Origin of the sequence: Pseudomonas sp. Ost2, from assembly GCF_018326065.1 — a bacterium.
In the GTDB taxonomy this organism is placed as follows: Bacteria; Pseudomonadota; Gammaproteobacteria; order Pseudomonadales; family Pseudomonadaceae; genus Aquipseudomonas; species Aquipseudomonas gingeri.
On sequence record NZ_AP021904.1, the window covers coordinates 4,949,977 to 5,007,647 of the forward strand.

Annotated in this window: 48 protein-coding genes and 4 tRNA genes (2 of these 52 only partly in view); 26 read left to right on the forward strand and 26 right to left on the reverse strand. The window is 63.7% G+C overall.

Translation table 11 applies throughout. The features are described from left to right. Both leuD and leuC read right to left on the reverse strand, forming a co-directional pair. Nucleotides 1–48 carry the 5' end (the start) of a 3-isopropylmalate dehydratase small subunit gene (gene leuD, locus KI243_RS21585; protein ID WP_212809895.1) on the reverse strand. 597 nt of this gene lie to the left of the window's left edge, so only the first 48 of its 645 coding nucleotides appear in the window; its start codon is at nucleotides 46–48; its stop codon lies off the left edge, out of view. Between the two features lie 10 nt (nucleotides 49–58). Further along, entirely contained in the window at nucleotides 59–1,477 is a 1,419-nt protein-coding gene (leuC, locus tag KI243_RS21590) for a 3-isopropylmalate dehydratase large subunit (RefSeq protein ID WP_177086736.1), read from the reverse strand. A gap of 153 nt (nucleotides 1,478–1,630) precedes the next feature. On the opposite strand from leuC, the gene KI243_RS21595 reads away from it, so the two are divergent. Continuing rightward, a complete protein-coding gene (locus KI243_RS21595; protein ID WP_103033074.1) occupies nucleotides 1,631–2,521 on the forward strand; it encodes a LysR family transcriptional regulator in 891 nt (296 codons plus the stop codon). Between the two features lie 70 nt (nucleotides 2,522–2,591). Then, nucleotides 2,592–5,876: a PAS domain S-box protein gene (locus KI243_RS21600; RefSeq protein ID WP_177086734.1), complete on the forward strand. Its 3,285-nt coding sequence runs from the start codon at nucleotides 2,592–2,594 to the stop codon at nucleotides 5,874–5,876. 46 nt (nucleotides 5,877–5,922) lie between these two features. Here the strand turns inward: KI243_RS21600 and KI243_RS21605 are convergent, their stop codons facing one another. The 10 genes from KI243_RS21605 to gltX all read right to left on the reverse strand — a co-directional run bounded on the left by KI243_RS21605 (nucleotide 5,923) and on the right by gltX (nucleotide 11,916). Then, complete coding sequence (locus tag KI243_RS21605) at nucleotides 5,923–6,372, reverse strand: Hsp20 family protein (RefSeq protein ID WP_017129396.1); 450 nt, start codon at nucleotides 6,370–6,372, stop codon at nucleotides 5,923–5,925. Between the two features lie 111 nt (nucleotides 6,373–6,483). Then, nucleotides 6,484–7,443 (reverse strand): tRNA-dihydrouridine synthase, encoded by a 960-nt coding sequence (locus KI243_RS21610; protein ID WP_177119195.1) that lies wholly within the window; start codon nucleotides 7,441–7,443, stop codon nucleotides 6,484–6,486. Nucleotides 7,444–7,549: 106 nt separating this feature from the next. Next, nucleotides 7,550–7,984 (reverse strand): thioesterase family protein, encoded by a 435-nt coding sequence (locus KI243_RS21615; protein ID WP_017129398.1) that lies wholly within the window; start codon nucleotides 7,982–7,984, stop codon nucleotides 7,550–7,552. 43 nt (nucleotides 7,985–8,027) lie between these two features. After that, nucleotides 8,028–8,861, reverse strand: a complete 834-nt coding sequence (locus KI243_RS21620; RefSeq protein ID WP_042937080.1) for an alpha/beta fold hydrolase — start codon at nucleotides 8,859–8,861, stop codon at nucleotides 8,028–8,030. A gap of 32 nt (nucleotides 8,862–8,893) precedes the next feature. Continuing rightward, nucleotides 8,894–9,433 (reverse strand): TetR/AcrR family transcriptional regulator, encoded by a 540-nt coding sequence (locus KI243_RS21625; RefSeq protein WP_017129400.1) that lies wholly within the window; start codon nucleotides 9,431–9,433, stop codon nucleotides 8,894–8,896. Nucleotides 9,434–9,622: 189 nt separating this feature from the next. Further along, a tRNA-Glu gene (locus tag KI243_RS21630) sits at nucleotides 9,623–9,698 on the reverse strand. Nucleotides 9,699–9,841: 143 nt separating this feature from the next. Further along, nucleotides 9,842–9,917, reverse strand: a tRNA-Ala gene (locus KI243_RS21635). A 56-nt stretch (nucleotides 9,918–9,973) separates the two neighbouring features. Beyond that, nucleotides 9,974–10,049: transfer RNA gene (locus KI243_RS21640), tRNA-Glu, on the reverse strand. Between the two features lie 86 nt (nucleotides 10,050–10,135). Beyond that, nucleotides 10,136–10,211 (reverse strand) — tRNA-Ala (locus tag KI243_RS21645). A gap of 223 nt (nucleotides 10,212–10,434) precedes the next feature. Beyond that, a complete protein-coding gene (gene gltX / locus KI243_RS21650; RefSeq protein WP_103033075.1) occupies nucleotides 10,435–11,916 on the reverse strand; it encodes a glutamate--tRNA ligase in 1,482 nt (493 codons plus the stop codon). Nucleotides 11,917–12,145: 229 nt separating this feature from the next. On the opposite strand from gltX, the gene KI243_RS21655 reads away from it, so the two are divergent. Beyond that, complete coding sequence (locus KI243_RS21655) at nucleotides 12,146–13,192, forward strand: HlyD family secretion protein (RefSeq protein ID WP_212809896.1); 1,047 nt, start codon at nucleotides 12,146–12,148, stop codon at nucleotides 13,190–13,192. Further along, a complete protein-coding gene (locus KI243_RS21660; protein ID WP_177129334.1) occupies nucleotides 13,182–14,732 on the forward strand; it encodes an MDR family MFS transporter in 1,551 nt (516 codons plus the stop codon). Before KI243_RS21655 ends, KI243_RS21660 begins: the two co-directional genes overlap by 11 nt. 108 nt (nucleotides 14,733–14,840) lie before the next feature. Here KI243_RS21660 and KI243_RS21665 read toward each other — a convergent pair whose 3' ends face one another. Further along, nucleotides 14,841–15,740: a LysR family transcriptional regulator gene (locus KI243_RS21665; protein WP_177086727.1), complete on the reverse strand. Its 900-nt coding sequence runs from the start codon at nucleotides 15,738–15,740 to the stop codon at nucleotides 14,841–14,843. Between the two features lie 103 nt (nucleotides 15,741–15,843). Between KI243_RS21665 and KI243_RS21670 the strand changes: the two genes are divergently transcribed. The 6 genes from KI243_RS21670 (at nucleotide 15,844) to KI243_RS21695 (ending at nucleotide 23,228) form a co-directional block, all read left to right on the forward strand. Further along, nucleotides 15,844–17,280, forward strand: coding sequence for an aldehyde dehydrogenase family protein (locus KI243_RS21670; RefSeq protein ID WP_017129404.1), 1,437 nt, complete (start codon nucleotides 15,844–15,846; stop codon nucleotides 17,278–17,280). A 247-nt stretch (nucleotides 17,281–17,527) separates the two neighbouring features. Next, entirely contained in the window at nucleotides 17,528–18,472 is a 945-nt protein-coding gene (locus KI243_RS21675; RefSeq protein ID WP_212809897.1) for a 2-hydroxyacid dehydrogenase, read from the forward strand. A 61-nt stretch (nucleotides 18,473–18,533) separates the two neighbouring features. Further along, nucleotides 18,534–18,929: an SH3 domain-containing protein gene (locus tag KI243_RS21680; RefSeq protein ID WP_042937194.1), complete on the forward strand. Its 396-nt coding sequence runs from the start codon at nucleotides 18,534–18,536 to the stop codon at nucleotides 18,927–18,929. 105 nt (nucleotides 18,930–19,034) lie between these two features. Beyond that, on the forward strand, nucleotides 19,035–20,876 hold the full coding sequence (locus KI243_RS21685) for a glycoside hydrolase family 15 protein (RefSeq protein ID WP_177118810.1): 1,842 nt from the start codon (nucleotides 19,035–19,037) through the stop codon (nucleotides 20,874–20,876). Nucleotides 20,877–21,072: 196 nt separating this feature from the next. Continuing rightward, nucleotides 21,073–21,576, forward strand: a complete 504-nt coding sequence (locus KI243_RS21690) for a hypothetical protein (RefSeq protein ID WP_017129415.1) — start codon at nucleotides 21,073–21,075, stop codon at nucleotides 21,574–21,576. A gap of 329 nt (nucleotides 21,577–21,905) precedes the next feature. Continuing rightward, a complete protein-coding gene (locus KI243_RS21695; RefSeq protein WP_017129416.1) occupies nucleotides 21,906–23,228 on the forward strand; it encodes an Nramp family divalent metal transporter in 1,323 nt (440 codons plus the stop codon). A gap of 46 nt (nucleotides 23,229–23,274) precedes the next feature. On the opposite strand, the gene KI243_RS21700 is transcribed toward KI243_RS21695, so the two are convergent. From KI243_RS21700 to KI243_RS21725, 6 genes are all read right to left on the reverse strand, one after another. Then, complete coding sequence (locus KI243_RS21700; protein WP_244861764.1) at nucleotides 23,275–25,410, reverse strand: M12 family metallo-peptidase; 2,136 nt, start codon at nucleotides 25,408–25,410, stop codon at nucleotides 23,275–23,277. A 407-nt stretch (nucleotides 25,411–25,817) separates the two neighbouring features. Next, on the reverse strand, nucleotides 25,818–26,921 hold the full coding sequence (tssA, locus tag KI243_RS21705; RefSeq protein WP_177118808.1) for a type VI secretion system protein TssA: 1,104 nt from the start codon (nucleotides 26,919–26,921) through the stop codon (nucleotides 25,818–25,820). After that, nucleotides 26,918–30,727, reverse strand: a complete 3,810-nt coding sequence (locus KI243_RS21710; protein WP_212809899.1) for a type VI secretion protein IcmF/TssM N-terminal domain-containing protein — start codon at nucleotides 30,725–30,727, stop codon at nucleotides 26,918–26,920. Before KI243_RS21710 ends, tssA begins: the two co-directional genes overlap by 4 nt. After that, nucleotides 30,724–31,485 (reverse strand): DotU/TssL family secretion system protein, encoded by a 762-nt coding sequence (locus KI243_RS21715; protein ID WP_177108992.1) that lies wholly within the window; start codon nucleotides 31,483–31,485, stop codon nucleotides 30,724–30,726. Before KI243_RS21715 ends, KI243_RS21710 begins: the two co-directional genes overlap by 4 nt. A gap of 18 nt (nucleotides 31,486–31,503) precedes the next feature. Further along, nucleotides 31,504–32,835 (reverse strand): type VI secretion system baseplate subunit TssK, encoded by a 1,332-nt coding sequence (tssK, locus tag KI243_RS21720; protein WP_042937092.1) that lies wholly within the window; start codon nucleotides 32,833–32,835, stop codon nucleotides 31,504–31,506. Nucleotides 32,836–32,878: 43 nt separating this feature from the next. After that, on the reverse strand, nucleotides 32,879–33,328 hold the full coding sequence (locus tag KI243_RS21725; RefSeq protein ID WP_177086714.1) for a type VI secretion protein: 450 nt from the start codon (nucleotides 33,326–33,328) through the stop codon (nucleotides 32,879–32,881). Nucleotides 33,329–33,556: 228 nt separating this feature from the next. Here KI243_RS21725 and tssB point away from each other — a divergent pair, with 228 nt between their 5' ends. The 11 genes from tssB (at nucleotide 33,557) to KI243_RS21780 (ending at nucleotide 46,369) form a co-directional block, all read left to right on the forward strand. Next, a complete protein-coding gene (gene tssB / locus KI243_RS21730) occupies nucleotides 33,557–34,108 on the forward strand; it encodes a type VI secretion system contractile sheath small subunit (RefSeq protein ID WP_017129423.1) in 552 nt (183 codons plus the stop codon). A 28-nt stretch (nucleotides 34,109–34,136) separates the two neighbouring features. Further along, nucleotides 34,137–35,624 carry a type VI secretion system contractile sheath large subunit gene (gene tssC, locus KI243_RS21735; RefSeq protein WP_017129424.1) on the forward strand — a complete coding sequence of 496 codons (1,488 nt, stop codon included), beginning with the start codon at nucleotides 34,137–34,139 and terminating at the stop codon, nucleotides 35,622–35,624. Between the two features lie 76 nt (nucleotides 35,625–35,700). Beyond that, nucleotides 35,701–36,198, forward strand: coding sequence for an Hcp family type VI secretion system effector (locus KI243_RS21740; RefSeq protein WP_103033076.1), 498 nt, complete (start codon nucleotides 35,701–35,703; stop codon nucleotides 36,196–36,198). Nucleotides 36,199–36,213: 15 nt separating this feature from the next. After that, on the forward strand, nucleotides 36,214–36,663 hold the full coding sequence (gene tssE, locus KI243_RS21745; protein ID WP_212809900.1) for a type VI secretion system baseplate subunit TssE: 450 nt from the start codon (nucleotides 36,214–36,216) through the stop codon (nucleotides 36,661–36,663). Further along, nucleotides 36,647–38,440 (forward strand): type VI secretion system baseplate subunit TssF, encoded by a 1,794-nt coding sequence (tssF, locus tag KI243_RS21750; protein WP_212809901.1) that lies wholly within the window; start codon nucleotides 36,647–36,649, stop codon nucleotides 38,438–38,440. Before tssE ends, tssF begins: the two co-directional genes overlap by 17 nt. Next, nucleotides 38,404–39,423: a type VI secretion system baseplate subunit TssG gene (gene tssG / locus KI243_RS21755; protein ID WP_177118805.1), complete on the forward strand. Its 1,020-nt coding sequence runs from the start codon at nucleotides 38,404–38,406 to the stop codon at nucleotides 39,421–39,423. Before tssF ends, tssG begins: the two co-directional genes overlap by 37 nt. Before the next feature lie 2 nt (nucleotides 39,424–39,425). Continuing rightward, nucleotides 39,426–41,984 (forward strand): type VI secretion system ATPase TssH, encoded by a 2,559-nt coding sequence (gene tssH, locus KI243_RS21760; RefSeq protein WP_212811239.1) that lies wholly within the window; start codon nucleotides 39,426–39,428, stop codon nucleotides 41,982–41,984. Nucleotides 41,985–42,023: 39 nt separating this feature from the next. Beyond that, complete coding sequence (locus KI243_RS21765) at nucleotides 42,024–42,884, forward strand: hypothetical protein (RefSeq protein ID WP_212809902.1); 861 nt, start codon at nucleotides 42,024–42,026, stop codon at nucleotides 42,882–42,884. 122 nt (nucleotides 42,885–43,006) lie between these two features. Then, nucleotides 43,007–43,798: a hypothetical protein gene (locus tag KI243_RS32955; protein WP_244861765.1), complete on the forward strand. Its 792-nt coding sequence runs from the start codon at nucleotides 43,007–43,009 to the stop codon at nucleotides 43,796–43,798. 6 nt (nucleotides 43,799–43,804) lie between these two features. Further along, entirely contained in the window at nucleotides 43,805–45,814 is a 2,010-nt protein-coding gene (gene tssI / locus KI243_RS21775) for a type VI secretion system tip protein VgrG (protein WP_212809903.1), read from the forward strand. A 9-nt stretch (nucleotides 45,815–45,823) separates the two neighbouring features. Next, nucleotides 45,824–46,369 carry a toxin-antitoxin system YwqK family antitoxin gene (locus tag KI243_RS21780; RefSeq protein WP_017129430.1) on the forward strand — a complete coding sequence of 182 codons (546 nt, stop codon included), beginning with the start codon at nucleotides 45,824–45,826 and terminating at the stop codon, nucleotides 46,367–46,369. Nucleotides 46,370–46,372: 3 nt separating this feature from the next. Here the strand turns inward: KI243_RS21780 and KI243_RS21785 are convergent, their stop codons facing one another. Beyond that, on the reverse strand, nucleotides 46,373–46,768 hold the full coding sequence (locus KI243_RS21785; RefSeq protein WP_017129431.1) for a DUF4280 domain-containing protein: 396 nt from the start codon (nucleotides 46,766–46,768) through the stop codon (nucleotides 46,373–46,375). A gap of 99 nt (nucleotides 46,769–46,867) precedes the next feature. Here KI243_RS21785 and KI243_RS21790 point away from each other — a divergent pair, with 99 nt between their 5' ends. Continuing rightward, nucleotides 46,868–47,731, forward strand: coding sequence for a LysR family transcriptional regulator (locus KI243_RS21790; RefSeq protein ID WP_017129432.1), 864 nt, complete (start codon nucleotides 46,868–46,870; stop codon nucleotides 47,729–47,731). Between the two features lie 3 nt (nucleotides 47,732–47,734). On the opposite strand, the gene KI243_RS33100 is transcribed toward KI243_RS21790, so the two are convergent. Continuing rightward, nucleotides 47,735–48,838, reverse strand: coding sequence for a methyl-accepting chemotaxis protein (locus KI243_RS33100; RefSeq protein WP_177086699.1), 1,104 nt, complete (start codon nucleotides 48,836–48,838; stop codon nucleotides 47,735–47,737). Nucleotides 48,839–49,231: 393 nt separating this feature from the next. Between KI243_RS33100 and KI243_RS21800 the strand changes: the two genes are divergently transcribed. Then, on the forward strand, nucleotides 49,232–49,966 hold the full coding sequence (locus tag KI243_RS21800) for a class II aldolase and adducin N-terminal domain-containing protein (protein WP_017129434.1): 735 nt from the start codon (nucleotides 49,232–49,234) through the stop codon (nucleotides 49,964–49,966). A 43-nt stretch (nucleotides 49,967–50,009) separates the two neighbouring features. Here the strand turns inward: KI243_RS21800 and KI243_RS21805 are convergent, their stop codons facing one another. The 3 genes from KI243_RS21805 to KI243_RS21815 form a co-directional block, all read right to left on the reverse strand. Continuing rightward, nucleotides 50,010–51,041: a GlxA family transcriptional regulator gene (locus KI243_RS21805; RefSeq protein ID WP_017129435.1), complete on the reverse strand. Its 1,032-nt coding sequence runs from the start codon at nucleotides 51,039–51,041 to the stop codon at nucleotides 50,010–50,012. 30 nt (nucleotides 51,042–51,071) lie between these two features. Next, nucleotides 51,072–52,733, reverse strand: coding sequence for a choline dehydrogenase (locus KI243_RS21810; RefSeq protein WP_178990817.1), 1,662 nt, complete (start codon nucleotides 52,731–52,733; stop codon nucleotides 51,072–51,074). A gap of 62 nt (nucleotides 52,734–52,795) precedes the next feature. After that, on the reverse strand, nucleotides 52,796–53,965 hold the full coding sequence (locus KI243_RS21815) for an aromatic ring-hydroxylating dioxygenase subunit alpha (RefSeq protein ID WP_178990815.1): 1,170 nt from the start codon (nucleotides 53,963–53,965) through the stop codon (nucleotides 52,796–52,798). A 272-nt stretch (nucleotides 53,966–54,237) separates the two neighbouring features. On the opposite strand from KI243_RS21815, the gene KI243_RS21820 reads away from it, so the two are divergent. The 3 genes from KI243_RS21820 (at nucleotide 54,238) to KI243_RS21830 (ending at nucleotide 55,982) form a co-directional block, all read left to right on the forward strand. Next, the gene (locus KI243_RS21820) at nucleotides 54,238–54,588 is read left to right on the forward strand and encodes a hypothetical protein (RefSeq protein ID WP_042937104.1); all 351 of its coding nucleotides are present in this window, start codon (nucleotides 54,238–54,240) and stop codon (nucleotides 54,586–54,588) included. Next, nucleotides 54,578–54,892, forward strand: a complete 315-nt coding sequence (locus tag KI243_RS21825; protein WP_177118801.1) for a transcriptional regulator — start codon at nucleotides 54,578–54,580, stop codon at nucleotides 54,890–54,892. The genes KI243_RS21820 and KI243_RS21825 overlap by 11 nt, the downstream gene beginning before the upstream one ends. Nucleotides 54,893–55,040: 148 nt before the next feature. Further along, entirely contained in the window at nucleotides 55,041–55,982 is a 942-nt protein-coding gene (locus KI243_RS21830; protein WP_177118800.1) for a cupin, read from the forward strand. A gap of 6 nt (nucleotides 55,983–55,988) precedes the next feature. Here the strand turns inward: KI243_RS21830 and KI243_RS21835 are convergent, their stop codons facing one another. Together KI243_RS21835 and hcnC are read right to left on the reverse strand one after the other, a co-directional pair. After that, nucleotides 55,989–56,909, reverse strand: coding sequence for a LysR family transcriptional regulator (locus tag KI243_RS21835; RefSeq protein WP_177086687.1), 921 nt, complete (start codon nucleotides 56,907–56,909; stop codon nucleotides 55,989–55,991). A 44-nt stretch (nucleotides 56,910–56,953) separates the two neighbouring features. Next, a protein-coding gene (gene hcnC / locus KI243_RS21840; protein ID WP_177086685.1) for a cyanide-forming glycine dehydrogenase subunit HcnC crosses the window boundary here: on the reverse strand, nucleotides 56,954–57,671 show its 3' portion. 551 nt of this gene lie beyond the right edge of the window; only the last 718 of its 1,269 coding nucleotides appear in the window; its start codon lies beyond the right edge, outside the window; the stop codon is at nucleotides 56,954–56,956.

The window sequence follows — 57,671 nt, forward strand, 5'->3', positions numbered from 1 at the left end:
ACGATCCAACGGCGCGACAAGACCGGTGTGCTGGGTAAAGGCTTTCATGTAGTGGTCCTCAGATCAATTCGCGAACGTCGATGAAACGACCGTTGACGGCAGCCGCGGCGGCCATGGCCGGGCTGACGAGGTGGGTACGCCCGCCGGCGCCCTGGCGCCCTTCGAAGTTGCGGTTGGACGTCGACGCGCAGTGTTCGCCGCTTTCCAGGCGATCCGGGTTCATCGCCAGGCACATGGAGCAGCCCGGCTCACGCCATTCGAAACCGGCCTCGAGGAAAATCTTGTCCAGGCCTTCCGCTTCCGCCTGGGCCTTCACCAGGCCCGAACCCGGCACCACGATGGCCTGCTTGATGGTCGAAGCCACCTTGCGACCCTTGGCAATCACCGCCGCCGCACGCAGGTCTTCGATCCGCGAGTTGGTGCAGGAGCCGATGAACACGCGATCGAGCTGGATATCGGTGATCGCCTGGTTGGCCCGCAGGCCCATGTACTTGAGCGCGCGCTCGATGGAGCCGCGCTTGACCAGGTCGGTCTCCTTGGCCGGATCCGGCACGTTCTGGTCAACCGCCAGGACCATTTCCGGCGAGGTGCCCCAGCTGACCTGCGGCTTGATCTGCGTCGCGTCCAGCTCGACCACGGTGTCGAACACCGCGTCGGCGTCGGACACCAGGTCTTTCCAGGCTTCGACAGCCAGGTCCCACTCGGCGCCTTTCGGGGCGAACGGACGGTCCTTGACGTAGGCCACGGTCTTTTCATCGGCGGCCACCAGGCCCACGCGGGCACCGGCTTCGATGGACATGTTGCAGATGGTCATGCGGCCTTCGATGGACAGGTCGCGGATCGCGCTGCCGGCGAACTCGATGGCATGGCCGTTGCCGCCCGCGGTACCGATCTTGCCGATCACGGCGAGGACGATGTCCTTGGCGGTCACGCCGAACGGCAACTGGCCTTCGACGCGCACCAGCATATTCTTCATTTTCTTCGCCACCAGGCACTGGGTGGCGAACACGTGCTCGACCTCGGAGGTGCCGATACCGTGGGCCAGGGCCCCGAAGGCGCCGTGGGTCGAGGTATGGGAGTCACCGCAGACCACGGTCATGCCCGGCAAGGTCGCACCCTGCTCCGGGCCGATCACGTGCACGATGCCTTGACGCACGTCATTCATCTTGAATTCGGTGATGCCATATTCATCGCAGTAGTCGTCGAGGGTCTGCACCTGCAGGCGCGACACCTGGTCGGCAATCGCCGTGATCCCGCCCTTGCGCTCCGGGGTGGTCGGCACGTTGTGGTCGGGAGTGGCGATGATCGAGTCGACCCGCCAAGGCTTGCGCCCGGCCAGCTTGAGGCCTTCGAACGCTTGCGGCGAGGTCACTTCGTGGATGATGTGACGGTCGATATAGATCAGCGACGACCCATCGTCGCGCCGTTTCACTTCATGGGAATCCCAAAGCTTGTCGTAAAGCGTTTTGCCGGCCATCAGACGTTTCCTCATCAGCTTGTTTCTATGCCCCGGCTTATTGATGACTATTCTCAATAACCCTTTGGCTTGTGAGGTCGATCCTAGGGGGTTAGAGTGAATAACTCAAATTCATAATTTTTATGCTTTGGATAACCAGATGGAATACAAATAATGGACCTGGCCAACCTCAATGCCTTTATCGCCATTGCCGAGACGGGCAGCTTCTCCGGCGCCGGCGAACGCCTGCACCTGACCCAGCCCGCCATCAGCAAACGGATCGCCGGGCTGGAGCAGCAACTCAACGTGCGCCTGTTCGACCGCCTGGGGCGCGAGGTCGGCCTGACCGAGGCCGGCCGGGCCCTGCTGCCCCGGGCCTACCAGATCCTCAATGTGCTGGATGACACGCGCCGGGCCCTGACCAACCTCACCGGCGAAGTCAGCGGGCGCCTGACCCTGGCCACCAGCCATCATATCGGCCTGCACCGCCTGCCGCCCCTGCTACGGGCCTTCACCCGGCAGTATCCGCAGGTGGCGCTGGATATCCAGTTCCTCGATTCGGAGGTCGCCTACGAGGAAATCCTCCACGGCCGCGCCGAGCTGGCGGTCATCACCCTGGCGCCGGAACCGCATCACCTGGTCCGCGCCGTGCCGGTGTGGGACGACCCGCTGGATTTTGTCGTCGCCCCCGAGCATCCCCTGGCCAGCAGCGGCACGGTCAGCCTCGGCGATATCGCCCACCGCCCGGCGGTTTTCCCCGGCGGCAACACCTTTACCCACCATATCGTCCAGCGCCTGTTCGAGGCCCAGGGCCTGACACCGAACATCGCCATGAGCACCAACTACCTGGAAACCATCAAGATGATGGTGTCCATCGGCCTGGCCTGGAGCGTGCTGCCGCGCACCATGCTCGACGATCAGGTGGCACGCATACCTTTACCGGGCATACAACTGAGTCGCCAGCTAGGCTATATCCTGCATACCGAACGGACACTGTCGAACGCCGCGCGGGCCTTTATGGCTTTACTGGATGGGCAGACGGATTTGCCGGCCTTGTCGGCATAAGCCGGGGCTGGCCCACCCCATCAGGTCTTTTGCAGCAAAAACGTTCCTTTCACCCCAAGGACTGCTGTTGATGCCCAAGCATGCTAACCGTATTCCGCCGTTGCCACGCATCCATGCCCTCGACCCTCACGAGTCGGAAAAAAGCTGGCAAAACGCGCCGCAGTTATTGGCCGCACTCAACGGTGCGCGCCTCGGGGCCTGGTATTGGGACATCGAAAGCGGCCTGGTCAGCTGGTCCCGCGGCACCCAGGCGCTGTTCGGCTTCGACCCGCACCAGCCACTGCCCAAGGACCTCGACTACCTGGAGTTGCTGCCCGCCGAAGACCGCGCCCGCACGGTGCGGGCCTTCCATGCCGTGCTGGCCGGAGAGCCGCTGGAACAGGCGATGCATCACCGCATCCGCTGGCCGGACGGCAGCCTGCACTGGCTGGAGATCAACGGCAGCCTGATCCCGGACAAGAGCGGCAAGCCCCGGATGATCGGGGTGATCCGCGAAATCACTCACCAGCGCCAGCGCGAACATGCCCTCAGCAGTTCGGAAAAGCGCTTTGCCACGCTGTTCCACCTGTCCCCGAACATGGTGTTGCTGACCCGCGAGGAAGATGGCCTGATCAGCGAAGCCAACCAGTATTTCGAAAGCCTGTTCGGCTGGCCGGCGCTCCAGGTGATCGGCCTGACCACCGTGGAACTGGGCTTGTGGGTTCATCCCGAGGAACGCGAGCGGCTGGTCAAGTCGCTGCGGGCCAAGGGCGAATCGGTCAGCCAGGAAGTGCAGTTCCGGGGCAGCAACGGGCGCATTCACGATGGCATCCTCAGCGCCCAGCGGGTCGAACTGGAAGGCCAGGCCTACCTGCTCAGCACCTTTCTCGACACCACGGAGCAGAAAAACGCCGAGCAGGCCCTCAAGGACAGCCAGGAACGCCTCGACCTGGCCCTGGATTCGGCCCAACTGGGCACCTGGGACTGGCATATCCCCAGCGGCATGCTCTACGGCTCGGCGCGGGCGGCGCAATTGCATGGCCTGGAGCCCCAGCCGTTCCATGAATCCTTCGACGCGTTCTTCGACGGCGTGCCCACCGAGGAACGCGAGAATATGCGCCAGGCCTATCGCAGCCTGCGCGAAGGCCCCGCGGGCAACTACCAGTTGACCTATCGGGTGCAGCTGGAAAACGGCACCTCGCGCTACCTGGAAAGCCGCGCCCGGCTCTACCGCGACAGCGAGGGCAATCCCCTGCGCATGGCCGGCACCCTGCTCGATATCACCGAACAGGTCGAGCGCGAACAGCGCCTGCAAGCCTCGGAAGAGAAGTTCGCCAGCCTGTTCCAGGCCAGCCCCGATCCGATCTGCGTGACCTTGCAGGACAGCGGGCAGTTTATCGAGATCAACTCGGCCTTCACCCAGACCTTTGGCTGGACCATCGATGAAATCCGCCACCGCAGCGCCGAACAGATCGGCCTCTGGGACGACTCGGCCAAGCGCCTGCAACGCATCCAGCAGGTGATTCGCGACCAGGCGCTGAACAATGTCGCGGTGATCGTCCACCACAAGAGCGGCCAGGCCCTGACCTGCGTGATCACCAGCCGGCAGATCGTGGTCGAGGAACAGCCCTGCATCGTCACCACCCTGCGCGATATCACCCAGCAGCAACGGGCCGAGGCCGCGCTCAAGGCCAGCGAGGAAAAATTCGCCAAGGCGTTCCACTCCAGCCCCGACGCCATCACCATCACCGAACGTGAAAGCGGGCGCTACCTGGAGGTCAATGACGGCTTCTGCCGGCTGACCGGCTACACCAGCAGCGAGGTGATCGGTCGCACGGTGTATGAGCTGGGCATCTGGGCCGACCACAAGCAGCGCACCGCCCTGCTCAACGAGCTCAAGGAAAAGGGCCATGTGCCCCATCGCGACATGCTCGGGCGCAACAAGCGCGGCGACGTGCTGACGGTAGAGGTATCGGTCGAACCCATCACGCTCAACGAAACCGCCTGCCTGCTGTTGACCGCCCGGGACATCAGCCTGCTGAAGAATGCCCAGGCGCAGATCCGCCACCTGGCCTACCACGATCCGTTGACCAACCTGCCCAACCGCGCCCTGCTGATGGACCGTCTGAGCCAGCAGATCGCCCTGCTCAAGCGCCACAACCTGCGCGGTGCCTTGCTGTTCCTCGACCTCGACCACTTCAAGCACATCAACGACTCCCTCGGCCACCCGGTGGGCGACACCGTGCTCAAGGTGGTCACCGCGCGCCTGGAAGCCAGTGTGCGCACCGAAGATACCGTGGCGCGTCTCGGCGGTGACGAGTTCGTGGTGCTGCTCAGCGGCCTCGACGGCTCGCGCAGCGAAGTCACGCAAAAGGTCCGCGACCTGGCCGACACGATCCGTGAGCTGCTGGCCGAGCCGATGTTCCTCGACGGCCAGCGCCTGCAGGTGACCCCGAGCATCGGCGTGGCCCTTATCCCGGACCACGGCTCGACCCCCGCCGACCTGCTCAAGCGGGCCGATATCGCGTTGTATCGGGCCAAGGACTCGGGGCGCAATATCACCCAGATGTTCCACAGCACCATGCAGAAGGCCGCCAGCGAACGCCTGCGCATGGAAAACGATCTGCGCCAGGCACTTTCCCGTGGCGAGTTCAGCGTGCATTTCCAGCCCCAGGTCGACGCCCGCGACAACAGCATCGTCGGTGCCGAAGCGCTGGTGCGCTGGCATCACCCGGAACTCGGTGCGCAATCGCCCACCGAATTCATCAAGGTGCTGGAAGACAGCGGGTTGATCCTCGAGGTGGGCACCTGGATCCTCGATCATGCCTGCGAGGCGTTCGGCATACTGCTGCGCGACGGGCTGATCCTGCACTCCTTCAGCCTGTGCGTGAACATCAGCCCGCGCCAGTTCCGCCAGGCCGACTTCGTCGAACGGGTGGAACGCACGCTGCTGCAGCACAACGTGCCTTCATCGATGCTCAAGCTGGAAATCACCGAAGGCATCGTGATCCAGAACATGGAGGACACCATCAGCAAGATGCGCCGCCTGAACAAGCTCGGCGTCAGTTTTGCCATGGACGATTTCGGCACCGGCTATTCGTCGCTGACCTACCTCAAGCGCCTGCCGGTGGACGCGCTGAAGATCGACCAGTCGTTTGTCCGCGACGCGACCCACGATCCCAACGACGCCGAGATCATCCGCGCGATTGTCGCCATGGCCCGCAGCCTCGGCCTGACGGTGATCGCCGAAGGTGTGGAACTGCCGGAACAACTGGTGTTCCTCGAGGGCCTGGGCTGCCACCTGTACCAGGGCTACCTGCACAGCCGGCCATTGCCCATGGAGGAATTCAAGAAATTGCTGACCGGCCTGCCCTGAAACAAAGAACCCCGCCGAGGCGGGGTTCTGTCTTGCAGGCTTGCGCTTAGTGCTGCAAGGCCGGTTGCTGCGCGCCGTTGATCGGGATGCGCTTGGCTTTCGCCTCTTCCGGCACGACCCGCAGCAGGTCGATGTTCAGCAGGCCGTTACTCAGGCCGGCGGCCTTGACCTCGATGTGGTCGGCCAGGCGGAAGGACAGCTTGAAGGCACGCTGGGCAATGCCCTGGTGCAGGTAGCTGACGCTTTCGGCCTTGGCTTCACGCTTGCCGCCACTGACGGTCAGCACGCCCTTCTCGACTTGCAGTTCCAGGTCTTCTTCCTGGAAACCGGCTGCCGCGACGACGATACGGTACTGGTCTTCACCGTGTTTTTCGACGTTGTAAGGGGGGTAGCTGCTACCGGGCTCATTGCGCAACGCGGTTTCGAACAGGTCGTTGAAACGGTCGAAGCCGACGGAAGAACGGAACAGTGGAGCCAGGGAAAATGCGGTAGTCATGTCAATCTCCTGAAATTCAGCGAGTGGTTTTAGCCGCGACCCGAATTCGGCATCGCGTAACCCTTAGATAGGAACGCCCTCACGCATTTCAAGAGATTGTGCTGATTTTTTTCACGCGACTTGCGGCAGCGGCGTATTCACCAGGCGCCCGACCGCGTCGCAATCGGTCTCGCGGCGCACGGTATTGAACAGCTCGACGGCCTCGGGATAATTGCGGGTCAGCATCGCCAGCCATTGCTTGAGGCGACCCGGCGCCTGGCGTGGCGTCAGTTGCGTGACCACCTGCGCCCAGAAGTCGCGGATCAGCGGTTGCAGGTCGGCCCAACTCATCTCGACCACTTCTTCGCCAGCTCGTGCCGCGGCGATCTGTCGGGCCAGGTCCGGACGCGATACCAGGCCGCGACCAAGCATGAAATCCTCGGCACCGCTGACTTCACGGCAACGCCGCCAGTCTTCCACCGACCAGATATCGCCATTGGCGAACACCGGCACCTTGACCACTTCCTGGACCCGCGCCACCCATTCCCAGTGAGCCGGCGGCTTGTAGCCGTCGACCTTGGTCCGCGCGTGCACGACAATCTGCGACGCGCCGCCTTCGGCCAGGGCCGTGCCGCAGACCAGCGCGCCATCCGGGCTGTCGAAGCCCAGGCGCATCTTCGCCGTCACCGGGATATGCGCCGGCACCGCGCGGCGCACCTGCTCGACGATGCTGTTGAGCAGTTCCGGCTCCTTGAGCAGCACCGCCCCGCCGCGGGATTTGTTCACGGTCTTGGCCGGGCAACCGAAGTTCAGGTCGATGACCTGCGAGCCCAGTTCACAGGCCAGTGCCGCGTTTTCCGCCAGGCACACCGGATCGGAACCCAGCAGTTGCACGCGCAGCGGCACGCCGGCAGCGGTGCGGGCCCCGGTCAGCAGTTCGGGGGCGAACTTGTGGAAGTAGGCCGGCGTCAACAACGAGTCATTGATCCGGATAAACTCGGTGACGCACCAGTCGATGCCGCCAACGCGGGTCAGGACATCCCGCAGGATGTTGTCGACCAACCCCTCCATGGGCGCCAGGGCAATTTGCATGGGGACTCTCATAGAAAAAAGCAGTCAGCGAAAAGTGGCCATGGAAAAAAGCGGCCCGCGAAAAAGTGCGGCAGTTTACGGGTTTCTTCCGTAAACCGGTACTTTCTCAGACCGATTGCACCGCCGGGCCATAACCGTCGAGAAACTCCGCCGGCATGCGCTTGGGCCGGCCGCTGGACAGCTCGATGCAGACAAAGGTGGTTTGCGCGCGCAGCAGCGTCAGGTTATCGCTGGGCCGGACCAGCTGGAACCGCCGGGTCATCTTCAGGCGCTGGTCCCAGTCGACGATCCAGGTCGCCAGTTGCAGTTCGTCGCCTTCATAGGCGGCCGCCAGGTAATCGATTTCGTGGCGTACCACCGCCATCGCCCGGTCCAGTCGGCGGTACTCGACAAGATCCAGGCCCAGGCGCTGGGAATGACGCCAGGCGCAACGCTCCAGCCAGGTGACATACACTGCGTTATTGGCGTGCCCGAGGCCGTCGATGTCCTCGGCGGCCACCTGCAGGTCGAGGGTGAAGGGTGTCGCCAGATCCCAGCTCATGTACCGCTCCCGGTCAATTCAAAGACCGGGGCAGTGTAACGGATCAGGCCGATTGACGCTGCGCGAGGCTGCGGCCCGCCAGCAGCGCGAGCACCCCGTCGATCAGCCGCTGATCGGCCAGCACCTGCAGGTGGCCGCCGCTTTCCAGGCGCAGCAGGCGGCTGTCGAACCAGGCTTCGTGAATACGTCGTGATTCATCCACGCGGACCATCCGGTCATCCTCGGCATGGACGATCAACCCCGGCATGTCCATCTGGTAGTGCTCGATATCCAGGTGCGCCGCACGCATCCCGACATCCCGCTCGACTTCACGGATAAACGCCGAACGCGCCCGCGGCGGCAAGCCGACATAACGCGCGAAGCCACGCAGCACCCCCAGCACCCGGGCCGGAGCGGCGATACTGACCAGGGCTTCGGTGCGCAGCCCGAGCTGGGTGGCGAGCATCGCGCTGGCGCCGCCCATGGAGTGACCGACCACCGCCTTGAGCGGCGGCAGTTCGGCGGCGGCTTCGAGCAGGGCCCGGGCAAACACCACCACATTCGCCTCGCGTCCCGGCGAGCGGCCATGGGCCGGACCGTCGAGCGCCACGGCGGTGTATCCGGCCGCTACCAGCGCATTGATCAGGTTGGCGAACTGTGTCGGCCGCCCTTCCCAGCCATGCATCAGCAGCACTGTCGGACCTTTCCCCCAGCGCAGGGCGGAAAGGCCGAAGCGCAGGGTGATGCGCTCCGCGGTTGCCAGCAGCGGCAACTCCCAGTCCCGTGGCAAACGCGCGCGAGGGGTCATGAACATCTGGCGCATGCGGCTGGCGACCACCCGTGGCGCCACTCGACCCAAGGTTCCATTGATGCCACGAATCCAACTCAAAGTGCTCATCGCGTGTTACCTCAGGCCAGGGATGAAACCTGTCAGAGCACCGCCGACTTGGCGGCGCGCAGCAATCTGTCGGACAACTCGCCAGGTCCCAGCGCCCGTGCGACGGCCAGGCCGCCGATCATCAGGGCGATGTCGGCCAGGGCCTTGTCGGTGTCCTCGGGGCTGGACGCGAGTTGCGCGACCATCAGTTCCACATGTTCGTTGAGCGCTTCGCGAAAGCATGCCGGCAGGCTGCCGATCTCGCCGACCACGGCGGGAATCGGGCAAGCATGATCGACGGCATCGCGGTGCTTGCGCGACAGATAGAAGGCGGCAAACAAGGCACGGCGCTCTTCACCTGCCAGCTCGCTGTCGACATCGTCCATTTTCGCCCGACGCTGCGACAGCAGTTGCTTGAAGGCCTCGAGCATCAGCGCATCCTTGCTGTCGAAATGCGCGTAGAAGCCACCCACGGTCAACCCGGCGGCGGCCATCACTTCGCTGACGCTCGGCTCGGCCGGGCCACGCTGGATCAGGGCGGCGCTGGCGGCCTGCAGGATTCGCTCGCGGGTCTGAGCTTTCTTGTCGTTCATTGCCACCTCCAAATATTACAATGGAAATATTATTCGCATAATATTTTTTCGCAAGGCTTAAGTATGACCGCTGGTCCGACAAAAGATTGCGAAAACGGGATTCAGGGCGAAAAGGCCAAACGCCAGACAAACAAAAGGGCCATTCAATGATTGAATGACCCTTATAAAATCCCGCAGAGCGGGCAATCGTGGCGTCCCCTAGGGGACTCGAACCCCTGTTACCGCCGTGAAAGGGCGGTGTCCTAGGCCACTAGACGAAGGGGACACAAACCCTTCTATACAACTGCAGGATCAACTGCCCGGCGATTCAAGCAACGCATGTCAACAGAACACTGCGTCGATACCATCGCCAGCAAGCCGGCTCCTGCAAACCTCCAGATCGGTGTGGCCAGACCTTGAGGTGTAAATTGGTGGAGCTAGACGGGATCGAACCGTCGACCTCTTGCATGCCATGCAAGCGCTCTCCCAGCTGAGCTATAGCCCCAGGTTTTTCGCCTCGCGGCGGAGTGACATCAACCTGCAACGTCACTTCTGTGAAACTGGCGTCCCCTAGGGGACTCGAACCCCTGTTACCGCCGTGAAAGGGCGGTGTCCTAGGCCACTAGACGAAGGGGACATAACCCTTGCGTACCTGATCGGTGCTGGTTCCGACCTTCCGGTACAAACTCCAGGGCAGTGTAGCCTACCCTGCAGCTTCTAAATTGGTGGAGCTAGACGGGATCGAACCGTCGACCTCTTGCATGCCATGCAAGCGCTCTCCCAGCTGAGCTATAGCCCCACATTCGACTTCACTTCACACCGTCGTTGCCGCCGTGTTTCCGTGTTGTCTTGTGGACGGGGCGCATATTAAGTGCGACCCACTTCCCTGTCAAATTTTTTTTAAACATTTTTCAAAAGAATTTTCCGGGATAACAATCACTTACCGCCCTCCCCCCGAAAAACCGGGGCTTGTCGGCCACGCCTCCGGCCCCTGAAACGGAGGCGGCGCGGCCGACACTGACTCAGGCAATCGTGCCCAACAGCTTTTCCCATTCCTTGTTTTCTTTCTTCGATACGCCACCCAGCAGGTCCAGCGCCTGGCGCAGGCGGAAGCGCGTCAGGTCCGGGCCGAGGATTTCCATCGCGTCGAGCACCGACACCGAACTCGCCTGCCCGGTAATCGAGGCGAACATCAGCGGCATGGCGTCGCGCAGCTTCAGTTCCAGGGCATCGACCACCGCCTGGATCGTCGCGGTGATGCTGTCCTTCTCCCACTGGCGCAGGCTTTCCAGCTTCCACAGGATCAGTTGCATGAGCTTGCGCACATCGTCCGGCGCGAGTTTCTTGTGCTCGAACAGCTTGGCGTCCAGCGGCAGGCTGCCGGCGAAGAAGAAATTCGCCAGTGGCGCGACCTGGCTGAAGGTCTCGACCCGGCCCTGGACCAGCGGCGCGATCTTCATCAGATATTCAGGATTCAATGCCCAGTTCTGCACGCGGCTGGCGAACTCTTCCACCGGCAGGTCGCGCAGCCACTGGCCGTTGAGCCAGGACAGCTTCTCGATATCGAAGATCGGCCCGCCGAGGGAAACGCGGGACAGGTCGAAGTTGTCGACCATTTCCTGCAGCGAGAACTTCTCGCGCTCGTCCGGCATCGACCAGCCCATGCGCCCCAGGTAGTTGAGCATCGCTTCGGGCATGAAGCCCATGCGCTCGTAGAACGTCACCGAGGTGGGGTTCTTGCGCTTGGACAGCTTGCTCTTGTCCGGATTGCGCAGCAGCGGCATGTAGCACAGCTGTGGCTGTTCCCAGCCGAAGTATTCGTAGAGCAGGATCAGTTTCGGCGCCGACGGCAGCCATTCCTCGCCGCGCAACACGTGGGTGATGCCCATCAGGTGGTCGTCGACCACGTTGGCCAGGAAGTAGGTCGGCAGGCCGTCGGTCTTCATCAACACTTGCATGTCCATGCGATCCCATGGGATCTCGACTTCGCCGCGCAACATGTCCGGCACCACGCAGACGCCTTCGGTCGGCACCTTCATGCGGATCACATGGGGCTCGCCGGCGGCCAGGCGACGGGCCACTTCTTCCTTCGACAGCAGCAACGCGCGGCCGTCGTAGCGCGGGGTCTCGCCACGGGCCATCTGCTCGGCACGCATCTGGTCCAGCTCTTCGGCGGTGCAGAAGCACGGGAAGGCATGGCCCATGTCGACCAGTTGCTGGGTGTACTTCTTGTAGATCTCGCTACGTTCGCTCTGCCGGTACGGACCGTGCGGACCGCCGACGTCCGGGCCTTCGGCCCAGGTGATGCCCAGCCAGTTCAGCGCATCGAAAATCTGCTGTTCGGACTCACGGGTCGAGCGCAACTGATCGGTGTCTTCGATCCGCAGGATGAACTCACCGCCATGCTGCTTGGCGAAGCAGTAGTTGAACAAGGCGATGTAGGCGGTGCCAACGTGGGGATCCCCAGTAGGCGATGGCGCGATACGAGTGCGAACGGTGGTCATGGGCGGTCTCGAAATAGAGATAAAACAAAGGGCGAATGGTAACAGGCGGACAGGCCTCGTCTCCAGCATGGGGCGCCCGACAGAGGGCATATAAGCCAAGCTTCGGTCTAAAAATGGCGCCAGACCGCTAAAACCGGGCTTTCTCCGCGGATGGCATTTACCCATCAATCGGCCTGTGCCAGATTCATCTACTGCCAAGTTCACTAATTATCCTGATTGTTGCCTGCCCATGCCTGCCCAACTCAAGCGTCGCCTGTCGGTTTTCCTGTTGATCGTCCTGTTGATCGCCCTCGGTTTCTTTGCCGAGTGGTTCTGGCGCGGGCGGTTTTATGAAAGCACCGATAACGCCTATGTCCAGGGAGAAATCACCCGGGTTTCCAGCCAGCTCGGCGCACGTATCGATCAGGTGCTGGTGGCCGACAACCAGCATGTCGAAAAAGGCCAGTTGCTGGTCAGGCTCGAAGGCGACGATTTTCATCTGGCGGTCGACCGCGCCAATGCCACCCTGGCCACCCGCGAGGCCGAACGCCTGCAGGCCCAGAGCAAGCTGACCCAGCAGGCCAGCCTGATCGCCGCCGCCGATGCCCAGGTGGCATCCAGCCAGGCCAGCCTCGGCCGCTCGCAGTTGGACCTGTCGCGGGCGCAGACCCTGCGCAAGCCCGGTTATGTCTCGGAAGAGCGGGTCACCACCCTGTCCGCCGACAACCATATCGCCCGCTCCCAGGTGGCCAAGGCCCAGGCCGACCTGCAAAGCCAGCGCCAGCAGGTCAACGCCCTCGCCGCCGAACTCAAGCGCCTCGACGGCCAGATCGCCAACGCCCGCGTCGACCTGGCCCAGGCCGAACTGAACCTGACCCGCAGCGAAATCCATGCACCGATCAGCGGCATGGTCGGCCAGCGGGCGGCACGCAACGGCCAGTACGTGCAGGCCGGCGCCTATCTGCTGTCGATCGTGCCGGACCAGGACATCTGGATCCAGGCCAACTTCAAGGAGACCCAGATCGGCCATATGCAGCCCGGCCAGAGCGCGAAGCTGACCTTCGACGCCTATGAAGACATGCCGATCCAGGGCCGCGTCGAGAGCCTGTTCGCAGCCTCCGGCGCGCAGTTCAGCCTGCTGCCGCCGGACAATGCCACGGGTAACTTCACCAAGGTGGTGCAGCGGATTCCGGTCAAGCTGACCTTTGCCGCCGACAACCCGCTGCGGGGCCGCATCCGTCCGGGCATGTCGGTCACCGTCAAGGTCGATATCCGCGACCCTGACCATGGCCGGTGATGAACTGATCCGCCCGGTCGGCGAGCCGACCCGGCGGGACTGGATCGCGGTCATGAGCGTCATGCTCGGCGCCTTCATGGCGGTGCTCGACATCCAGATCACCAACTCCTCGCTCAAGGATATCCAGGGCGCCCTGTCGGCCACCCTGGAGGAAGGTTCATGGATCTCCACGTCCTACCTGGTGGCGGAAATCATCATGATCCCGCTGACGGCCTGGCTGGTGCAGTTGCTCTCGGCGCGGCGGCTGGCGGTCTGGGTATCCCTCGGGTTTCTCGTCTCGTCGCTGCTGTGCTCGATGGCCTGGAGTCTGGAAAGCATGATCGTGTTCCGTGCCATGCAGGGCTTTACCGGTGGCGCGCTGATTCCGCTGGCCTTTACCCTGACCCTGATCAAGCTGCCGGAACACCACCGCGCCAAGGGCATGGCGATGTTCGCCATGACCGCCACCTTCGCGCCGTCCATCGGCCCGACGCTGGGCGGCTGGCTCACGGAAAACTGGGGGTGGGAGTACATCTTCTATATCAATATCCCGCCGGGCCTGATCATGATCGGCGGCCTGCTCTACGGCCTGGAGAAAAAGGACTCACACTGGGAACTGCTCAAGAGCACCGACTACGCCGGGATCGTCAGCCTCGGCATCGGCCTCGGTTGCCTGCAGGTGTTCCTCGAGGAAGGCCACCGCAAGGACTGGCTGGAATCGCAACTGATCGTGACCCTGGGCAGCATCGCCCTGCTGGGCCTGATCACCTTCGTGATCCTGCAGTTGTCCAAGCCCAACCCGCTGATCAACCTGCGCATCCTGCGCAACCGCAACTTCGGTCTGTCGAGCATTTCCAGCCTGGGCATGGGGGTCGGCCTGTACGGATCGATCTACCTGCTGCCGCTGTACCTGGCGCAGATCCAGAACTACAACGCCCTGCAGATCGGCGAGGTGATCATGTGGATGGGCGTGCCGCAGCTGTTCCTGATTCCGCTGGTGCCCAAGCTGATGAAGTTCGTCTCGCCGAAAATGCTCTGCGCCCTGGGCTTCGGCCTTTTCGGGCTGGCGAGCTTTTCCTCGGGCGTGCTCAATCCCGACTTCGCCGGCCCGCAGTTCAACCAGATCCAGATCATCCGCGCCCTCGGGCAACCGCTGATCATGGTCACCATCTCGCTGATCGCCACCGCCTACATCCTGCCGCAGGACGCCGGCTCGGCCTCGAGCCTGTTCAACATCCTGCGCAACCTCGGCGGCGCCATCGGCATTGCCCTGCTCGCGACCCTGCTGGATGCGCGGACCAAGGTCTATTTCGACTACCTGCGCGAGTCCATCGTCCCGAGCAACCCGCAAGTGGCCGAGCGCCTGGCGCTGCTGGCGGACAAGCTCGGCAGCGATAGCGCGGCCCTCGGCAAGCTCAGTGAAATCACCCACCAGCAGGCGCTGATCATGGCCTACAACGACGCCTTCCATTTTGTCGGGATTGCCCTGGGCATCAGCATGCTGGCGGTGCTGCTGACCAAGGCGCTACCGGCGGGGATCAAGGCTGGAGAGGCGCATTGACCTCACCGGCTGCTTCGCGGGCAAGCCCGCTCCCACATGATCCCGGTTCGACTCGGACACGGTGGGAGTGGGCTTGCCCACGAAGAGGCCAGACCAGGCACTCCATGACTACAGGGGCTGGCCACTGCGCTCCCTGATCAATTCGATCAGCGCCCGCAGCCCCGCCGGTACATGGCGGCGACCGGGGTAGTACAGCGACAGCCCGTCAAACGGTGGCGTCCAGTCTTCCAGGACCGACACCAGTGTCCCCGCCGCCAGGTCGGCGGCGGCATTCCACTGCGTCGCATACACCAGCCCCAGTCCCGCCCGCGCTGCCTCCAGCACCAGGGTCGACTCATCCAGGGTCAGCACGCCCTGGACATCCACCGCCTGGGTTTCGCCATGGCGCTCGAACTCCCAGTGGTAGATCCGTCCACTCGGCAGGCGCAGGCGAATGCAGCGGTGCTTGAGCAGGTCGGTCGGCGTCTGCGGCACCGGATTTCGCGAGAAGTACTCCGGGCTGCCCAGCACCAGCAGACGCAACGGCAAGCCCAGGGGAATGGCGATCATGTCCTGGGGCACGCTGTCGTGCAGGCGAATCCCGGCATCGAAGCCCTCGACCACGATATCGATCAGCTTGCCCTCGGTGACGATATCCACGTTCATCTGCGGATAGCGCCGCATGTATTCGATGAACAACGGCATCGCCTGCTTCGCCGCGCCCGCGGCGGTGTTGATCCGCAAGGTCCCGGTGGGTATGCCGGCATGACTGCCGGCCTGCTCCATCGCCTCGCGAATGGTCGACATGGCCGGCGAAATACTCTCGACAAACTGCGCGCCCGCCTCGGACAAGGCCACGCTGCGGGTCGTGCGGTTGAACAGGCGGGCACCGATCCGACTCTCCAGCGCCGATACCGCATGGCTCAAGGCCGAGGTCGAGACCTCCAGCTCGGCCGCCGCCGCGCGAAAACTCCGATGCCGGGCCACCGCCAGCACCGCTTCCAGCTCTGTCAGGCCTGAAGTGCGCATTATCCCAAATCACTCATCAAGTCATGCCGGTCTGTCCGGCTTATCAGATCAATCCTAGTCCCATACCGTGTTCGACACCACCCGTGCACGCTCTGGAGCTGCCATGCAACGCATCGATCACATCTATATCAACGGTACTTTTGTCACCCCCCACGGCCAGGAACTGTTCGATCTGTACAACCCGGCCACCGGCCAGGTCATCGGCCAGGTCCGCCTGGGCGACGAGCAGGACGCCGATGCCGCCATTGCCGCCGCCAAGGCGGCCTTCCCGGCCTTTTCGCGCACCGCCAAGGCCGAGCGCCTGGCGATGCTGCAACGCATGCACGCCGCCATTGCCGCCCGCGAGGACCAGCTCAACGATGCCTTGATCGAGGAATATGGCGCACCGGCTTCGCGCTCGCGCTGGATGGCCCAGCACGCGGCGAATGTACTGCTGGAGGCGGCCCGGGTCCTGGAAAACTATGACTTCATCCGCCAGGCCGGGACCGCCGAAGTAAGCATGCAGCCACTGGGCGTGGCCGGCCTGATCACCCCGTGGAACAGCAATGCCGGCTTTATCTGCGGCAAGCTCGCCTCGGCCCTCGCCGCCGGTTGCACCGCGGTGATCAAGCCCAGTGAAATGAGCGCGATCCAGACCCGCATCGTCACCGAGGCCCTGCACGAGGCCGACCTGCCGCCCGGCGTGTTCAATATCGTCACCGGCCGCGGCGAAACGGTGGGCGCCCGGATCAGCAGCCACCCGGACGTGGCGAAGATTTCCTTCACCGGCTCGACCCTGGTCGGCAAGACCATCCTGCGCGCCGCCGCCGAGACGCTGAAGCGCGTCACTCTCGAACTGGGCGGCAAATCCCCGGTGGTCATTCTCGACGACGCCGACCTCGACCAGGCCATTCCCATGGCACTGCAGGCCGGTTTCATGAACAACGGCCAGGCCTGTGTCGCCGGCACCCGGATCCTGGTGCCGGAACAGCGCCTGGCCGAGGTCGAGGCCGCCGTCCTCAAGGCCATCGGCGCCATCCGCTCCGGCGACCCGAGGGCACAGGACACCAGCATCGGACCGATGGTCAGCGAGAAACAATGGCAACGCGTCCAGCGTTACATCCGTGTGGGTATCGACAGCGGCGCCCGCCTGCTGACCGGTGGCGAAGGCCTGCCCGAAGGTCTGCAGGCCGGCTGGTTCGTACGCCCGACGGTATTCAGCGGCGTGACCAACGACATGACCATCGCCCGCGAGGAAATCTTCGGCCCGGTGTTGTCGATCATCACCTACCGTGACCAGGAAGAGGCCCTGCGTATCGCCAATGACACGCCCTACGGCCTGCAGGCCTATGTGATGTCCCGCGATATCGAACGGGCCCGCCGCGTCGCCGCGCACATCGAGGCCGGGCGTGTGCTGATCAATACCCTGGCCCATGAGCCGCAGGCACCGTTCGGTGGTTTCAAGCAATCGGGGATCGGTCGCGAGTACGGCACCTACGGACTCGAAGCCTTTCTCGAACCGAAATCGTTGCTGGGTCTGGGGTCGACAGCTGGCCTCTGAAAAGCGGCGTCTCGGCTACATACCGGATGACCGGAGGGTGCGTCCTTGTGGGAGCGGGCTTGCCCGCGAAGCTTCTGGCGACAGCTCTGGCCTCTTCGCGGGCAAGCCCGCTCCCACACAAGCTTGCTCCCACACAGGCCCGCTTCCACACGGGCTCGCTTCCGCACAAGCCTGTTCCCACGCTTGCCCGCCGAGGCCACTCAGGAGTAGTTTGCCGGCATCCACTGACCGATTGGCGGAGCGCCGCATGTCCCACGTAGTTCTGGTGTTGACGGAAACCGTCAACGAATACCTGCCGATCATCGAACGCCAGGGTTTCGAGCTGATCCTCGCCCCGACGACCGCGCTGCGAGCCGAAGCCATCGCCGCCCACGGCAAGCGTATCAATGCAGTCCTGACCCGTGGCCCGCTGGGCCTGTTCGCCGAGGAAATGGCCGCCCTGCCCCTGCTGGAGATCATTTGCGTGATCGGCGCCGGCTACGAAAAGGTCGACCTGCATGCCGCCGCACGACGCGGCATCGTCGTGACCAACGGCGCCGGTGCCAACGCCTCGTCGGTAGCCGATCATGCCATGGCCCTGCTGCTGTCGCTGGTGCGCGATATTCCCCGGGCCGATGCGTCGGTACGCCGTGGCGAATGGCGCAAGCTGATGCGCCCGTCACTGGGCGGCAAGCGCCTGGGCATCCTCGGCATGGGCGCGGTCGGCATGGCGATTGCCCAGCGTGCGGCCCTCGGTTTTGGCATGTCGGTGAGCTACCACAATCGCCGCCGGCGCGAGGACATCGGCTATGACTATTGCGCAACCCCGGTCGAACTGGCCCAGGCCTCGGACTTCCTGATCGTCGCCACGCCGGGCGGTGCCGGCACCAACGGCCTGATCGGCCGACAAGCCCTTGAAGCCCTCGGTCCGGACGGTTTTATCGTCAATATCGCCCGGGCCAGCGTAGTGCTGACCGACGACCTCGTGGCCGCGCTGGAACAGGGCCGGATTGCCGGAGCCGCGCTGGACGTCTTCGATGACGAGCCGAATGTGCCGCAAGTGCTCAAGGACTTGCCCAACGTGGTACTCACCCCCCATGTCGCCGGCCTTTCGCCGGAGGCCTCGGAAGCCACGGTCAGCCTGGTGGCGGAGAATCTGCTGGCGTATTTTTCCGGCAAGCCGGTACTCACGCCCGTTGCCCTTCCCGGCTGATCGGCAATCCGCCTTGCGCTATGATCCCCCCTTCACCCACCCGCCGATGGACATCGCCTGCATGGAACGCCCCACCCGCCTGCTGCCCCTTGCCTGCCTGCTGCTGAGCCTCTCGCCCCTGGCCGGGGCGGCCGAAGCCCCGGTCGATTGCGACGCCCTGAATGAAAAGGCCAATGCCGAAGCCGGCAGCTATCGCCCGCCCGTCGAAGGCAAAGTGATCGGCAAGGGCCGGGCGTACTTTCACAGTGCCCCCAGCAGTGCCTGTATCAGCAAAAAGGTGTTTGTCGTTCCCGGCGACATTCTGACGGTGTACGCCAGCACCGAAGACGGCTGGGCCCAGGTCATGTACATCGCCAACGGCGGCGAGGACTTCAGCGGCTGGGTCGAGGAAAACCGCGTCGAACTGGGCCAGCACTACGGCGGCGACCCTGAGCCTGCCGACACGCCGGAGCAGTGAACGGCAACCCGCCTGAACTCCGCCGGGGAATGTCAGTCAGCTTTGTGAGTGCCTTCGAACGCACGCACTGACAGCGGCATCCCCTCTATTCGGAGTTTCGCGTCCATGGTCGATCTTTCCAACGAACCTCTTTCCAAAGAGCTCCAGAGCGCGATCGAGGCCCACGGCGTCATCGGCGACATGAGCAGCGCCGCACTGATCAACGACCGTGGCAGCGTCGATTTCTTCTGCTGGCCGGCATTCGACAGCCCGTCGATATTCTGCGCCCTGCTCGACACCCCGGAAGCGGGGATTTTCCAGCTGGCTCCGGACCTGCCCGACGCTCGCCGCGAACAGATCTACCTGCCGGATACCAATGTCCTGCAGACCCGCTGGCTGAGCGCGGGGGCCGTGGTGGAAATCACCGACCTGCTCCCGGTCAGCGACGACGAAGACGACCTGCCCATGCTGATCCGCCGGGTACGAGTGGTCAGCGGCCGCGCCACGTTCCACCTGCGTTGCGCCGTGCGCCATGACTACGCGCGCGCCGCGACCCGCGCCCGCCTCGACGAGCAGGATGTGTGCTTCCACGCACCCGGCCAGCCAAGCCTGCGCCTGTGTGCCGACCAACCGCTGCAACTGCGGCGCGATGCCGCCGTCGCCACCTTCGCGCTGGAACAGGGCCAGTGCGCCGAGTTCCTCCTGGGCGCCGCCGACGATCCGCGGCTCAAGGTCGGCAGCAGCGACCTCGCCCTGCAACGCACCCTGACCTTCTGGCGACACTGGATCGGCCGCTCCAACTATCGTGGCCGCTGGCGCGAAGCGGTCAATCGCTCGGCCCTGACCCTCAAGCTGCTGACCTCGCGCAAGCATGGCGCGATCCTCGCCGCGGCCACCTTCGGCCTGCCGGAAAGCCCCGGCGGCCAACGCAACTGGGACTATCGCTACACCTGGATCCGGGACGCCTCGTTCACCATCTACGCCTTCATGCGCCTGGGCTATGTCGAGGAAGCCAACGGTTTCATGCGCTGGCTGCGCGGGCGCGTCGGCGATTGCAGCGACCAGCCCTTGAAGCTGAATATCCTCTATGCCATCGACGGCACCCAGGAACTCCCCGAAACCGAACTGCAACACCTGTCCGGCCACGGCAATGCCCGCCCCGTGCGCATCGGCAACCAGGCCTACGACCAGATCCAGCTGGACATCTTTGGCGAGTTGCTGGACGCGGTGTACCTGACCAACAAATACGGTGAAGCGATTTCCCATCAGGGCTGGCTGCATGTCGGCCAGATCGTCGACCAGGTCTGCGAAACCTGGGACCAGGCCGATGTCGGGATCTGGGAGATGCGCGGCGAGAAACACCATTTCCTGCACTCGCGGCTGATGTGCTGGGTTGCCCTCGACCGCGCCATCCGCCTGGCCTCCAAGCGCTCGCTGCCGGCGCCGTTCGCCCGTTGGGACCAGACCCGCCAGGCGATCCACAGCGATATCTGGAACAACTTCTGGAACTCGGAACGCGGGCATTTCGTCCAGCATATCGGCGGCACCGGCCTCGACGGCTCGATGCTGCTGATGCCGCTGGTGCGTTTTGTCGGAGCCACCGACCCGCGCTGGCTGGCCACCCTGGAGGCGATCGAGAAAAGCCTGGTGCGCGACGGCATGGTCTACCGCTATCGCAACGACGACCATCCCATCGACGGCCTGCCGGGCACCGAAGGCGCCTTTGCCGCCTGCTCGTTCTGGTACGTCGAATGCCTGGCCCGCGCCGGCCGCGTGGAACAGGCGCACCTGGAGTTCGAACAACTGCTGCGCTATGCCAATCCATTGGGGTTGTATGCCGAAGAGTTCGATCCCCAGGCCCGGCACCTGGGCAACACCCCGCAGGCCCTGACCCACCTGGCGCTGATCAGCGCCGCGTGTTTCCTCGACCGCAAGCTGAGCGGCGATGTCACGCCATGGCAGCCCTGAAAAACACCGCGCCGATACCTATCCGGCGTTTTGTATAAAGTTTGTAACACTTCTGAATATATTCTCTGCCCTGCCGATACACTTGTTCAGACTCGTTTATCACGCCTATTTTCGACAGGACATTCCCAATGGTTTTCTCGCAAAGACCCCGGCACGATGCTGAAACCCACGGCCACGTAGTCGTTGGGGGTCGGGTATGAGCCTGGGTTCGATCTCTGCCTGGGCCACCGCCGTGCGTTCGCGGGTGGTGCAACAGGATGTCGCGGCAGCCAAGAAGAACAACACCGAGAAGGCCAACGCCGACAAGGTCCTCAAGGACATCAAGCCCGATCCCAAGGCCCTCGACACGGACAAGATGGCCAAGGACCACCTGCAGTCGAAGTTCCAGGGATTCGATCCGAAATCGGTCACCCCGGAACAGTTGGCCAAGTACAGCGATATCCTCAAGGAACAGGGCCTGATCAGTTCCACCACGGCCAACCTGCTGTCCACCGCCGGCTCGCAGAAAAAACCGAATGAGAAATTCAACGCGCTGGACTATTTCGCCAACCAGATCAGCGGCCTGCAGAACAGCCCGACCAAGAACGAGCAGTTCGCCAACTACATGATTCCCGAGTACAAACGGGCGATCAACGTATTGCAGAACCTGCAACAATTCGCCAATTCCGGCGCGAGCATGTCCATCGACACCAAGGCCTGATCCCTCGGCAGCGGGCAGGTGTGGGAGCGGGCTTGCCCGCGAAGCTCCTGGCGCCCTCGAGGGCGCCTTCATCGCAATGCCGCCCCGACAAGCCCACACCCGTCACACACGACGCGAAAATAATCTTCTTGCCGACCTTCCACGCCCCTGGCAGCTGTAGCTCAAACATTTATTTGATTATGCGAATACTTATCATATAGATTCGTAAATATATGTTTCGCCGCCAACCGGGAGTCCCCGCGCAATGCCAAGGTCAACCAACAGGGCTTGGGCCGGAGCCTGCAAGCGTCTAAGCTGGGATGCCCATCTCTTCAGCCTTGGATCGCCGTGTGAAATTCAGCCTGCCGAAAGTTGCCACCGCCCCCTTCTGTCCCTCTGAGGTGAACGGCTCGATAGCAGTCGACAGCGGGGCGCCGTTCTTCAAGCGCGCCCTGCGCTTCGCCGGGCCCGGCCTGCTGGTGTCCATCGGCTACATGGACCCGGGCAACTGGGCCACGGCAATCGAGGCCGGCTCGCGCTATGGCTACAACCTGCTGTTCGTGGTGCTGCTGGCCAGCCTCGCGGGCATGGCCGTGCAATGCCTGTGCTCGCGCCTGGGGATCGCCACCGGTCGTGACCTGGCGCAGCTCTGCCGCGAGCGCTACAGCCCTCGTTCGGCGCGCACCCAGTGGCTGCTGGCGGAGGTCTCGATCATCGCCACGGACCTGGCCGAGGTGCTCGGTTGCGCCCTCGCCTTCCACCTGCTGCTGGGCTGCTCGCTGACCTTCGGGATTGTCCTGACCGCCTTCGATACCCTGCTGATCCTGGCTTTGCAGAACCGTGGGTTCCGTCGCCTGGAAGCGATCATGCTGGTGCTGGTGGCAACCATCGGCGTGTGTTTCTTCATCGAACTGGTGCTGATCAAGCCCTACTGGCCGGACGTATTCAACGGCTTCAAGCCATCGATGTCAGCGCTGAGCGAAGCCGCACCGCTGTACCTGGCGATCGGCATCCTCGGGGCGACGGTGATGCCCCACAACCTCTACCTGCATACCTCGATCGTCCAGACCCGGCTGGTCGCCAGGGACCGCGCCAGCCGCCAGGACGCGGTACGCCTGGCGCGGGTCGATACCATCGGTTCGCTGGCCCTGGCGCTGCTGGTCAACGCGGCGATCCTGATCCTCGCGGCGGCGGCCTTTCACCAGTCCGGGCACACCGACGTGGTGGAGATTCAGGACGCCTACCACCTGCTCGATCCACTGGTGGGCGGAGCCTTCGCCAGCACCCTGTTCGGCATCGCGCTACTGGCTTCGGGACAGAGTTCGACCTTCACCGGAACCATCGCCGGACAGGTCATCATGGAAGGTTATCTGAACCTGAAGATCCCCTGCTGGCAGCGCCGCCTGATCACCCGTGGACTGGCCCTGATCCCGGCCTTTATCGGCGTCTGGCTGATGGGCGAAGGGGCCGTGGGCAAGCTGCTGGTCCTGAGCCAGGTGGTGCTCAGCCTGCAGCTGCCGTTCGCCCTGTACCCGCTGATCCGCATGACCAGCGATGAACGCCTGATGGGCGAGTTCGTCAACCGCTGGTACACCAAGGGCCTCGCCTGGGGGCTGTTCGTGGTGATCAGCGGGGCGAATCTCTGGCTGATCGCGCAGGTGTTCAGCGAGTGATCCAGCAGCGCCCCGAGCCGGCTCGGGGTGCTGCTTCATCAATGGCTCACGGACAGGCATGGTCACCGAGCAATGTCCAGGCAGCCCCCGGCGGTGCGGTGTTTATCCAGTACTTGGCCGAATACAACTTGCCCTGGTGAATCACCTGGTTGCCGGCGACATAGGGCCGCCCGGCCTGCCAGGGCACCGGCAGCGGGCTGACCAGGCTGAAGGCGTCGGTCTTGTCCGGCGAGACACCACGGCTCGACCAGCCGGCGCGCCAGACCACCCCGTTGTACTGCACGGTATCGCCGCCGACATAAGTCTTGAGCGTATCCCATTGCGGGTATTGCCCGGCGTTCGGGTCGGTCGGCATGCAGCCATCCCCGCCGCCGGATCCGGCGACCACCCGGACAACCTGGGTTTTCCTGCTCTCGCGCCCCTGCGCGTCGCGCACGGTGAGTTGCACGGTACGGTTGCCCGCGGTGGCCGGAGCAGTCGCGTTCACGCGCTGGCTGCTGGAGCTGGCGGGGGTGAAGCCGGGCAGGCTCCAGGCATAAGTCAGCTGGTTGCCCGTGGAGGACGCCGCCGAAAACTCCAGGGACTTGCCGGTTTCGACCTGTCCGTCGGCCGTGATCACGGCCATGGGCTCGGGGCTGGACGGCTCGGCGCTGACCGTCACGGCCTGGCTGTCGCTCAGGTCGTCGCTATTGGTTACCGTCAGGCGGAAGATGAAATGGCTGCTGCGGTTCACCGGAGGAATATTCGCCCGCGCCTCCCGGGATGAACTGCCGGTGATGCTCACGTCCGGAGTCCCGTCCGTCTGCTCCCAGCGATAGCGCAACGCCCCGCCCGCCGGGTCGGAAGACTGCGAGCCGTCGAGCCGGACCACCGTTGGCCCGGTAACGGCGGAAGGCTCTGCCCGGGCAACCGCATAGGGCGGATTGGCCTCCACCGGGTCAGGGTAGAAATTCGCCACCACCGGCGCGCGCAATACCCAGACCCTGGCGTTATCGCTGACGTTCACAACCCCCAGGGGCGCCTCCTTGTAGGTGCGATAGGGGTTCGACCAGTAATTGATCACGCTGCAACGGGAACAGTAAGGCGCCATGATCGTGGACCAACGAATGTCGCCCGAGGTTTTCTGATGGCCGGAACCGTAGGGAAACACATTGCCCTGGGCTTCTTCCGGCGTATGGTCGGCACCGATATTGTGGCCGATTTCGTGCTGCACCGTGGTGCCGTCGGAGAAACACGTCCAGTCGATCGCCCCATAGGCCGTTGCCTTGGTCGAGTTCAGATTGGCCAGGCCACAGTAGGAACGGATATCGGCCACCAGCACCACCAGGTCGGCACGCTGCTCATCGCGCAGTGCCCAGGTCGGCGCACCGAGATCGCGGTCGGTGCGGCTCTCGATCTTGTCCAGCAACCGATCGCCATCCGCCTGGGCCTGCTGGGCATAGTTCGCGATATAGGTGCCGGCACTCTCGAACCGTGCGGGAATATCACTGTTGACGAAGGACTGGTTCGACTCCTCGATCACCAGGGCGGACTGGGCCTGAAAGCCCGCACTGCCGCCGAGCTTTTCCACCGCCAGTGGCGTAGCGACGATCGTCACCCGGATCGTGCTGATGCCGTCACGCGGGGGCGACCCGCTTGCCGATTCCAGCGTTGCCGCGGACGAATCCTTGCGAATGACATGCCGATCCTGATCGTGTTCCTCGTCGAAGTGGCGCTTCTTGCTCTGGTCGACCTTTACCAGGACCTGCCCGCCCTGATTGAGCGGCAGGATCCGGTAGACCTCGCCACCCACCCGGACGATCCCGGTGATCTGGTCGGCGTTGCGCACCAGCACAACCGAATTCAGTTGATCGATCAGCCTCTCATCCCCGGCACTACCCTGGCTGGCCGCTCCCGGCACGGCGATCTCGCCGCGCCAGACAGCCCCGGTGGCAGTGGTGCGATAGAACAGCTTGTGCGCACTGACAATCCGACCATCCCCCAGCGGTATCTGCAGCACATCGAGTTGATCGGACAGCAGATCCGCATGCGCCTGCACCCGATGCACCGAAGTAAACGCCTGCACGTCCAGGATCGACACCAACGCCGGGTCAGTGGTTTGCCGCATCTGCTGGGGCGATTGCGCGGGTTCGATCGTAAAGAGGCTGTCTGCCGCCCATGAGGCCGGGGCAACGGTCAGCATGAAGAGAATCCACGCGAACAAGCCGTCGCGTTTCCATGAGCCGGATCGCACACCCGACAAGTGACAAGTCATGACACCCTCCCATTCGAACGGACAAAGCGCTGCCTTGGCAGTTCGCACATTGGTGTTTTCGTGGGGGTGCTGGTGACGATCGACTACGCGCTACAACTGATGGGTACGTGAACACGCACCCTACGACTCAAACGCCTGCTCGCCGGCATTCGAAAGCCGTTTCAACACGACGGGGAACTGACTTGATCACTGCGCCTACTGCCTTTCCCAGGTGAAACAGACATCCGGCCCCGACCAGTACCCTGGACAGTAAGGCCTGTTGCACTGCTCTGGCTGCAATACTCACGACAGTCTAGACGTAAAATCGCCAGGCCAGCGACCTTGCCCGAGAATTGTCACAACACGCCCAGCAAGGTCCACACCCGCCGCGCCTCGGCATCGGAGGAGATCAGCTCCGACAGCAGCTCGTTCAACGGTTTGTTGCCCCACTCCACGGCCTTCTTCACCACATAGGGCACCGGGCTGTGGGGCTCGGTCTTCGCCAGGTAGTCGGCGATCAGCAGCAGTTGCCGGTAAGCCTCCTCGCGATTGCGCGGCGCGGCCGGGCGGGTTGCCTGCTCCGTGGCCTCGGCAGCGGGTGCCGGCGCAACCGCCCGGTCCTCCTCGACAGTGTTCTCGATCGGCGCCACGGGCGGCTCCGGCTGCTGCGGGTGCATGGCGATGAACTCCCGGGTCAGTGTGCTCAAGGCCTGCATGATCTCACGCAAGGGCCTGCAGGTCGGGGCCAGTTCCCCCAGGTAGCGGTCGGTCCACTGCTCCAGCGCCTCCAACTGGCGCAACGACGCCAGCAACAGGTTCTGGCTGTGCAGCCACCAGGACAGCGGCGTGGCGCGGATCAGTTCATTGACCTTCTGCTGTTCCAGCCGCGCCGTCTCGACGATGGCCTTGGCGTTCTTGTTGTCGCCGGTGAGCACTTGCCGGCCCTGCAACTGCTGCCAGCCATACAGACTCAATCCGGCCAATCCGTTGCTGCCACCGGGGGCGAACAACGGCACCCGCGTATGCAGCACCTCGGCATAGCGCCGCACCAGCCAGTCCACCGGCGTCACCCGCCAGGACTGGTCGCCATCCTCGGCCTGCGGATGCACCTGCTCGGGATAGCGCTCGCACAACCCCAGCAACAACGCCAGGGCCGCCTGCAGGCCTTCGAGCCCGTGACGATGAAGCCAGGCCTCGCCGAGCCAGGCGGCGACCATCAGGTCCTTGCTGCGCCCCACTAGGATGTCGCTGGCCAGCTGTTCGACGCCGGCCCACTCGGCCCGCTTGATCTCCTTTTCCCAGACCCCTTTGGGCAGGCTGGTGTCATCCTCGCGCCGCAGCTCGCGCAGGCGATCGTAATCGGCTTCGTAGCGCAGGTTCTGCCCGCAGGGCGCGTCCACGGAAATCGCTTCGAGCAGCGGCTCCACCAACAGCGACAATCCTCCATCCGGCTGACTCATAACGCCCCCTGATTACCGGTCACGGTGCTGGCCGTGCCAAAACTCGAAAAAGGCGACGACGGTGCCCGCACCGGCAGCGGGGCCAGCGACAACGGCAGCTTGCCGCCCTGGGTCATCAACGACAGGCGGATAAACATGGTGGTCTGGCTGTCACCATTGACCGAACCGCGCACCGGCAGGCGCAGGGTCAGCGGAAAATCGGTGTAGTCCATGCTCGGCTGGCGTATCACCGACAGGTGTGAACGCATCATCCGCAACAACGACCAGGGCCCGCCATACTCCCAGCCGGCTTCCAGGTCGGCCACCGCCAGGCTCGGCTGCAACGGATCGCTGACCGGCCGCTCGGGTCCGTTGCGGGCCCAGCGCAGGGTCAGGCGGATCGGTTGCCCGACCATCCAGCGCAAGCGCTGCTGGGCGTCTCCCGGGTAGTTGATCTGCTGGCTGCCGGCATTCAGGCCCCAGGCGATCACCTGGTCAGCACCCCGCTCCTCCTCGCGGTCGGTACGCCAGCGCACGTCCATGTCGAAGCCGATCATCCCGCTCGGGTCACGCTGGAACAAGGGCCCGAGCCAGACCCGCGCCTGTTTCAGGCGTTCGAGGAAATCCGCCGCCGCCAACCGCTCGGGTGACTGGCTCAACACCAGTCCGGCCTGGGCCTTGGGCAGGCGTGTATCGATCAGCTCCAGCAGGTGCTGGACCCGCGCCGGCTCGGCGTCAGTCGCCTGGATACCGTGGGAAAACGGAAAACGCTCGGACAGGTACTGGTTGAAGTAGCCCGCCAGCTCGTTCCAGGCACTGACCGCCTGTGCCTGCTGCAACGCCTGGCAACGGCGCATCGCGCCCTGCTGCAAGGCCACTGCCCGCAACGCCAATTCACCCTGGCCGGCCGGCAGGTTGGCCGACGAGAGGATCTGTCCACAACTGCTGGCGTCCATGTCGATAAAGTCGCGACTGACCAGTTGCTCGATCAACGCCGGCGAGCTGGCCGGGTTCTGTTCCTTGTACTTGAGCAACTCATCGTGCAGGGAGTTCAGGCGCGTGAACCGCTCATAGTCCCCCGCCCCCAGGTTCTGCTGCTGGGCCCGGAGCCACTCCAGCGCCGGTGCCCGCGCCTCGGCAATGCTCTGCATGCTGCTGAACTGCTGCTTGAGATCGAGCTTCAGGTCCGGTACGTCGTTGGCCCGGAACAACTGCAGGCCGAGGTTCTTCGACCCGTCCCAACTGTCGATATCGACCCGTTCATGGAACACCGCCTGCGCATTGATCTGCTCCAGGCCGCTGCCGACCTCGGCCAGTGCCCGGCGATTGAGGGAGTTCTGCAGGTTGCTCGCCAGGTCCGCCCGCTTGAGTTCGATGAACGCGCTTTGCACCGCCAGGGCCTGATCGGTCTTGATATTGAACGACGCCGTCCCCGGAACCTGGCCACGACTGCTTTCCAGGCTCAGCCACATGGCCTTGGCCGCGGCATTCTCGGCGGCACGCAGCATCGGCCCGCGATAGGCCGGCGGGATACGCGGCATTTCCTCGCTGGCGTAATTCTTGTAGCTGGCAAAATACGTCAGGGCATTGTTCAGGCCGTCGCTGTCGAGGCTCTGATAACTGCCCCCGGCGCTGTCGTCGGCGCGCATGGCCATGGCGACGAAGTCGCGACGGAACAGCGCCGCGATGGCGTTGTTCAACTGCAGGACATGCTCCTGCAACACCAGTTGCCCGCTGCCCTGCTGGATCAGCAGGTTGCCCCGGGAACCGGCCTTGGCGATCCACTGGTCGCGGAAACTCTGCTGCAGCCTGGACGCCTGGTCCTCCAGGCTCTGCTCCAGTGGTGCGCCGAGCAGCGCGCTCTGGCGCACCTTGTCCATCAGCGCACTGTAGCCGGGGACCAGATCCTGGCCCTTGCCCCGGCTCCATGCCGAGTTGGTCAGGCTGACGACCGCCTGCAGGTCGTCAATCATCGCCTTGAGGTCTTCCAGCTCCGTCAGGGAATTCACGGCACCGGACTCCAGCTGGTCCAGGTGCAGCTTGAGGTAGCCGGCCTGGCGGACGAAGTTCTCGGCCAGGTAATACTGGTCCAGCCAGCGCCCCATCAGTTCCTTGAAGTTACCGCCGATGGTCAGGCGTTCGGTGGGCAGGTCCAGGTGGATCAGGTTCGACAGCTCCATCTTCGCCAGATGCTGGTTGTAGAACGCCGCCCGGTGCAACGTCGCGGCGTTGAGGTTGAGGCCCAGGGCCAGGTTGCCCAGGGACGCCAGGTCATCCAGTGGCGTCTTGCGGTTGTTCCCCGCCTTGGTGAACAACAGGTATTGCTGTTCCAGCGCCGTGGCCCGCTCCACCAGGTCCCTGGACTTGACGTAGGTCTGCCATTGCGCCGGATCCTCGCTTTCCAGATTGGGACGCCGGTCGGTGTTCTGGATCGCCCTGAGTTGCGTCAGGTTCATCTGCAACAGATCACGCAGCGGCAGCACCATATGCTTCATCGCCACTTCCCGCAGTATCTGGTCACGCTCCTGGTCGAGATAGGAGAACCACGAGGTCGGCAATACCAGTGAGGTGAAGTGCCAGCGCGGCGACTGCTCCATCAGTTGCCAGAACGCCTGCACATTGCGCCGGGTCGGCCCCAGCCGGTGATTATCATCGACGACCGTGACATAGCCCTTCTGTGCCCCCTCCAGCAGGCGCGCCAGTTCCCGGGCATCCTTGAGCGAGTCCTGCCAGATCCAGACCATCGCCACCGCCCAGACCAGCCCGACAAGCGCCGCCGTCACACCGACCACCCGCTGCCAGCGCTGCCGCAACCGCAACAGCCGTGGCACCACCTGGGCCAACCCCTGCTCGGCGACGATCCGCCGTTGCCAGAGCTGCCGCGAGAAGGTGCTTTGCAGCAGCGGGATATCGCTGGCGGAAAACACCGGAGCCGAGCCCGGCGCCTCGCTGGCGGTGAAATATATCCCGCGAAAGCGCGGTGCCTCGTTCTGTGCATTGCCCTGGAAAACCGGATCGAGCAGGGTCTGCAGGTTGCGGCGCAGGGCCTCGAAACGCTCCGGCAGGCCGTACAGGTCTTCGCCCAGGTGCCCGGACAACGCGCCGACTTCGGTGATCGCCTCCACCAGCACCCGTGTCACCTGGTCCAGCGCCTGGTCGCTCCACTCCGATTGCCAGAGGGTTTCCGGGGCGAACGGCGAGGTCCAGCCGAGGGTCCGTTCGCGGGACTCCTTGGGCAATGCGGCGATCAGTTCCTGGAAGCCGGGAATCTGCTCCATCTCGGTGACTACCACATACACCGGCAGGCTCAGGCCCAGGCGCTGCAACAGATCGATGAAACGCCGGCGGGCAGCGATGCCCAGGGCCGCCGCCTGTTCGTCATCCCACAGGCGACTGGCCGAGACGGTCCAGATCACCCCGTCCAGCGGTCGCCGGGCACGCAGGCGCAGGATCAGGCCGAGCAGGCGCCACCAGCTGCCACGCTTGAGCTTGAGTCCTTCATCCGGCAGGAACAACGACTCCGGCACCACCAGCACCGCGCCGTCGGGATCGGACCACCAGCGCCCGAACCAGGCCGGCTTGTCCGTGGGCAGCAGGTGCCAGCTGGAACACAGCTGCGCGCCCTGGGCATCGTTGCCGAGCATCAACAGCCAGGGCGACTGGTAGCGGTCCTGTACTCCCTGTTCCTGCTCCATGTGCCGCACGGCACCGTAGAAACTGCGAATCGCCGCGCCGCTCTGGGTGCGCAACCACCAGATCGCCACAGCCAGCAAGGCCAGTACCAGCAGCACGCCGACCACCCACGCGACAATCGCCAGCGGGCTCATGGATTCTGCTCCGCCGAAGCATCAGGGCCGTCCTGCTGGATCGCCGATTGCACCTGCGCGTTGATGTCGTACCAGAAGTAGTGGCTGAGACCGATCAGCAGCAGCGTCCCCGCGAGAATCACCAGGCCCAGGCGCAGGCCGTCCGGCAGCGACTGGCGAATCGGCAGACGCCGCGCCGGCACGTTGCTCGGTCGTTCGAGGCAATCGCTGACATCGACATAATCCGCCTCGCGCTGCCAGGCGAAGGCAAACAGCGCATGGCGCCATTTCTCATGCAGGGCCAGCCCGCTTTCCCCGCGCAGGCGCCCATGGAAGCCGAGGATCAGGCATTGCAGGTAGACATTGGCAAGATCACGACTGGCGGGAATCTCGTCGGCCAGGAGTTTCTCGATAGCCAGGGGGATCTGCTCGCCGGCATGGCGCGAGGCATACAGCAGCGACTCCAGGGGGTCGCTCTGCCAGGTCGGCTGTCCCGGCCAGGTGGCGTACAACAGGGTTTCATCAACCAGCGCGACAAAGGCATACACCGTGGCCTTGACCTGATGCTCGGCCGAGTCACCGACGCTGGCAAACGCGCTGCGCCAGAGCTTGCGACTGATCTTCGTGGAAAACTCCGCCACCGTGCCGACCTGCCGTGGCACGTCCTCGTCGTCCTTGTTCAAGCCGTTCCAGGCCTCCAGCCACTCCAACCAGGCCTGGCGAAAGGCGCTGCTCAAGGGTGACTGCTGCAACCCCGTTCCGACGCTCCCATCTGGCATTGCCTTCCCCTTCCTTGACTACGGTGCTTCGCTGGCCTGCTCGACGAACAGGACGATCTGCCATGGGTTGACCGCCAGCTTCGAGGCCGGGGCGATGATGTGCAGCGGTTGCTCGGGGTCGAACCACTCGCCGCGGGCCTCGACGACAAACAGCCGGGTGTCGCTGCCGACGCTGTAGGCCACCTGCTCCTGGCGACTCATGACCTGGTGCCGCAGCCCGGGCATGCGTTGCCGGGCCAGCACGGTCAGGTTGCTGTCGGAGGCGATGATGGTGCGCTCCAGCCATTCGATCGCCGCGCTTTCACCGGCCCCGGCGGGCATCCGCAGGCCGATCACCAGGCGCTGCTCGGGCTGGCGCTCGGGCAATTGCAGGGAGAACAGCTCGCCGGACTGCTCGAACGGCAGGCAGCGATAACCGACACGGATCAGTTCCAGGCCGAGCTCGAGCCAGTTCAGCACTTCTTCGTAGCCGCGCTGCAGTTCCAGATAATCCAGCGGCATGAACGCCGGCACACCGGCCAGCGGGTCGAGCACCGACCAGCCCCCGGCCATTCCCAGCAGCAGCCCATGCAGGTCCCGGGGACTGGCGACGCGGCTGTTCAACAGGCCTTCGACCTCCGGCAGGCGGGCCCAGAGCGCGCCGAGCTGGCGGCGGATTTCAGCGGCATCTTCCTGGCTGCCCGCCTGTTGCGCCTGGCGCAGGCGACCGGCGAGAAACAGGCATTTTTCCCGGCTCCGCGCGCACAGTGCCGCGACTCGCCGTCCCAACGGCGACTCCGGCAGCAACCGCGCAGTCGGCGGCACATAGGGCACCTGGACAAAGCCGCCGCCCTCCTTGCGGATACGCAGCAGAGGCAGGCATACCGAATCGGCCTTGTTGGTGTCGGTGCACAGGTGCGGATTGGGTCGCCAGACCGTGACCGGCTGCGGATTCTGGCCGCTGGTGAGGTCCTGCAGCGACTCGCTGGTCAACGATTGCAGGCGGCCCTTGAGCTCGCGCAACTGCCCCGCCCGCCAGAGCGGAGTGACCGCCAGGTACACCGTGACCATCGAGTGAATCGAGTTATCGATGGCATCGCCGACGTCCAGCTCGAGGCGCGCGCCATCGGCGGCGTCGAGGGTCACCGGCAAGCCGTCGGGAAAGGTGGCCTCCAGGGACAGGATCCGCACCTGCCCGGCGCACAGCGCGGAAGGATCGATCTCCAGTTGCTCGACACCCCAGAACCACGGGTTGCCCGCCTTGGCCAGGTGCGCGGCCAGGACTTCGGCCCGCAGGCCCTGCAACTGGAAGTGCTGGGGCAGCAACTGCATCCCCTCGTACCAGCAGACCGCATCAGGTAACAGACTCATACGTCTCCCTTCGACATCCGATAGTGCTCCTGAGCGGCGCGGATCAGCGATCGGCCGGATTCAACAGACTCATTTCCCGGCTGTTGAACTTCAGCCAGGCCTCCCGCTGGTCGTCTAGCCTGAGCCGGTGCGCACCGGGAGTGTTATAGCTGGCGAACACCAAAAGTCCAGCCGCCTTCTCGCCCTTCAACGGGAAGTCCTGCTCGGCGACAAACTGCCCGGGAACCAGCTCCAGTCCCCACACGCTCAACTGCTGGCGATAATCACGCTGGAACTGCTCACGCTCGCCGAACCACTGCTTGGCGCTCATCCCTGCCAGTTGCTTGAGCAGGTCGGGGTCCTTCACCGCAACGAAGTCCACGGCAATCGGCGTGTTGTCGTTGGCCAGGGGCGCCACGTCCAGCGTGAGGCTCGCCACACCGACCTTGGGTCCGAAAAACGAGCAGCCGGAAAGTATCAGCGCGGCTACAAATATAAGAATTTTCTGACACAAAGTTGAATTTTCCCTTTCTTGTGTAGGTCATATGGCGTTTTGCCTTGCTTTTTTATAGACCTGTTCTAGCTTCTTGGGTAGTTCGTCATCGCGACGAATCGGAGGGACCGTCGAAGGATTGGCAGGATCGCATTCTCCACCCCCTGTCTGGCTTTCGCGGTTCGGCAAGGGATGCGATCACGGGCAACCGATGCATTGCGCCCGCTCAACGCATCGGAGTCAGCCCAAATGGCCGAAAGTACCCAGCACAAGCTCGACCGGATTCGTCCGCCGCGCGTCCAGATCACCTACGACGTGGAGACCGGCGGCGCCATCGAGAAAAAGGAACTGCCCCTGGTGGTCGGCATCCTCGCCGACCTGTCGGGCAAGCCCGTCAATCCACCGGCGAAACTCAGCGAACGACGCTTCGTCGAGATCGACCGCGACAACTTCAACGAAGTCCTCACGTCCATCGCCCCGCGCTCGGTGCTGCAGGTCAGGAACACCCTGGCCAATGACGACAGCAAGCTCAATATCGAACTGAAGTTCGGCCATATCGACGACTTCGACCCGGTCAAGGTGGTGGAACAGGTCACCCCGCTGCGCCGCCTGTTCGAGGCCCGCCAGCGCCTGCGCGACCTGCTGACCAAGCTCGACGGCAACGACGACCTGGACAAGCTGCTGCGCGACGTGATCGCCAACACCGAAGGCCTGCAGGAGATCAAGTCGTCCGCCCGCGTGCAGGACACCCCGGCCGCCAACGAAGACGGCGTCGCCCCTGCCGAAGAGCCACAAGCCTGATCGCCCACCCACTCACGGAGGATTTGTCATGCCCAGTTCAGCCAGTGCCGAAAATACCAGCAGCGAAGGCAGTACCCAGACGTTATCCCTGTTGGACCAGATCATTGCCGACGGGCGCATGGCCCACGACGACAGCCAGCAGGAATATGCCCGCGACATGCTCGCGGAGTTCGCCACCCAGGTCCTCGATGAAGGCATGGCGATCGACAAAGACACCGTGGCGATGATCAACGACCGCATCAGCCAGATCGACAAGCTGATCAGCGCCCAGCTCAACGAAATCTATCACCACCCGGACATGCAGAAGCTTGAAGCCTCCTGGCGCGGCCTGCACATGCTGGTGCAGAACACCGAGACCAGCTCGCGGCTGAAACTGCGATTGCTCAATGTCAGCCAGAAAGAGCTGCAGAACGACCTGGAAAAAGCCGTCGAATTCGACCAGAGCTCGCTATTCAAGAAGATCTACGAAGACGAATACGGCACCCTCGGCGGCCATCCCTACAGCCTGCTGGTGGGCGACTACACCTTCGGTCGCCACCCCCAGGACATCGGCCTGCTGGAGAAACTGTCGAATGTCGCGGCCGCGGCCCACGCCCCGTTCATCGCCGCCGCCAGCCCGAAACTGTTCGACATGACCAGCTTCACCGAACTGGCCGTGCCCCGCGACCTGTCGAAGATCTTCGAGAGCCAGGAACTGATCAAGTGGCGCTCCTTCCGTGAAAGCGAAGACTCGCGTTATGTTTCCCTGGTCCTGCCGCATACCCTGCTGCGCCTGCCCTACGGCCCCGACACCAAGCCGGTGGAAGGCATCAACTACGTCGAAGACGTGAACGGCTCGGACCACAGCAAATACCTCTGGGGCAATGCCGCCTGGGCCCTGTCCCAGCGCATCACCGAGGCCTTTGCCAAATACGGCTGGTGCGCGGCGATCCGGGGTGCCGAAGGCGGTGGCGCGGTGGAAGGCCTGCCGGCCCATACCTTCCGCACCAGCTCCGGCGACCTGTCGCTCAAGTGCCCGACCGAAGTGGCGATCACCGACCGCCGCGAGAAGGAGCTCAACGACCTCGGCTTCATCGCCCTGTGCCACAAGAAGAACAGCGACGTCGCGGTCTTCTTCGGCGGCCAGACCACCAACAAGTCCAAGCTCTACAACACCAACGAGGCCAACGCCAACGCGCGGATCTCGGCGATGCTGCCCTATGTGCTGGCGGCGTCGCGCTTCGCTCACTATCTGAAAGTGATCATGCGCGACAAGGTCGGCAGCTTCATGACCCGCGACAACGTGCAGACCTACCTCAACAACTGGATCGCCGACTACGTGCTGATCAACGACAACGCGCCCCAGGAAATCAAGGCGCAATACCCGTTGCGCGAAGCCCGCGTCGATGTCACGGAAATCGCCGGCAAGCCCGGTGCCTACCGCGCCACGGTGTTCCTGCGGCCGCACTTCCAGCTGGAAGAGCTGACCGCTTCGATCCGCCTGGTCGCCAGCCTGCCACCACCGGTCGCAGCCTGAGCCTGTGCCCGCCGACCACCTGGCCGGCGGGTTTCCCCCTTCTTTGCAGTGACCACCCTTTCAGGAGTTTCAGGCGATGGATGCAATCATTCTCGACCTCGGCGGCGACATCAAAGGCGACAGCCTGCTCGAGGGCTACAAGGACAAGATCGAGATCATGTCCTACAGCCACAACGTGGCGATGCAAGTGACCAACGACGTCAGCAACTCGGAACGGACGTCGGGCAAACCGCATATCGGCGAATTCACCCTGACCAAGTTCGTCGACACCTCGACCCCGTCGCTCAATGAATACTGCTGCGCCGGCAAACCGATCCCGGAGGCGAAGATCACCATCGGCCGTAACGCCGCCGAAGGCAGCGGGCAGTTGCTGCCGTTCATCATCTACACCCTGACCAATGTGGTGCTGTCCAACGTCAGCGTCAGCGGCGGTGCCGGCGGCAAGCCGGTGGAAACCATCTCGCTGAACTTCACCAAGATCAAATGGGAACTCACCGCGCAGAAAGACGACGGTACCAAGGAAGGCACGGCCGCCTCGACCTGGGACATGGCTGCCAACAAGCTGGTCAAGTAAGGGAGCCGGGCGGCCATGTCAGCGACCGGTATTCTTCCCCCGCTGTTCGAGCGCCTCGCCGGTGGCGAGGATCAAGTGCAGGCGCTGGAAGCCTTCGATCACCAGGCACTGGCCGACTCGGTGCGCGGCGAACTGCTGCGCCTGTTCAACACGCGCCGGGCGCGCGAGACCCTGACCTCGCCGCCCAGCATTCTCGATTATGGCGTCGCCGACTGGACTGCACTGCAAGGCCAGCGCAGCGACGACCGACGCAAGCTGGCCCGGGAAATCCGCCAGGCCGTGGAACACTTCGAACCCCGCCTGGCCCTCGACGAGGTCGATGTGCAACCGGTGGAAGGCCAGCCCCAGCAATTGAGCATCGTCCTGCATGGCGCCCTGCGCAGCGGTCATCGACATTGGCCGGTGGCCTTTGTCATCGAGAAGACCCACCAGGGTCTCGAGGTCAGCCATGAGCGACTCGATTGATGCCGAACTGCTCGACTATTACCAACGGGAACTGACCTGGCTGCGGCATGCCGGCGGCATCTTCGCCCAGCAATACCCCAAGGTGGCCCGCCGCCTGGAACTGTCGCCGGGCGAATGCCCCGACCCCCATGTCGAACGCCTGCTGGAAGGTTTCGCCCTGCTGGCCGCACGCCTGCAACGCCGGCTGGACGATGACTACGCGGAATTCAGCGACGCCCTGCTGGAACAGCTCTATCCCCTGGCCGTGCGCCCCCTGCCCTCCTGCGCCATCGTCCAGTTCCAGCCGGACCCGAGCAAAGGCAACCTGGCCGCCGGTTATCGCCTGCCCCGGGACACACCGCTGTTCGTCACCACCCGCAAGGGCGAAAGCATCCATTTCCGCACCAGCGCCGAGGTCAACCTGTGGCCGCTGGAGATCACCGAGGCGCTGTTGCTCGACAGTGATGAAGCCCAGGCACTGACCGGGGCCAACCAGGCCCGCTCGGCCCTGCGCCTGAGCTTTCGTTGCCAGGGCAAGACCCTCTGGTCGGAGCTTGAAGCCCAACAGTTGCGCCTGCACCTGGCCGCCTCGCCGGTGGTCAACGCCAGGCTCTATGACCTGCTCGGCGCCCATACCACCCAGGTGCTCGCCGGTCCGCCCGGCAGCCCGCCGCGGCCCCTCGGCGGCCTGCCACGGATTGTCGGTTTCGCCGGCGACGAGGCCTTGTTACCGGAAGAAGACGGCGTCCATCCGGGCCTGCGCCTGCTGGCCGAGTACTTCGCCTTTCCGGACAAGTTCAGCTTCTTCGATGTGCCCTTCGGTGGTGGCCGGGACGACAGTGAAATCCTCTACCTGTACTTCGTGTTCGATCACACCCCCGGCAGTCGCCTGCACCTGCAGGCCAGCGATATCGTGCTGGGCTGCAGCCCGGCACTCAACCTGTTCCCGCGTACGTCGGAACCGTTGCGCCCGGACGGCACCCGCAGCGAGTACCGGCTGATCGCCGACAGCCATCGGGAAAACAGCGTCGAGATCCACAGCATTCGCGGCCTGCGCGCCATGACCCCGCAGGGCGTGCAGAAGGTCCCGGCCTACTACGGCAGCCAGCATGCGCTGGGCGAAAGCCATCTGTACTGGCATGCCCGCCGCATCACCGGGCTGACGCCCAATCGGTTGGGCAGCGACCTGATGCTGAGCCTGGTGGACACCCGCTTCAAACCCCGCGAGGACGCGCCGCAATACAGCGTCACCGCCGAATTGCTGTGCACCAACCGGCACCTGGCACAAAGCCTCGGTGCCGGGACGCCACTGGGTTTCGAGCGCCCGGGACCGGTGGCCTGGGCACGCCTGCGCAATCCGCCCAGCCCGCAGAGTCTGCCGCACCTGGGCGGTGAATCGCGCTGGAAACTGGTGTCGCAACTGACCCTCAATCACCTGTCACTGGTGGAAGGCCCGCAGGCCATCGATGCCCTCAAGGAAATCCTCGAATTGCACAACCTGCGCGACGAGGCCAGTGCCCGTCGGCAGATCGAAGGCCTGCTGGGCCTGGCCTGCGAACGGGTGGTCGCCCATGTCGGCGAGGATGCCTGGCGCGGCTGGCGCAATGGCCTGGAAGTGCGGGTGCAACTGGATCCGCAACTTTTCGTCGGCCATAGCGCGGTGCTGTTTTCCGCGGTCCTGGCGCAGTTCTTCTCACTCTATGCCACCGCCAACCGCTTTGTGCGCACGGTGCTGGTCCAGTCCGACAAGGAGGTCAAGACATGGCAACCCCAACCCGGCCAGCCACTGTCCCTCTGAGTCGGCAACTGCGTGACGACCCGCAGGCCTTCGAGCTGCTGCAGGCTCTGTTGTTGCTCGAATGCGAACGTCCACAGGCCGTGCCGCTGGGCACCGGCACCGCTCCCGATGCCGAAGCCGTGCGTCTACGTGGCCCGCTGACGCCGTTGTTTCCCAGCAGCGAAGTGGAAAGTCTGAAGGAAACCGAGGGGCGGCAGCCGGTGCTGACCACGCCGGTATTCGGTCTCGGCGGCCCTGATGGGCCACTGCCCTATGCCGACCAGGAATGGCTGCAACAACGGGCCCGACAGAAGGACCACGCCCCCGCCGAATTCCTCGATCTGTTCCAGCATCGACTGATCAGCCTGCTGTATCGGGTGATGCGCAAGCATCGGGTCGCCGTGGGCTTTGCCTTGCCCGCCGCGACACCGGTACACCGCCAGTTGCGCGCCCTCAGTGGCCTGCTGCCCAAGGCCCTGCATGACCGCGGCGCCCTGCCCGACGCGGCGGTACTGGCGCGCAGTGCGCTGTTTGCCGGTGGGCGACGCTCATTGGCGGGGTTCGCGGCGGTGGTACGCCAGCATTTCAACGTCGCGGTGGCAGCCGAGGCCTATATCGGCGCCTGGCGGGAAATCCCCCCGGCCAGCCGCAGTCGCATGCAGCCCGGCGGCCGCAACCTGACCCTGGGCCGCGATGCCGTCGCCGGCACGCGGGTCTGGGATGAACATGCCGGCATCCGCCTGACCCTCGGCCCGCTGCCCAATCACCAGGCCGTGCGCTTTCTCCCCGACGGCGAAGCGCATCCGGCCCTGGCCGCCCTCGCCGGCCTGTACTTCGGCCCCGACCTGGATTGCAGCCTGACCCTGCTGATCCGCGGCGCCGGACCGATGACCCTCGACAGCGTCGCACCGCCGCAACTGAGCTGGAATGGCGGCCTGCAAGCGCAACCCACTGAGCATGTGCAACGGATCGAAACCCGCTTGCGCCAACTGGAGATCGCTTGAGCATGGAACTGGGCAGCCTGATCGGACGCCTCAACGCCGACAACCGTCGCGCCCTGGAAAAGGCTGCCCAGCGCTGCCTGCAACGGGGTCATCACTATGTGGAAATCGAGCACCTGCTGCTGGAACTGCTGGAGATCGAAGGCGGCGACTTTGCCTGGCTGCTGCCGCGCTTCGGCCTGGAGCGCGATGCCTTGTCGGCGGAGATCAACAAGGCCCTGGAACTGTTCAAGTCCGGCAGCACCCGGACCCCGGCGCTGTCGGCACAGACCATCGGCCTGCTCGAAGACGCGGTGGTCCAGGCCAGCGTGCTCGGCCTCGACAGCATTCGCTCGGGGCTGTTGCTGCTGGCCCTGCTCGACCGCGACGAGCGGCGCAGCCTGCTGCTCAACAGCGCCTCGTCATTGCTGAAAATCCCCCGGGATGCCCTGCGTAGCAATCTGCTGGAATGGACCGAGAACTCCCGCGAACATACCGGGCCGAAACGTTCGGCTGCCACTGCCACGGAAAAGCCCGCCCACCGCAACTCGGCGCAGGACTCGGTGCTGGACCAGTACACCCAGGACCTGACCGCCGATGCCCACGCCGGGCGAATCGACCCCATCGTCGGCCGCGACGGCGAGATCCGCCAGTGCATCGATATCCTCCTGCGCCGCCGGCAGAACAACCCGATCCTGGTGGGCGCCCCCGGGGTCGGCAAGACCGCGGTGGTCGAGGGCCTGGCCCTGCGCATTGCCGCCGGCGATGTCCCCCCCTCGTTGCAGGAAGTCAGCCTGCGGGTCCTGGACCTAGGCCTGTTGCAGGCCGGGGCCGGGGTCAAGGGCGAGTTCGAGCAACGCCTCAAGGGGGTGATCGATGCGGTGCGCAGTGCCGACAAGCCGATCATCCTGTTTATCGATGAAGCCCATACCCTGATCGGCGCGGGCGGCGCCGAAGGCGGCAGCGACGCGGCCAACCTGCTCAAGCCGGCGCTGGCCCGGGGCGAGTTGCGCACCCTGGCCGCCACCACCTGGATGGAATACAAGAAATACTTCGAGAAAGACCCCGCCCTGGCCCGGCGTTTCCAGCTGGTGCAAGTGGAAGAACCGGACGAAACCACCGCCGTGGAGATGCTGCGCGGGGTGGCGGCCAAGCTGGAACAGCACCACGGTGTGCAAGTGCTGGATGCCGCGATTCACGACGCGGTGAAGTTGTCCCATCGCTACATCTCCGGGCGCCAGTTGCCGGACAAGGCCATCAGCATTCTCGACACGGCCTGCGCCCGGGTCGCCCTCGGTCAACATGACGTGCCGCCTCCGCTGGAAAGCCTGCGCCATCGCCAGCAGAGCCTGAAGGAGGAAGTCGACCGTCTGCGCCGCGAACAGGCGACGGGACTGGACCACCGCGAACGCATCACCGTGCTGGAAAGCGAGTCCACGGGCAATCTGCAAGCCATCCGCGAGCTGGAAACCCGTTGGGGCGAAGAGCGCGAGGCAGTACGCGAGCTGTTGGAAAAACGCCGTGAATTGCTGGCCCTGAGCGACAGCCTGGACAACGGCAAATCCGACCAGGAAACCGATGGCCGCATCGATACCCTGGCTGCCGAACTGGTGCGCCTGGAAGCCGGGCTCGATGCCATCCGCCAGGACGATCCGCTGGTGCCGGAACAGGTCGACTCGAAAACCGTGGCGGCGGTGATTGCCGGCTGGACCGGGATTCCCGTGGGCAAGATGCTCGCCGACGAAGCCCACGCCGTGCGCACTCTCGGCCAGCGCATGGGCCAGCGGGTGATGGGCCAGACCACCGCGCTGGGAACCATCGCCCAGCGCCTGCAGGCTTATCGCGCCGGGCTGACCGATCCGCAGAAACCGGTGGGGGTGTTCCTGCTGCTCGGCCCCACCGGCGTGGGCAAGACCGAAACCGCCTACGCCCTGGCGGATGCCTTGTATGGCGGCGAACGCAACCTGATCAGCATCAACCTCTCCGAATACCAGGAAGCCCACACCGTCAGCCAGTTGAAAGGCGCCCCGCCCGGTTATGTCGGCTATGGCAGCGGTGGCGTACTGACCGAAGCCGTGCGGCGCAAACCCTATTCGGTGGTGCTGCTGGACGAAATCGAAAAAGCCCATCCGGATGTACTGGAAGCCTTCTACAACGTCTTCGACAAGGGCGTGATGGAAGACGGTACCGGGCTGGTGGTGGACTTCAAGAACACCGTGATGCTGGCGACCAGCAATGTCGGCGCGGAGTTGATCCTGGATACACCGATTGCGCAACTGGGCACCGATGCCTTCAACGAGCATCTGCGCAAGGTATTGCTGCAAGCCTTCCGCCCGGCGTTCCTGGCGCGCATGACGATCGTGCCTTATCGGCCACTGGATGAAACGACCCTTGAAGGCATTGTGCTGGCGAAACTGGAGAAACTGCGCGAGCGCTACAAGGCCGCGACCGGCAAGCAGTTCGAGTTTGATGCCGGGATTGTGAAAGCCGTACTCGCCAAGTGCAGCGCCGCGGGTGCCAGGGATGTCGAGAATGTGTTGATGACCCAGGTGACCGGGAAGTTGGCTGAGTGGGTGCTGGAGTAAATTTTAATATCCAGCCCGAGCCAGGCACAGGAGTTCAGAATGTCTTTTTATTACCAAGTGACCAATGTAAAAAATCTATTCAATATCAAGCTATATGGGCTTGCTCCCAGAGTGAGCCGTCCAGCGAGTCTCGCACAGGGCGCTACAGCTCAAGACCGCACGGCCAGCGAGGCTGGAAAAGTAGAAAGCTTTGTACGAGAGTTTCTCTTCAAAGTTCTGCAAGAAGGGTACAGTATAGAAAGTATACTACAAACACCAAATCCAGGAATCGAGCTGGAACCGCCTCTGATCACAGGTGAAATAGACTATTCGACGACCCCTCCAACACGCATTGACAATCTATGGCTCGATGCAAATAGCCAGGAGCACATCGAACGTTACTGCAAATCATTGGGAAAAGCCACCGTGAACAAGAGCAGCTTCAAAGCTCTTAAATTAGACACGTACACCAATTACAAGAAAGCCTACGCCTCTCTCGCGAGAGCCTTCATCGCCATCAATCCCGAGCATTTTCTCACCCACCTGGCCATACGTCATGTCAGAACCTACTACGAGATAGAATTCATGGTCGCAGGTACAAACATCTATTTTTTCGACCAACAAAATATGACCATAAATTACGGCGGCTATGTCAAAACCATTGGCGGTGGTTTATACGAGAAAATGGCGCTACTCAGAGTTCACCAAAGCAGCCTTGGAAAATTATATCCTGACTCAGCACAAGGGAACGCCGTCACCAGCAAAAACACCGTCCCGGCAACAGACATCGATTTCATCATTGGTGCCTCGCTGGAAAGTATCACTACGGGCGTGGCATTCAACAGCGGAGAATGGAGCACTCTGTCAAAAACAAGTTTTACCAAGCTGTCCCAGCACTTACCGAAAATGATAAACCTATAAAACAAAAACAGAGACACTCAAATTAAATTTCATCTTCGGAAAAAGCAAACCTTATCGCGCCTTGCTTCTTTGTTAAGGCATGCAGTAACACGCCGTGTTTGTAGCGCATAGAGAGGAAAGAAATGCCCTCCATCAGGATTCTTACGTGGAACAGTACAGGGGAAAATCCGGCCAAAGCCATCAGCCTGGGTATCCAGGCGGTGAATCCAGGGGGCTACGTGGGTCATCCATATATTGATATCTATCTGATCCAAGAGGCACAACAGGCCCCCGGTGGAGCGATCAGTAATCACCTTGTCGGGCTAGCCGGGGGAGGCTATACCGTCCATCACATCCAGGAAAACCTTGGCGGCGGTGGGAAAGGCTATATATGCGCTACGCGCGACGCGAGCGTTGTCGTGGTGACGCCATTGGCGTTGTGGAACTACGCGGCCGATCCTCTCTTCATGGGATGGGCCGGTCACACCTCCCTGCAAGCATCCAGTTGGGCCCCTCCCGCCAGAACTCCGGCCTACACATTGCTGACCGTCGGCGCGACAAACATTCTACTGATTACCTGGCATGCCCCGTTGGGTGTATCCACCTTGCCTATCATCGTTGGCCCGATGAGCGGCGGCGCCTTGATCGATGCTTACCTGGCGTTCGATCAAAGCCAGCTACTCAGCAATCCGATGGTCGCGGTAGGGGTTATTCCCGATTTCATCGTGATTGCAGGTGATCTCAACGCAAAACCGGCAGCATTGAGCAAAAATTATTTTGGCTATATACCGCTGGACGATTTCAATGGGGTTTCGAATAACCTCGACCACATCATGGCAACCTCTCCGGCGCATACTGCTTTTAATTTTTCAGAAGACTACAGCTATGGAACGACGAGTGTTCATGACATTTTTTGCGCTCGCATGCATTGGTGATAACTGATGCCACGCTCGGTCGATACCAACACCAGTCTGTCCCTGACCGCCTCATCGCTCGCGGCGCTGTATCCGGAATCCGTCTCCGGTGACGAGTCCTTGAACCACCTTGGCCAGTACATTCTCAACGGCCTCAACGATGGCACCACCCTCACCCTGTCCACCGCCATCGCCACCCATGTCACCGCCACCTTGCACAACGACGCCCTGCTTCGTCCGCTGGACGCCCTGGTCGCCGAAATCCGCCAGTTACCCGCCGATGCCACGGCCGAGCGCTATCAGCTGGTGCTGAGGCCATGGCTCTGGTGGCTGACCCTGGCCAGCAACAACCGCGTGTTCCAGAACCTCAGTACCTCGGATATCGTCACCACGATCTTCAAGGCCCATGCCTTCACCGATTTCAAACTCTCGCTCACCGGCAGCTACACCCCGCGCGAATACTGCATCCAGTACGGCGAGACGGATTTCGCCTTTGTCTCGCGGCTGCTGGAGGAAGAAGGCATCTTCTGGTTCTTCACCCATGAGGACGGCAAGCACACCCTGGTGCTGGCGGACAGCAACGACGCGTTCCCGCCGATCCCCAACGGGCCGAAAGTACCGTACCTGGGCCAGGAAATCGGCGTGCGCGAACTGCATGGCATCCGCTCGGGCCAACAGTGCCTGCAGGCCGTCGCCGGGACCTACAAGACCACCGACTACGAATTCACCACCCCCACCACTTCGCTCTACGGCCAGGCCGAAGCAGTTGCCGGACCGCGCTCGATCTACGAGCATCCCGGCGGCTACACCGCCAAGGCCCGCGGCGATACATTGACCAAACAGCGGGTGGATGCCCTGCGCAGCCAGGAAAAACGCTTTGTCGGCGAAAGCGATTGCCGCTGGCTGGTGCCGGGGCACTGGTTCACCCTCACCGGTCATGATGACGCCAGCCTGAATATCGACTGGGTGGTGACGTCGGTGACCCACGAAGTCGATCACGAAAACTACCGCAATCGCTTCGAGGCGATTCCCAAGGCGACCGCCTTTCGCCCGACACGCAGCACGCCAAAACCGCGCATGCACACGCAGACCGCCCTGGTGGTGGGCAAGTCCGGCGAGGAAATCTGGACCGATGAATATGGCCGGATCAAGCTGCAGTTTCCCTGGGACCGCGATGGCAAGAACGATGAAACCAGCTCCTGCTGGGTCCGCGTGGTCCTGCCCTGGAGCGGCAAGGGCTTCGGCATGCAGTTCGTGCCGCGGATCGGCCAGGAGGTGATTGTCACCTTCATCGACGGCGACCCGGACCGGCCGCTGGTCACCGGCTGCGTCTACAACGGCGACAACGCCCTGCCCTATGCCCTGCCGGCGAACCAGACCCAGTCCGGGATCAAGACCAACTCGTCCAAGGGTGGCGGCGGGTTCAACGAGCTGCGCTTCGAGGACAAGAAGGATGCCGAGGAAGTGTTTCTCCAGGCCCAGAAGGACTTCAAGATCAATGTGCTCAACGACACCACCGCCACCGTCGGCCACGATGAAACCCTCACGGTGCAGAACGCCCGCACCCGCACGGTGAAAGAAGGCGACGAAACCGTGACCCTGGAAAAGGGCAAGCGCAGCGTCACCATCCAGACCGGCAGCGATACCCTCGATGTGAAGGACAGCCGTACGGTGAAGGTCGGTGCCGACCAGACCCACAGCACCGGCGGCAATTACGAGCACAAGGTCACCGGCAACTACAACCTCACGGTCGACGGCAACCTGACGATCAAGGTGACCGGCACCCTGACCCTGCAAAGCGGCGGCAGTTTCGCCATCAAGAGCGATGCCGACCTGGCGGCCCAGGCCGCGACTTCCATCAGCCAGAAGGCCGGAACCTCGCTGAGCAACCAGGCCGGCACCTCGCTGGAGAACAAGGCCGGCACCACCATGACCAACGATGCGGGCGTCAGCCTGATGAACAAGGGCGGTGCCGAGCAGACCGTCGACGGCGGCGGCATGCTGACCATCAAGGGTGGCCTGGTGAAGGTCAATTGAGGAACGCACATGAGTGAGTCGACGAAGCTCGACCTGATACGCGGCGACAGCCATCTCACCGGCCGCCTGCTGGACGACCAGCTGGAAGGACCGCTGAAGATCGAGGAAGCCGGGCGTCCCCAGGCCAGCCTGAGTTACAGCCAGGGCGAGTTGCAGGGGCTATCGACGCTCTATCACCCCAACGGCAAGGTCTCGGCCCAGGTGCCCTACCAGGCCGGGAAAACCCACGGCATCGCCAGTTTCTTCAGCCCGGAAGGCGCCCTGCAGCGCAAGGCCGGTTATCGTCACGGCCTGCTGCATGGCGAGGCGACCAATTACTTCGCCGATGGCAGCGTCGCGGAAGTCGAGCACAATCGCGATGGCGTGCGCGACGGCCTGTACCAGCGCTTCCATCAGAACGGCCAGCTCGCCCTGAGCAGCCGTTATCGCAACGGCCAGTTGCTCGATGCCGGACAGCCCTATGCCGAGGACGGTCGTCCGCTGGACGCCGAGGGCAAGCCGATCTCGCGCTGGCGCTGGTGGTGGTTGCGCCGTGAAGGTCCGGAAGAAGCCTGAGTTTCAGGGAATCAGCATCTGCACCTGCCCCGGCACGACGATCTTGATCACCCCGCCCCATGTGCACATCACGCAACTGTTGGCATCCAGCGCCGGCATGCTGCCCAGCAGCAGGGTCGGCGGGCCACCGGGAATCCAGGGCGCGGCAGTGGCCGGGATGCACGGCATGGGGGTCAGCACGCCGAGGGCGGCGGCGGTCGCGGCGGCCACCATCGGATTGGCGATGCTCTGGCACATGGCGAAGGTGCCGATGTTCACCAGCGGAATGTAGTCCATGATATTCGCGGCGGGCATGCTGCTGGTCAGGGCCCGGTTGATCGGCAAGACATTGAGCATGCCCGGCGCGGCGCCGAAGCTGCATTGCAGGGTGGCGCCGCTGCACACCTGGGGACTGCCCATGGCGCTCTCCTTTTCCTGTTGGCTGCGGGACACTGGCAGCGTAGACCAGATCGGCTCGTTAGCGATTACACTGTCTTTCCCTCGCGCCCCGGACGCCCCATGGATATCGACCTCGCCCGCACCTTTCTCGAAATCGCCCGCTACGGCAGCCTGGTGGCCGCCGCCGAGAAACTGCATGTGACCCAGACCGCGATCACCGCCCGGGTGCAGAAACTCGAAAGCCAGCTCGATGCCACGCTCTTCGTGCGCAACCGTGCCGGCGCCAGGCTGACGGCGGATGGCGAGGCCTTCGTGGTCTATGCCAACCAGCTGGTGCAGACCTGGGAAGCCGCCCGCCGCGACCTGCCGCTGCCGGACGGGTTCAACAACGTGCTGCATATCGGCGGCGAGGTCAGCCTGTGCAATCCGTTGATCCTCAGCTGGGCCAAGGCCTTGCGCGAGCAGATCCCGACCCATGCCCTGCGCACCGAAATCCGCGACGGCGAGCAGTTGCTGCGCCAGCTCGAACTGGGTGTGCTGGATGCCGCCCTGGTCTATCAGCCGGCGTACTGGCCGGGGTTGCAGGTGGAGCAGTTGCTGGAGGAAAAGCTGATCCTGGTGCGCCTGGCGGAAAAGCCCGAGCCCTATGTGTACATCGACTGGGGCGAAGACTTCCGCCGCCAGCACGACGCCGCCCTGCCGGACAAGGCGCGGGCCGCCGCCAGCTTCAACCTGGGGCCGGTGGCCCTGCAGTTCATCCTCGGCAACGGCGGCGCCGGGTATTTCCGTACCCGGGTGGTGCAGAGCTATCTGGACAGCGGCGTCCTGGAGCGGGTGCCCAAGGCGCCGGAGTTCAGTTACCCGACCTATCTGGTGTACGCCCGCGAGCGGGACTCGGCCACCCTGCAGAGGGCCTTCGAGCTGCTGCGCGAGATCGTCAAGGCCGACAGCGACTGGTCCCAGCGCTGGGACCCGATGATCTGAGTCTCAGACCGGGCTGGTTTGCGCCCGCCGTTCATGCTCGGCGAGCACACTCTGGATGATGTCCATCACTTCCACGTTCGAGCGCTCCATCACCGCCAGTTGCACCAGGGTCTCGTCGAGCCGGCCCTGGCGGTGGGCGGCCAGGGCCTCGGCACCGGCCGAATGCACCAGACCATGGGGACGTTCGATGCGGTTGAAGGCCTTGTAGCTTTTCAGCTGCTGATTGCCTTCGCCGTAGTACCAGCGACCGAACGGGCAGTCATGATCGCTGATCAACGGCGCCTCCACAGCCTCCCCGAGTATGCCTTCATAGACCGAGACCTTCAGCGACAGCTCGGCCAGGTTGGCCTGTTCGATACCCGCCCGGAAGCATGACTGGCTCATCTCCTGCTGCATGCGCTGGGCCAGGGTATAGACCTCGAACATTGCCCCACCGGCTTCGTTGGTCAGGCCATGAAACACGCTGGCGGTGCTGGCCTGTTGCTGGATGCTGCTCTGGGCGACACCGATCATCGCCTTGATATCGGCGGTTTCGCGAATGATGTCCTGGGTGGCGCTGGCGGTCTTTTCCGCCAGGTCGCGGATCTCGCTGGCGACCACCGCGAAACCGCGACCCGACTCACCGGCCCGGGCCGCCTCGATAGCCGCATTGAGCGCCAGCAGGTTGGTCATGTTGGCAATGGCGCTGATCAGACCGACGATCCGGTCGATCTCGCTGGCGCGGATCACCAGTCGCGAGATCTGCTCGTCGAGGTCCGCCAGCCCGTCCTGCATGACATGGGTCTGCTCTTGCAGGACACCGAACTTCTGCTTGTTCTGGATCGCCGCCACGGCCACGCTCTTGGCCCTGTGGTTGTTATCCACCAGGCGCAGGTTGAGGTAATCGAAGGACTCGCCGACATGGGAAATGGAGCGGCCGAATTGCAGCAGGTTACCCGCCAGTCCCTGGTAGAACGCCAGTTCGGCCGTCGGCGCGGCCTGCTGTTCCCGACAATCGCGACCGGACTCCAGTTCGGCGATGCGTTGCCGGGCCTGGTCCAGTTCGCCATTGAGGCGGGCATTGTCCTGCAGCAGGGCGCGATGGTGGCTGGCACGTACAAATATCATGGGGAGGTCCGTAGCTGAGGCTGATGCCATCTTGCCACTCATGATCCGTGCCAGTTGCCGGGGCCTTTAAAATCAAGGCCTGTGAGAGGCCTGGAGTCGTTATGACTCGATGAAAAATGCGGTCATATCGACCATGGGAGTCAGTATGACTACCATGGGCTTGTGGCGTTCTGGAGGTCCTCTTCGCGGGCGAGCCCGCTCCCACAGTGTTCGAGTCGAGGCGAGGGTTTGTGCACGACCCGAAACTTGTGGGAGCGGGCTTGCCCGCGAAGGGGCCGGCAGCCTTTACCCCCCATCGGAAACAATCACGTCAACAAAAGTCGCTTCCCATCAAGCCTTGATCCCCAGCCGCCCTAGACTCTGCAGCATCCGCCGATTGCCCAGGAGCCCGCCATGCCTTCGCCCCTCGATCACCCGTCGCTGCGCAGCCAACTGGCCTGCGCCTTTCGCTGGGCCGCACGCCTGGGCCTGCACGAATCCATCGCCAATCACTTCAGCGTGGCCGTCTCCGACGATGGCCGGGACTTCCTGATCAATCCCTATGGCCGGCATTTTTCACGAATCCGTGCCAGTGACCTGCTGCTGGTCAAGGCCGATGACCCCAGCACCCTCGACCGCCCGGATGCCCCGGATATCACCGCTTCGGCCCTGCACGGCGCGCTGCATCGCAACCAGCCCCAGGCCCGCTGCATCCTGCATGTCCACTCGAAATACGCAACGACCCTGGCCTGCCTGGCGGACTCGCGCCTGCCGCCCATCGAGCAGAATTCCATGCGTTTTTTCGAGCGGGTGGTCATCGATGAAGGTTTCGATGGCATGGGGTTGGGCGACGAGGCCGAACGGGTCAGCCGCCTGCTGGGGGACAAGCCGATCCTGCTGATGGGCAATCATGGCTTGCTGGTCGCCGCGCCCAGCGTGGCCCAGGCGTTCGACGACCTGTACTACTTCGAGCGGGCCTGCGAGGTGTATGTCACGGCGCTGTCGACAGGACGCCCGCTGCGTATCGCCAGCGATGAGGTGGCACGCAAGACGGCACGACAATGGCTCGACTACCCGGGATTTGCCGAGAAGCATTTCGCGGCCCTGCGGGGGATCCTGGAGGAGGAGGAACCGGAGTTTGCACGGTAGGAACCGGCTTGCCGGCTCCCACACAGGTATTACCGGCAACCTGTCATTCTTCGATCAGCGAAGAACGCAGTTCACGGCTCAGCGGCTGGCGCATCACGGGGGCACTGAACACCTGGCTGCGATCCTCGCTGGGCGGGCAACCGAAACGTGCCCGGTAAGTGCGGGAAAAATGCTCCAGCGAACCGAACCCGGAACAGGCCGCGACCTGGGCCACGCTCATCTGTGTCTGCTGCAACAGGCTGTGGGCCCGCGCCAGGCGCAGGGTCATGTAGTACTTGAGCGGCGACAGGCCGGTGTGCTGCTTGAACTGACGTTCCAGCTGGCGCTGTGACAACCCCACCTGGCGAGCGATGGCTTCGCAATCCAGCGGTTCTTCCAGGGCCTGCTCCATCAGCATCACCGCCCGCCGCATCTTCGCCCCCTGCAGCCGCGGGCTGGCCGGACCATCGTCGAGCTGGTTGTCCATGGGCTGGCGTACCCGCCCCATCAGCAGGTGCATGGCGATCTCCCGCGCCAGGTCGCTGTCGACGCTCTGCCCCAGCCAGGCGATCATCATGTCCAGGGTCGAGGTGGCACCGGCACAGGTCAGACGCTGGCGTTCCAGGGTGTAGAGCTGGGGCCGGGCCTTGACCCGGGGATAGCTTTCCTGGAAGCCCTGCAGGTTGTCCCAGTGCACCGCCGCTTCGTGGCCGTCGAGCACCCCGGCCGCGGCCAGCAGCTCGGTTCCGGTTTCCACGCCCATCAGCACCGCGCCGAACAGTGCCTGCTTGCGCAGCCAGCTTTTCAGCGACTGGTTGCGGCTGTGCTTGTGCACATCGAAACTGGCGATCACCAGGCAGGCATCGAAGCCCTGCCCGGCCTCGGGACAACCACTGACCGCCGTGCTCAGGCCGTTACTGGCTGGAACGGGCTGACCATCGAGGGACAGCAGCGTCCATCGGAACAGCGTGCGCTGGCTCAACCAGTTGGCAATCGCCAAAGGCTCGATAACCGCCGCCAGCCCCAACTGGGAAAAGGCCGGCAGCAGCAGCACGGCGATATGCAGCGGCGGTGTATCGCGTGACTCGTGGCTCATCAGTGAACTCCCTCCACCCAACCCGCAGGCTCAGCGTTGCTGGCTCTGCCAGTGCGGATGCACCCACACCGGCACCGAGAGCGCCGGCAACGGCGGTTGCCCGCGGATCATATCGCTGGCCTTCTCGGCAATCATCACCGTCGGCGCATTGGTATTGCCGCTGACGATCATCGGCATGATCGAGGCATCCACCACCCGCAGCCCTTCCACGCCATGGACCCGCAACTGCGGATCGACCACCGCCGCGGCATCGGCGGCGGGTCCCATCTTGCAGGTGCCGCTGGCATGGTAACCGGTTTCCGTGACCCGCCGGGCCCAGGCATCGAGTGCCTCATCGCTCTGCACATCCGGACCGGGCACCAGCTCCTCGCCGGCAAAGGCCGCCATGGCCAGTTGCCCGAGGATTTCGCGCACCAGTCGCGCACCGGCACGCATGTCGGCACGGTCCTGCTCGGTGCTCAGGTAGTTGAAGAGGATCTTCGGCGGCTGGCGCGGATCGCGGCTCTTGAGGGTGACACTGCCCAGGCTGGTGGGCCGCATCAGGTCGATATGCACCTGGAACGCATGGGCAGGCACCAGGTCCACCGTGCCCGGTTGCACCGCCAGGGGCATGAAGGTCAGTTGCAGGTCCGGGTGCTCGACCCCGGCCCGCGAACGGATAAAGGCCCCGGCCTCGAAATGGTTACTGGCCGCCAGGCCGTCATGGCGGATGAACCAGCGCGCGCCGATCCACCACTTGCCCGGTGCGCTGGTCCACGGGTACAGCGACACAGGCTTCTTGCACAGGTACTGCACCACCGTATCCGGATGGTCGTTGAGACGTTTGCCGACGCCGGGCAGGTCGTGCAGGACCGTCAGCCCCAGGTCACGCAGCTCCGCGGCCGGGCCGATGCCGGACAACAACAGCAACTGCGGCGAACTGATCGCCCCGGCGGTCAAGAGCACTTCGCGCCGGGCCCGGGCCTGCCAGACGTGACCGTTCTGCTCGTACTCGATACCACAGGCCCGCTTGTCCTTGAACAGGATGCGCAACGCCAGGGCACCGGTCGCCACCTGCAAATTGCCGCGCTGCAAGGCTTCGCGCAGATAACCGCGGGCGGTGCTCCAGCGCCTGCCGTGGCGAGTCGTGCGGTCCACCGGGCCGAAACCTTCCTGGCGATAGCCGTTCAGGTCGTTGCTCGGCGCATAGCCGGCCTGCTCCCCGGCCGCGACGAAGGCGGCACACAACGGCGTGCTGATATCCCCCGGCGTGACATGCAGATGCCCCTGCGCACCGCGATAACTGTCAGGTCCATCGGCATGGTTCTGCGCGCGGATGAAATACGGCAGCACTTCCTGGTAGCTCCAGCCGACGCAGCCCTGCTCCGCCCAGTTGTCGTAATCCCGGGCATGCCCGCGGATATACACCATGCCATTGATCGACGAGGAACCGCCGAGGGTACGCCCACGGGGCGTGCCGATCCGGCGGCCGTCGAGCCACGGCTCGGGTTCCGAGCTGAAACCCCAGTTGTAGCGCGTGCCGCCGACGACCACGCCCACAGCGGAGGGCATGTCGATGGTCCAGCTGTTGTCGGCCGGTCCCGCCTCCAGCAACAGGATCCTGAGCGCAGGGTCTTCCCCCAGGCGGTTGGCCAGGACACAGCCGGCGGACCCGGCGCCGACAATCAGGTAATCGAATTCGTGCTCGGACATGACCGGGCGTGCTCCATCAGAAGGTCTGGGGCGATCGGCGACGCCGATCGCGACAAGCGGACTCAGCGGTCGGCAGTACCGTGGATACCCTGGAACACCAGGCGGTGAAAGTGATGCACCAGATGCTCGCTTTCATTGCTGCGCTGCGCGTCGATCATGTAGCGACCCTGGTCGTAGCCCAGCGAGCGCAGGCCCTTCTGCACCGAGATATTCAGCGCGATATCTTCCGGTCCCAGGTCCTCGTTCATCCACTTCATGCAGGCGGTGCTGACCTCGGCCGTGCGGGCGTTGGAGGAGTAGTAGCCGAAGCGCAGCAGCGAGCGCTCGGCATCCAGTGGAATCATCATGAACGAGCCGAGGAACTCGGAAAACGGAAAGGTATAGAAGGTGTTGTTCGGCCACATGCCGATATTGAAGAAGCACTCATCGGGGTTCAGGTCGCCGCGCAGCTTCACCCCATAGGCTTCGGTCGCCGACAGATTGGCCGGGGCCGCATAGGTCCACCAGTTGTCCCGCTTGATCAGCTCGTAGCCCTTGAAGTCGATCAGTCTGGCCAGGTCGATGTGGCACGGGCCGGAGAGCTTGAAGTGATAGCCCTCGATGGAGTTGTCCATGATCACTTTCCAGTTGGCCGGCACGATCACGTCCTGCTCGTCGATCAGTTGCATCTGTTCCAGGTCCGGGAAGACCCGGCGCATTTCCTCGTCGGCGCCGGGGAACAGTTCGCGCAGGGACGGCGCCTGGGGATCGAGGTTGAAGTAGACGAAACCGCCCATTTCCTCGATCCGTACCTTGGGAATATTGAACTGCTGCAATTCGAAGTTCTTCATCCGTTCGCAACGGGGCGCGCCGCGCAGGCTGCCATCCATTTCATAGCACCATGAGTGATAGGCACAGCGCACCACTCCGCCAGTGGTACCGCGCCGCTCTTCCAGCAGGCGGTTGCCGCGATGCTGGCAGACGTTATGGAAGGCATGGATCTGCCCTTCACGGTTACAGGCGACCACGATGCTCTGGTCGAACAGGTCGCAGACCACGTATTGCCCGGGCTGGGCGAACTCGTTCCTGTGCCCCGCCACGTGCCAGGCGTGCATGAAAATATTGTCGCGCTCGGCCTGGAACAGTCCCTCATCGAAGAAATAACGCGATGGCAGGGTGAAGGCCTCCTCGGGATTCTGCTGATCCCAACCTTCGACCCGGGATTGTTGTTTCTGGATATGAATAGGTTGCATGGACGTGCTCCTCGACCAGGGTTGAGCGCTCGGTTCGGCTGCCGGCGTTGGAACCTAATCTAGAGCGCCATCCCTGGCCGGGATTGATGGAAAACGACCCGTTGGGCAGGAAAAACATCAATCGCCCTTGACCACCATCCTCTGGCAGGTGCCGCCGCCTAAAGCCGCAAAACTGCAGGAAAAGTCCTGCAAATGAGCTGTCAGGCCTCAACTAGGGTGAAGAGCAGACATATTTTTCCCCTTTATATCCATACGTAAGTAGCGTACAAATAATGAATGCTTTGTTTATCGAACTGCCGCCCTTCGAACGCCATCGCAGAGACTACCTGGGCGACGAGGCATTCCGCTGTCTCCAGCTCGCCTTGCTGCACAACCCAGAAGCAGGCGAGGTCATCCAGGGCACCGGCGGGCTGCGCAAGGTCCGTTGCGTTGACCTGCAACGACACAAAGGCAAACGAGGCGGCATCCGGGTGATCTACTACAGGTGGCCGCAAGGCTCCCAGTTCTGGCTATTCACCCTGTACGACAAGGACGAACGGGATGATTTGAGTCCACAGCAGAAGCACATCCTGAAACAACTGCTGAACAGAGAGATAGAGGCGAGAAACCACCATGAAACGTGACATTTTTGCAGAACTGGTCGAGGGCTTCGATGCACTGGCCGACCAGCGCCAGGGGAAAGTCACCCTGCGTACCCACAAGGTCCAACTGGGCAAGCTGCAACCGATCAGCGCCGATGAACTGGTGGCGATCCGCACCCAGTTGAAACTGTCTCGGGCGGTGTTCGCCCTGTACCTGCGCACCAACACCCGGACCCTGGAGAACTGGGAGCAGGGCCGCGCCAGGCCCAATGCCCAGGCCACCACGCTGATCCGGCTGGTGGAGAAGTACCCCGAAACCGTCGGGCACCTGGCCTCCCTGGGCTGAGGCAACATGAGGATTTGCAACCGGGCATCACGCTCTCACTGCCCTTTTGCACATAACTGCTGTTCCCCCCGGGGCCTTAATCCCCGTCGGCGGGCTTCGTATAGTGAGCGCTCAGTGCCCCATAACCAGAACGTCGAGAGGCCCGAGCATGAACCGTCCACAGCCGATGATCGCCAGCACCGAACTGCCCGCCTGCGAGCAGGACGCCGAATACTTCGAATACAGCAAGGCCGCCAACCCGATCAGCGCCGGATTGATCTCGCGCATCCCCTACCAGGGCTTCCCCGCCTCGCTCTACGACAGCGGGCCGTCGCGGCTCGTGCCCCTGGACCTGAGCGAAGCCCTGGGTTGCGAAGGCCCGGCTACCGGCCCCGGGCTGTGTGCCAACTTTATCCGGCTCAACGCCGGTGACACGCTGACGCTGCACCCCAACGCCACCTCCCAGGTGCTCTATGTGATCGCGGGACATGGCAGCCTGGCCCAGGGCGAGAGCCGGTTCGACTGGTACAAGGGCTGCTTTGTCGCCCTGCCCGGCCGCCAGGCGGTGGAACTGACCGCCAGCGAGGATAGCCGCTTCTACTACGTGCATGACGAACCGTTGCTGCGTTACCTCGGTGTCAGCAGCCAGCAGGATCGCTTCAGCGCCACCCTGTACCCGGCGCAGATCGCCAATGCCAAGCTGCGCGAAGCCGCCGACGACCCGCGCGCCCAGGACCGCAGCCGCATCAGCATCCTGCTCGGCAACCGGCATTTCCCCCAGACCCGCACCGTGACCCATGTGCTCTGGGCGATGTACGGCATCCTGCCACCGGGCTCGGTCCAGAAACCCCATCGCCATCAGTCGATCGCCCTTGATTTCATCATCGACTGCCCGCCCGGTTGCTACAGCCTGGTGGGCACCGACGTCGACGAACAGGGACAGATCCGCAACCCGACCCGGGTCGACTGGGCGCCTGGACTGGCGTTCGTCACCCCGCCGGGTTACTGGCATGCGCACTACAACGAGTCGGACCGCGAAGCCTTCCTGATCCCCATCCAGGATGCCGGTCTGCAGACCTACCTGCGCGCCCTGGATATCCGCTTCAGCTGAGCGCTCTCAACGCTGCCAGTAAGGCGGTGTGCCGATACGTTCGAGCATGAAGTCGATAAAGCTGCGCACCTTCGACGAGACGGTGCGCTTGGGCGGATAGACGAACCACAGCGACGAGGCGATCTGCGTGGCCTGGGCCTGCCAGTCGGGCAGCCAGTGCAGCAGTTCGCCCTGCCTGAGCAAATCATTCACCAGCCAGTCCGGCAACAACGCCATGCCCAGGCCCTGGCGCACCGCCAGCAGTTGCGCATCCAGATCGTTGATGCGCAGATCCCCCCTGAGCACGACACGCTCGGCCTGGGCCCCTGGCGCCTGCCGCGGCACAAAAAACACTTCGTCGGGCAGGTTGCCGTTCAACAGCGTGCCACACTCCGCCAGCTCCTGCGGTGAGCCCGGTGCCGGATGCTGCCGGGCATATCCAGGGCTGACGCACAGCAGCGTGTGTTCGGCCGCCAGCTTGCGGGCCTTGAGCGAAGAGTCCGGCAACACACCGACGCGCAGCGCCAGGTCGACGCCGGCACTGATCAGGTTGACGTGGCTGTCTTCCAGGGTCAGCTCCAGGCGAATTTCCGGAAAGCGTCTGGCAAAGTCGCCGAGCAGCGGCAACACATGGTGGCGGGCGAAGGCCGGCGGCAGGTTGAGCTTGAGCAGGCCCCGGGGTTGCTGGTTCAGCGCCGAGGTCGCGGCCCTGGCCTGATCCAGTTCGGCCAGTACCCGCAACGCATGGTGCAGGAAGGTTTCACCACCCTCGGTCAGGCGCAGGGTACGGGTCGAACGATTGAACAGGGCGATCCCCAGGTCCTGCTCCAGGTCCTTGATGTAGCGCGATACGGTCGAGGCCTTGATCGAGAGCTTCTCGGCCGCCCGGGAAAAGTTGTTGGCCTGGGCGGCTTCGACAAAGGCCGTCAACGCGGCGAAATAGTCCATACGGGTATCCACTCGGGGGCGGCTCGGCGCTTGAGCCGCGGGAACTACCGAGTAGATACCGCTATCTGCCGCCTTTGGGCAAGCCCGTCGGCAAAATCGAAGCGATCCGCCAGGAACGGCGTGATGTCCAGCGGCAACGACTGCTGATGGAGCAGGCGTTCGAGCATGACCCCGGTGATCGCCGACGTGAGAATGCCGGTGCGGAAATGCCCGCAGGCATTGAGGTAGCCGTCGACACCCGCCATCGGCCCGAGGATCGGCAGCTCGTCGGGCGACCCGGGACGCAGGCCGGCCCAGCAGCGCTTGAGATTGATCTCCCCGAGTTGCGGCACGCAGCGAATCGCCCCCTGCACCAGCGCCGTTACCTCGGGGAAGGTGGTACTCACGTCGAAGCCCTTGTCCTCGGTGGTGCTGCCAATGAGGATTTCCCCGTTGTCCTTCTGCGCCATGTAGCAGTCACTGGTGGTCAGGCAGCCCTGCAACAGGCTGGGCAGGCGCTCGGTCAGGAGAATCTGGCCCTTGACCGGCCTGACCGGGATCGCGATGCCGGTGGCCTGCCGGCTGAGCTCGGCCGCCCAGGCGCCGGCGGCGTTGATCAGGGTCGCGCAATGGAACTCGCCCGCCTCCGCGGTCCGCACGCCACTGACACGCTCGCCCTGATGCAGGACTTCGGTGACGTTGGTATTGAAGTACAGGTCCACGCCATTCTGCCGCGCCGCCTCGGTATAGGCATCGGCCAGGCGGAAGGGACTGACCTGGTGA

Coding starts and splice junctions, on each gene's coding strand:
- leuC (WP_177086736.1), bottom strand. CDS start 1,477: ATGGCCGGCAAAACGCTTTACGACAAGCTTTGGGATTCCCATGAAGTG.
- KI243_RS21595 (WP_103033074.1), top strand. CDS start 1,631: ATGGACCTGGCCAACCTCAATGCCTTTATCGCCATTGCCGAGACGGGC.
- KI243_RS21600 (WP_177086734.1), top strand. CDS start 2,592: ATGCCCAAGCATGCTAACCGTATTCCGCCGTTGCCACGCATCCATGCC.
- KI243_RS21605 (WP_017129396.1), bottom strand. CDS start 6,372: ATGACTACCGCATTTTCCCTGGCTCCACTGTTCCGTTCTTCCGTCGGC.
- KI243_RS21610 (WP_177119195.1), bottom strand. CDS start 7,443: ATGCAAATTGCCCTGGCGCCCATGGAGGGGTTGGTCGACAACATCCTG.
- KI243_RS21615 (WP_017129398.1), bottom strand. CDS start 7,984: ATGAGCTGGGATCTGGCGACACCCTTCACCCTCGACCTGCAGGTGGCC.
- KI243_RS21620 (WP_042937080.1), bottom strand. CDS start 8,861: ATGAGCACTTTGAGTTGGATTCGTGGCATCAATGGAACCTTGGGTCGA.
- KI243_RS21625 (WP_017129400.1), bottom strand. CDS start 9,433: ATGAACGACAAGAAAGCTCAGACCCGCGAGCGAATCCTGCAGGCCGCC.
- gltX (WP_103033075.1), bottom strand. CDS start 11,916: ATGACCACCGTTCGCACTCGTATCGCGCCATCGCCTACTGGGGATCCC.
- KI243_RS21655 (WP_212809896.1), top strand. CDS start 12,146: ATGCCTGCCCAACTCAAGCGTCGCCTGTCGGTTTTCCTGTTGATCGTC.
- KI243_RS21660 (WP_177129334.1), top strand. CDS start 13,182: ATGGCCGGTGATGAACTGATCCGCCCGGTCGGCGAGCCGACCCGGCGG.
- KI243_RS21665 (WP_177086727.1), bottom strand. CDS start 15,740: ATGCGCACTTCAGGCCTGACAGAGCTGGAAGCGGTGCTGGCGGTGGCC.
- KI243_RS21670 (WP_017129404.1), top strand. CDS start 15,844: ATGCAACGCATCGATCACATCTATATCAACGGTACTTTTGTCACCCCC.
- KI243_RS21675 (WP_212809897.1), top strand. CDS start 17,528: ATGTCCCACGTAGTTCTGGTGTTGACGGAAACCGTCAACGAATACCTG.
- KI243_RS21680 (WP_042937194.1), top strand. CDS start 18,534: ATGGAACGCCCCACCCGCCTGCTGCCCCTTGCCTGCCTGCTGCTGAGC.
- KI243_RS21685 (WP_177118810.1), top strand. CDS start 19,035: ATGGTCGATCTTTCCAACGAACCTCTTTCCAAAGAGCTCCAGAGCGCG.
- KI243_RS21690 (WP_017129415.1), top strand. CDS start 21,073: ATGAGCCTGGGTTCGATCTCTGCCTGGGCCACCGCCGTGCGTTCGCGG.
- KI243_RS21700 (WP_244861764.1), bottom strand. CDS start 25,410: ATGCTGACCGTTGCCCCGGCCTCATGGGCGGCAGACAGCCTCTTTACG.
- tssA (WP_177118808.1), bottom strand. CDS start 26,921: ATGAGTCAGCCGGATGGAGGATTGTCGCTGTTGGTGGAGCCGCTGCTC.
- KI243_RS21710 (WP_212809899.1), bottom strand. CDS start 30,727: ATGAGCCCGCTGGCGATTGTCGCGTGGGTGGTCGGCGTGCTGCTGGTA.
- KI243_RS21715 (WP_177108992.1), bottom strand. CDS start 31,485: ATGCCAGATGGGAGCGTCGGAACGGGGTTGCAGCAGTCACCCTTGAGC.
- tssK (WP_042937092.1), bottom strand. CDS start 32,835: ATGAGTCTGTTACCTGATGCGGTCTGCTGGTACGAGGGGATGCAGTTG.
- tssB (WP_017129423.1), top strand. CDS start 33,557: ATGGCCGAAAGTACCCAGCACAAGCTCGACCGGATTCGTCCGCCGCGC.
- tssC (WP_017129424.1), top strand. CDS start 34,137: ATGCCCAGTTCAGCCAGTGCCGAAAATACCAGCAGCGAAGGCAGTACC.
- KI243_RS21740 (WP_103033076.1), top strand. CDS start 35,701: ATGGATGCAATCATTCTCGACCTCGGCGGCGACATCAAAGGCGACAGC.
- tssE (WP_212809900.1), top strand. CDS start 36,214: ATGTCAGCGACCGGTATTCTTCCCCCGCTGTTCGAGCGCCTCGCCGGT.
- tssF (WP_212809901.1), top strand. CDS start 36,647: ATGAGCGACTCGATTGATGCCGAACTGCTCGACTATTACCAACGGGAA.
- tssG (WP_177118805.1), top strand. CDS start 38,404: ATGGCAACCCCAACCCGGCCAGCCACTGTCCCTCTGAGTCGGCAACTG.
- tssH (WP_212811239.1), top strand. CDS start 39,426: ATGGAACTGGGCAGCCTGATCGGACGCCTCAACGCCGACAACCGTCGC.
- KI243_RS21765 (WP_212809902.1), top strand. CDS start 42,024: ATGTCTTTTTATTACCAAGTGACCAATGTAAAAAATCTATTCAATATC.
- KI243_RS32955 (WP_244861765.1), top strand. CDS start 43,007: ATGCCCTCCATCAGGATTCTTACGTGGAACAGTACAGGGGAAAATCCG.
- tssI (WP_212809903.1), top strand. CDS start 43,805: ATGCCACGCTCGGTCGATACCAACACCAGTCTGTCCCTGACCGCCTCA.
- KI243_RS21780 (WP_017129430.1), top strand. CDS start 45,824: ATGAGTGAGTCGACGAAGCTCGACCTGATACGCGGCGACAGCCATCTC.
- KI243_RS21785 (WP_017129431.1), bottom strand. CDS start 46,768: ATGGGCAGTCCCCAGGTGTGCAGCGGCGCCACCCTGCAATGCAGCTTC.
- KI243_RS21790 (WP_017129432.1), top strand. CDS start 46,868: ATGGATATCGACCTCGCCCGCACCTTTCTCGAAATCGCCCGCTACGGC.
- KI243_RS33100 (WP_177086699.1), bottom strand. CDS start 48,838: ATGATATTTGTACGTGCCAGCCACCATCGCGCCCTGCTGCAGGACAAT.
- KI243_RS21800 (WP_017129434.1), top strand. CDS start 49,232: ATGCCTTCGCCCCTCGATCACCCGTCGCTGCGCAGCCAACTGGCCTGC.
- KI243_RS21805 (WP_017129435.1), bottom strand. CDS start 51,041: ATGAGCCACGAGTCACGCGATACACCGCCGCTGCATATCGCCGTGCTG.
- KI243_RS21810 (WP_178990817.1), bottom strand. CDS start 52,733: ATGTCCGAGCACGAATTCGATTACCTGATTGTCGGCGCCGGGTCCGCC.
- KI243_RS21815 (WP_178990815.1), bottom strand. CDS start 53,965: ATGCAACCTATTCATATCCAGAAACAACAATCCCGGGTCGAAGGTTGG.
- KI243_RS21820 (WP_042937104.1), top strand. CDS start 54,238: ATGAATGCTTTGTTTATCGAACTGCCGCCCTTCGAACGCCATCGCAGA.
- KI243_RS21825 (WP_177118801.1), top strand. CDS start 54,578: ATGAAACGTGACATTTTTGCAGAACTGGTCGAGGGCTTCGATGCACTG.
- KI243_RS21830 (WP_177118800.1), top strand. CDS start 55,041: ATGAACCGTCCACAGCCGATGATCGCCAGCACCGAACTGCCCGCCTGC.
- KI243_RS21835 (WP_177086687.1), bottom strand. CDS start 56,909: ATGGACTATTTCGCCGCGTTGACGGCCTTTGTCGAAGCCGCCCAGGCC.